The sequence below is a fragment of the Verrucomicrobiales bacterium genome (assembly GCA_016793885.1).
Taxonomy (GTDB): domain Bacteria; phylum Verrucomicrobiota; class Verrucomicrobiia; order Limisphaerales; family UBA11320; genus UBA11320.
The window spans coordinates 1-42761 of record JAEUHE010000037.1; the positions used below are offsets into that span (position 1 = coordinate 1).

The 42761-nt window shown below is 59.3% G+C and carries 25 protein-coding genes and 1 tRNA gene; 17 read left to right on the forward strand and 9 right to left on the reverse strand.

Annotated features, from left to right (window positions below; genetic code table 11):
* The first annotated feature begins 375 nt into the window (after nt 1-375).
* Nucleotides 376-472, forward strand: a tRNA-Sec gene (locus tag JNN07_04805).
* 23 nt (nt 473-495) lie between these two features.
* Here the strand turns inward: JNN07_04805 and selD are convergent.
* Genes selD through JNN07_04820 form a run of 3 tightly spaced genes read right to left on the reverse strand, consistent with a single transcriptional unit; the run spans nt 496 to nt 5997 of the window.
* Complete coding sequence (gene selD / locus JNN07_04810) at nt 496-2742, reverse strand: selenide, water dikinase SelD (protein MBL9167039.1); 2247 nt, start codon at nt 2740-2742, stop codon at nt 496-498.
* A 3-nt stretch (nt 2743-2745) separates the two neighbouring features.
* Entirely contained in the window at nt 2746-4629 is a 1884-nt protein-coding gene (locus JNN07_04815) for an O-antigen ligase family protein (GenBank protein MBL9167040.1), read from the reverse strand.
* A complete protein-coding gene (locus JNN07_04820; GenBank protein MBL9167041.1) occupies nt 4630-5997 on the reverse strand; it encodes a 3-isopropylmalate dehydratase in 1368 nt (455 codons plus the stop codon).
* A 254-nt stretch (nt 5998-6251) separates the two neighbouring features.
* Here JNN07_04820 and JNN07_04825 point away from each other — a divergent pair, with 254 nt between their 5' ends.
* The 9 genes from JNN07_04825 (at nt 6252) to JNN07_04865 (ending at nt 15563) form a co-directional block, all read left to right on the forward strand.
* On the forward strand, nt 6252-7811 hold the full coding sequence (locus tag JNN07_04825; GenBank protein ID MBL9167042.1) for a DUF853 family protein: 1560 nt from the start codon (nt 6252-6254) through the stop codon (nt 7809-7811).
* Nucleotides 7812-7855: 44 nt separating this feature from the next.
* Nucleotides 7856-8626 (forward strand): formate dehydrogenase accessory sulfurtransferase FdhD, encoded by a 771-nt coding sequence (gene fdhD / locus JNN07_04830; GenBank protein ID MBL9167043.1) that lies wholly within the window; start codon nt 7856-7858, stop codon nt 8624-8626.
* Nucleotides 8627-8683: 57 nt separating this feature from the next.
* Nucleotides 8684-8995: a hypothetical protein gene (locus JNN07_04835; protein MBL9167044.1), complete on the forward strand. Its 312-nt coding sequence runs from the start codon at nt 8684-8686 to the stop codon at nt 8993-8995.
* A gap of 174 nt (nt 8996-9169) precedes the next feature.
* Nucleotides 9170-10426, forward strand: a complete 1257-nt coding sequence (locus tag JNN07_04840) for an efflux RND transporter periplasmic adaptor subunit (protein ID MBL9167045.1) — start codon at nt 9170-9172, stop codon at nt 10424-10426.
* Nucleotides 10427-10470: 44 nt separating this feature from the next.
* Nucleotides 10471-11205 carry an ABC transporter ATP-binding protein gene (locus JNN07_04845; protein ID MBL9167046.1) on the forward strand — a complete coding sequence of 245 codons (735 nt, stop codon included), beginning with the start codon at nt 10471-10473 and terminating at the stop codon, nt 11203-11205.
* A 1-nt stretch (nt 11206) separates the two neighbouring features.
* On the forward strand, nt 11207-12589 hold the full coding sequence (locus JNN07_04850; protein MBL9167047.1) for an ABC transporter permease: 1383 nt from the start codon (nt 11207-11209) through the stop codon (nt 12587-12589).
* 15 nt (nt 12590-12604) lie between these two features.
* The gene (locus JNN07_04855) at nt 12605-13957 is read left to right on the forward strand and encodes an ABC transporter permease (GenBank protein MBL9167048.1); all 1353 of its coding nucleotides are present in this window, start codon (nt 12605-12607) and stop codon (nt 13955-13957) included.
* Between the two features lie 253 nt (nt 13958-14210).
* A complete protein-coding gene (locus tag JNN07_04860) occupies nt 14211-15056 on the forward strand; it encodes a formyltetrahydrofolate deformylase (GenBank protein ID MBL9167049.1) in 846 nt (281 codons plus the stop codon).
* A 78-nt stretch (nt 15057-15134) separates the two neighbouring features.
* Nucleotides 15135-15563 (forward strand): YraN family protein, encoded by a 429-nt coding sequence (locus JNN07_04865; protein ID MBL9167050.1) that lies wholly within the window; start codon nt 15135-15137, stop codon nt 15561-15563.
* On the opposite strand, the gene JNN07_04870 is transcribed toward JNN07_04865, so the two are convergent.
* Entirely contained in the window at nt 15548-16294 is a 747-nt protein-coding gene (locus JNN07_04870) for a TerC family protein (GenBank protein ID MBL9167051.1), read from the reverse strand. The two genes, JNN07_04865 and JNN07_04870, sit on opposite strands and share 16 nt — an antisense overlap.
* 86 nt (nt 16295-16380) lie before the next feature.
* The gene (locus tag JNN07_04875) at nt 16381-17430 is read right to left on the reverse strand and encodes a galactose mutarotase (GenBank protein MBL9167052.1); all 1050 of its coding nucleotides are present in this window, start codon (nt 17428-17430) and stop codon (nt 16381-16383) included.
* A gap of 927 nt (nt 17431-18357) precedes the next feature.
* On the opposite strand from JNN07_04875, the gene JNN07_04880 reads away from it, so the two are divergent.
* Both JNN07_04880 and JNN07_04885 read left to right on the forward strand, forming a co-directional pair.
* Complete coding sequence (locus JNN07_04880) at nt 18358-22893, forward strand: hypothetical protein (GenBank protein ID MBL9167053.1); 4536 nt, start codon at nt 18358-18360, stop codon at nt 22891-22893.
* Between the two features lie 95 nt (nt 22894-22988).
* Nucleotides 22989-23537, forward strand: coding sequence for a gamma carbonic anhydrase family protein (locus JNN07_04885; GenBank protein MBL9167054.1), 549 nt, complete (start codon nt 22989-22991; stop codon nt 23535-23537).
* Nucleotides 23538-23658: 121 nt separating this feature from the next.
* Here the strand turns inward: JNN07_04885 and ffh are convergent, their stop codons facing one another.
* Complete coding sequence (ffh, locus tag JNN07_04890; GenBank protein MBL9167055.1) at nt 23659-25017, reverse strand: signal recognition particle protein; 1359 nt, start codon at nt 25015-25017, stop codon at nt 23659-23661.
* Nucleotides 25018-25408: 391 nt separating this feature from the next.
* Here ffh and recG point away from each other — a divergent pair, with 391 nt between their 5' ends.
* The 5 genes from recG (at nt 25409) to JNN07_04915 (ending at nt 36388) form a co-directional block, all read left to right on the forward strand.
* Nucleotides 25409-27415, forward strand: coding sequence for an ATP-dependent DNA helicase RecG (gene recG, locus JNN07_04895; protein MBL9167056.1), 2007 nt, complete (start codon nt 25409-25411; stop codon nt 27413-27415).
* 672 nt (nt 27416-28087) lie between these two features.
* Nucleotides 28088-30733, forward strand: a complete 2646-nt coding sequence (locus JNN07_04900) for a PSD1 domain-containing protein (GenBank protein MBL9167057.1) — start codon at nt 28088-28090, stop codon at nt 30731-30733.
* An 18-nt stretch (nt 30734-30751) separates the two neighbouring features.
* The gene (locus tag JNN07_04905; GenBank protein MBL9167058.1) at nt 30752-32203 is read left to right on the forward strand and encodes a DUF1501 domain-containing protein; all 1452 of its coding nucleotides are present in this window, start codon (nt 30752-30754) and stop codon (nt 32201-32203) included.
* 324 nt (nt 32204-32527) lie between these two features.
* On the forward strand, nt 32528-32764 hold the full coding sequence (locus JNN07_04910) for a hypothetical protein (protein ID MBL9167059.1): 237 nt from the start codon (nt 32528-32530) through the stop codon (nt 32762-32764).
* Between the two features lie 12 nt (nt 32765-32776).
* On the forward strand, nt 32777-36388 hold the full coding sequence (locus tag JNN07_04915; protein MBL9167060.1) for a HEAT repeat domain-containing protein: 3612 nt from the start codon (nt 32777-32779) through the stop codon (nt 36386-36388).
* Between the two features lie 447 nt (nt 36389-36835).
* On the opposite strand, the gene JNN07_04920 is transcribed toward JNN07_04915, so the two are convergent.
* The 3 genes from JNN07_04920 to JNN07_04930 are packed head-to-tail and all read right to left on the reverse strand — an operon-like array spanning nt 36836 to nt 42418.
* Nucleotides 36836-38092: a PQQ-binding-like beta-propeller repeat protein gene (locus JNN07_04920; GenBank protein ID MBL9167061.1), complete on the reverse strand. Its 1257-nt coding sequence runs from the start codon at nt 38090-38092 to the stop codon at nt 36836-36838.
* The gene (locus JNN07_04925; protein ID MBL9167062.1) at nt 38089-39522 is read right to left on the reverse strand and encodes a DUF1501 domain-containing protein; all 1434 of its coding nucleotides are present in this window, start codon (nt 39520-39522) and stop codon (nt 38089-38091) included. Before JNN07_04925 ends, JNN07_04920 begins: the two co-directional genes overlap by 4 nt.
* A 4-nt stretch (nt 39523-39526) precedes the next feature.
* The gene (locus JNN07_04930; GenBank protein MBL9167063.1) at nt 39527-42418 is read right to left on the reverse strand and encodes a DUF1549 domain-containing protein; all 2892 of its coding nucleotides are present in this window, start codon (nt 42416-42418) and stop codon (nt 39527-39529) included.
* Nucleotides 42419-42761 lie beyond the last annotated feature (343 nt).

A 42761-nucleotide genomic window follows, 5' to 3' on the forward strand; every position in this document is an offset into this window, starting at 1 on the left:
GGGTTGTGGATTCTATGGCGTTTTCCCCAGGGTAGCTCGTTCCTCCCAACCCTGGGCTTTGAGGCGCAATCCCGTTGGGATAGGGAGGAAGCCCTCCGAACTTGTGGGTAATGCTCAGGGCACGACACCGCTTTTCCTTCAACCTACAGAAAGCCACTTCGCCCCCCCTCGAACAGGACACCCCAGCCGAGTGATGTGCGGCTCCCACAACTCTAGAGTGATGGCCTGTCCCCTTGGATATCCCCCCCGATGGGCCGAGACGGCCCACACTACAACTGTAGAGTCGTCTGTGTCGGACGATTCCCTACCCCCGCGGGCAACAGGCGTCTCCGTTTCCACTCGCCAGGCCTCGCTGAAAGTTGCTATCCATGCACCGGAGAGTGATGGGTGCCTGGTGGTCCCCACGGTCTTCAAAACCGTCGTCGGCTCGCTTTGCGGGTCGAGGTGTGTTCGATTCGCACCCTCTCCGCCAATCCACCCGTTCTCGTTCTACGTTTAACCTCCCACAACCCGCACCGTGCGGCCTTCGCTTCCGCCATCGAAATCGCCGACAACACCGATATCCACCGCGTCACCATACCCCATGTCCCGAAGTGCGTTCACGGCGTCCTTGGCCACTTCGGCCGGAACCACACCCAACAACCCCCCGGCGGTCTGGGGATCAAAGAGCAACTCATAGCGTCCGGCACCTGTGCTCTCCGGATGATTCACAATCTCACGACCGATTGCCCGGTTCTGCGAAGCCAACGAACTGGTCACCCCCCGAGCCAGCAATTCCAGGGCTCCCGGGAGCGCTGGAATCGCGCCCAAGTCAATCGTGACTCCGAGCGCTGAGGGCCGGCGAAGCTCCAACAAATGCCGCACCAGGCCAAACCCGCTGATATCGGTCATGGCACGCACCCCATACTCCTGCAGGCAAGCCACAGCACGCTGATTCGACAGCAGGGCGTTGGCAATCGACCGCTCTATCCACTCGCCGGTGACTAAGCCGGCCTGCTGCCCCGCGAAAACGATGCCCGTACCCAACGGCTTGGTGAGAATCAGATGATCCCCCGGCTGCCAGGAAAGATGCGCCGCTGGCGACGAGCCATCCAAGGTCCCCTGAACCATCAGGCCGATCGAGGGCTCAGATCCTTCCGCCGAATGTCCACCTATCAGCACCGCACCCGCTTGCTCCAGCTCACGATGAGCTCCCGACACCGTTTGAAACAAGGTCTCTTCCATCTCGACCTCGCCCTCGAAAGGCAGGCTGGCGATCACCAATCCGCTATGCGGCCGTGCGCCCATGGCATACAGATCATTGAGCGCGTGGTTGGCCGCGATGCGGCCGCACAGATACGGATCATCGAACATGAATCGGAAGTAATCGACGCTCTGCACCAAGATCTGGCCGGCCGGGATCGCCACCACCGAGGCATCTCGCCTCTCCGCCAAGCCCACCAACACCTTCGGATCTGGCTGGGATCCCACGCGTTTGAGAACACGAGCCAACACATCGCCTCCCACCTTCCCGCCACAGCCCGCACAGCGCATCGAAGCGCTGAGCGCGGACTCGGCCAGCGGCTTGGCCGGCATCGATCCAGGTTCCAGCTCCTGGTATTGCCTCATCCAGTTGACATCGATCGAGTTTTTCCATCGCCAAACCCAATCGCCCTCCAGGGCCAGCGAGCCGCGTGAAGCGACCGCGTGGCGGTCGCCCGTTGAGACCAAGCTGAGAAACTGACGCTGAGGCCGAAATGGCCGCAGCGGACTTCCCTCCAAGGCGCGACGCAGATTCTCCGCCAGTGGCTTGCCCTGTCGAACCGCGAACACCCCCGCCTTGGGACGCGGATAGGGAAGCACCGCCGCCACATCGCCCGCCGCAAACACATTCGCATGCGAAGTGGACTGCAGGCATTCGTTCACCGCCACGAATCCACGGTCATCCGTGGCCAATCCGGAGTCTCGCAGCCACGACTGGGCGGAAGCGGTCGTGACCCAGAACAACGCATCGAATCCAATCTCCATTCCCGAGGCCGACCGCAACCGATCGGCCGACACCTGCACAATCCGCTGGTTCAACTCCACCCGAACCCCTCGCTCCCGCAGAACCCGTTCAAACCGGCGTCGGACATTGGCATTGTGCGACACCAGCAACTCGGGCGATTGCGTGACCAGGGTAAATTCACAAGGAACCGCCCTTCCCGGCTTTAGACCAGCGGTTTGCTTCAACCGATGTTGCATGGAGAGCAACAGCTCAACTCCCCCGGCCCCACCTCCGACCACGCAAATGCGAAACCGATCGCGGGTCCAGGATGCGGCCCGGCGCTGTACTTCTTCCCAACGCGGTAAGAATTTCTCGATCGGTTTGACGGGAATAGCGTGTTCAGCAGCGCCTGGAATTCCCTCGAGCTGGGGAGTGGATCCAATATTGATGGATAGGACGTCGTAAGGAATCGGCGGACGATCCGCGCAGATCACGCGACGGCCGTCCAAATCCAGGCCCAGAACCCGATCCAGCACGCATCGGACCCCGGTGGCGCGAGCAATTCTCCACAGATCCAGGTGGGTTTGATCGAAAGTATAGTGACCCGAAATCAGGCCGGGCAGCATGCCGGAGTAGGGAGTGTTGACCTGGGAGGAGACCAGCGTCAGCCGTACTCGGGACATGGGATTCATGCCCCAGAACTTCAGAACGCCAACATGCGCATGACCGCCACCCACGAGAACAAGGTTTTGGAAAGCTGGAGGCGACCGGTGCACGGGCTAGGGCTTGGCGGCTTTTTCGGCGAGCTTTTTCTCGATCAGCTTCAGGTAGGTAACGGACAGAGGGTTCTCCGTCCAATAGAGGCTCATCGATTTTTCGAACCATTTTTTGGCTTCGACGTAATTCTCCACCTGAAAATAGTGCCATCCCATGTGGCCAACGGTGTTAAAGCCGTTGGGGTCCAAGGCCAGTGCCTTCTCGAAAAAGGGCAGCGCCTCCGACTTGCGCTCCAGCCAGTCGAGACACATTCCGATGCGGATCAAGGGCCCCGGATCCAAGGGATTGAGCTGCTGAGCCTTTTCAAACCAGCTCATGGCCTCCTTGGCTTTTTGCTCATAGCCGTCGCTGCCATCCGAGCTTTCTTTCCAAAAATGGTCACCGATCGCGTAAGCGGTCTTCGCATTGCGATCTTCAATCGCGAAGGCCCCCTTTAGATGCTCCAAGCGCTCCGGACTCATCACTTTGATGGCCGCCGCGGCAGCCAAGTGATCCGACTCGTGATACAGCCTCAATCCGTGGGGCACCAGATAGGCCAACCCGGCAACGAATGGCAGGCTGACCAACACCCTCATCCAAGCCACTCCACTCAGCCAGTAACGCTCCGTCGAGTAGCGCAAAAAGCCACTCAAGATCGCCATCAGGGTGATGGCCGTAATGGCATTGGCGGGGATGTGCATGTTGAAGTCGTAGACCGAATGCGCCAGGATCGCCACCAAACCGGAACAGGTCCCCAAGGCAATCGCGGCCCGGGTACTCTGCCGCGCGGCTCCCAACTCGTTCGTGCTTCGCTGGAGGTACTTCCAGCTCCGAGCCACCCCCCAAATGAGGGAGATAAAGGTCAAGCCGATCAGGCTCACTCCCACGATGCCCCAATCCGCGAGGGCGTTCAGATAGTCATTGTGTGCCTTGCCTGGACGCCCCACCAACTGATCCGATGCGGCCCGGTACTTACGGTAGCGATCATCGAAGTGATCCGGCCCCCCGCCAAACCATAGGTTCTCGTGCCAGATGGAAACCGCCGCCGGCCAAATCCGATACCGCACGTCGTAAGCGCTACGCAACTCCGTGAGACGGTTCTGACCGGCGTCAGCTTTGCGGGCCACGAAGAACAGGGCGACAGCCAAGGCTCCCAGGCAACCGGCAGCCAGCAGCGCCGGCAGCCAGTTCTCACTGTAGGCGACCAAATAAAGGCCCAAGAGAAACAGAAGCCCCACGCCAGCCGCGCCCCAGCCGGCCCGCGAAATAGTCAAACCCAGTCCCACCAGGATGACCACCGAGGCATAGCCTATGAGCACCTTGGATAAAACGTTGAACCGCCCCGCCATCACAAACGCCACGCCGATGGGCAATATCATTTCCAAGAAGCCGGCCAGGTGATTCGGGTTGATATAGGTTCCTGAAGCGCGACCTTCATAACCATGCGGGCGGGTAAACGTCCACACCTGCTCGGATCGGGTCAAAAACTGATACACCGCGTAGAACGAAATCAACATCGCCAGGACCAGGAACGCGACCGCCACTCTTTGCGTGACCTCCTGACGATGGAGATTGTTGAGAAAAACGAAGAAGATTCCGGCGTAGACCAAGATCCGGAGCAATTCCTGGCGGGCAATGTACTCGATGGGAGCCCGCGTATAACACCAGATGGCATAGCCAACGAACGCGAGCACAGCATAGCAGATGGGTGGGAAAAGCACGCGGTGCTCCGGCGATATCCAGATCCGCAAAACCCAGAGCCCCACCGCCAGGGCGGTGAGACCCAGTGCCCAAACGAAATCCTGCGGACGAACCAACCCCGTCGCCAATGGACCGATCATGAGAACCGCCAAGACCAGCAGCCCAATCACCCCTTCCAAAAGAACGTCGATCCGGGATCGTTCCATTCAGCTCAGGTATTCCCGGGGATCAGCGATCCGCCCCGCCAAGGCACTCGCGGCCACCGTGGCCGGAGAGGCGAGGAACACCTGAGACTCTTTATGACCCATGCGACCCGGGAAGTTCCGGTTGGTCGCGCTGATGCATTTCATCGGCGTGTTCATCCGTCCGAAGGTGTCGACTGGACCACCGAGGCAGGCCGAACATCCGGCATTCTCAGTCATCTGAACACCCGCGTTCACCAAAATGTCCCAAATCGTGGTATTGCCCCAGCGGGTCGATTGCAGATCATGGACGATCTCCGGAGTGGCAGGCACTCCAAAGGTGTCGATGACGACGTGCTTGCCCTGAAGGATGCGGGCGAACTCGACGAAGTCGCTGGTCTTTCCACCCGTGCACGAGCCAATGTAAGCGCGGTCGAGTTTCACATCCATCTCTTTGGCCTTCTTGCGTTGACCCGGATCCGGATGGCAGGCGACCGTGGGCTCCAACTTGGACAGATCGACGGTCATCTCAAAGACGAACTTCTCGTTCTTGCTTCGCTCCACCGGTTCGTAGGTTGCCTTGGTGCCGTTTAGACGCACGCGCGAATCCACATACTCCTGGGTGCGAGCATCGAACTCAAAGATCCCGTTCTTGCCACCCGCCTCGATGGCCATGTTGGCCACCGTCATGCGATCGTCTATGGACAGGCTCTGAACACCCGGACCATCGAACTGCATGGCGCGATAAGTGGCCCCATCAAAACCGATCTCGCCGATGACATGCAAAATGATGTCTTTGGCCATCACCCCAGGCTGAAGCTTGCCTTCCAATCGGAAGTGCATGGATTCAGGGACTTTGATCAACAGCTTACCGGTTCCCATCACAAACCCGGCGTCAGTGTTGCCAATGCCAGTCGCGAATTGGTTGAAAGCCCCGGCCATGCAGGTGTGTGAATCGGTGCCGAAAAGGATTTCGCCCGGACGAGTGTGGCCCTTCTGGGGCAAGGCCGCATGGCAAACACCGGCATAATTGGATCCATATTGGCGCTTCAGCAGCCCTTTGGAGGCATCGAACTTCCAGGCACCATTCGGATCGTCGATGACGTCGTAAAAATACGGAAGATCCTGCTCACGAACGAATTCGCGCAGAATGTCGACATTGCGGTTCGACTTGGAATCGGAGGTAAAGATGTAATGGTCAGGGATGATCACGACCTTCTTGCGGTCCCAAACCTTGGCGGTCTTTCCAAACTCGCGTTTGAACACGCCGATAGTCCCCGGGCCGCACACGTCGTGGGTCATGAGCACATCCGCATTGACCCAGATGTTGTCGCCTGCCGACACCGAGCTTTTGCCGGCAGCACGGGCCAAAATTGTTTCGGTCAACGTCATAGAGGGGACAGACTACTGGAGACCTGGCCGGGGCGCAATACTTGGAAATAGGGCGGATGCAAGGCGGTCGATCTGCCTCAGCACATGGAGTGCGGCAGACCTCTCTCACACCTTGGGCATTCATGGGCTCGACAGAGTCGCTCCCTACCCTTCGAAAACGCCTACTTTAACTCAAACCCATCGCCCCCTCTCTTACCCTTTCTGCTGTCCCTTTCTGCTTGAGAAGCGAATGGACCCAGCTTAAATGGCTCTTTATGAGTCTCACCGACCCGATTCTGATTGCTCGTGGAAAGAACGACTGCTTTCTGCTGCCCTCCATGGCCAATCGGCACGGCCTGATCGCCGGTGCCACCGGGACCGGAAAAACCGTGACCCTGCAGTTGTTGGCGGAACAGTTCAGCCGCATCGGAGTTCCGGTCTTCATGGCGGACATCAAAGGCGACCTGGCCGGGATCACCCAACCCGGCGGCAACCATCCCAAAATCCTGGAGCGGGTTCGCCAGCTCAATCTCGACAACTTCGCGCCGGCCGGGTGTCCAGCCACGCTCTGGGACGTGTTCGCCGAACAGGGGCATCCCGTTCGCTCCACGATCTCGGAAATGGGACCTCTCTTGCTGTCGCGGCTCCTGCAGCTCAACGAAACTCAGGAAGGTGTACTGAACCTGGTGTTCAAAATCGCTGATTCGAACGGGCTATTGCTCCTGGACCTCAAGGATCTGCAATCGATGCTCCAATACGTCGGGGACAATGCCGCCGAGTTCACCACCCAATACGGACGGGTATCCGCAGCGAGCATCGGAACGATCCAGCGAAGCCTCCTGATGCTGGAGCAGCAGGGAGCTCAAAAATTCTTCGCCGAACCCGCGCTCAACCTCGACGATCTTATCCAGACCGATTCCCAAGGACGTGGCATCGTCAACATCGTCGCCGCCGACAAACTGCTCCAATCCCCCAGAATCTACGCGACCTTCTTGCTCTGGATGCTCTCCGAACTCTTCGAGAACCTCCCCGAAGCGGGCGACCTGCCCAAACCGAAATTGGTCTTCTTCTTCGATGAAGCGCATCTGCTGTTCAATGAGATCCCCCCGGCGCTGCTCGAGAAGATTGAACAAGTGGTCCGGCTGGTGCGCTCCAAGGGCGTGGGCGTCTACTTCGTGACCCAAAATCCCCGCGATATTCCTGACCGCGTTCTCGGTCAGCTCGGAAATCGAGTCCAACACGCGTTGCGCGCTTTCACCCCTCAAGACCAAAAAGCCGTGCGAGCAGCCGCCGAAACCTTTCGGACCAACCCGGCATTGAACACTGAAACGGTGCTGACCGAACTGGGTGTCGGCGAAGCCCTGGTGTCCTTCCTCGACGAACGAGGACAGCCTACCATGGTCGAGCGGGCGTTCATCTGCCCTCCCCGCAGCCAAGTCGGGCCGATCACTCCCCAGCAACGCCAAACCATCCTCCAGAACTCAGTCGTTGCCGGAGTTTACGAGAAGGTGGTTGATCGCGAGTCCGCTTACGAGCGGCTCACGGCCGCCCATGGCCACAGCCCAGCAACACCGGCGTCGCCCGCAGCCGGCACCTCTCCGGCCGCGCCGTCCGGAGGAGGCTTCTTTGGCAGTTTGTTCGGCGGGGGGGCCACCTCCGCCCCGACAGCGGCCCCGCTGCCCGGCCTCGGTGGCAATCGGCGACCCGCGGGCCGGCAGCCGGAAAGCCTCGTCACCACCATGACCAAAAGCGCCGTGCGAACCATCGGCAGTTCCCTCGGCCGGGAGATCATCCGCGGGGTCCTGGGCAGCATGTTCGGAGGCCGCAGAAAGTGAGCCTCACTGCCGGTCGATCTGCCTCACCGAAGGGCCGGCTTCGAATCCGAAAATGGTCGGCTGGAAAAGGCTTCCGGCAGGCACTGGATGACCTGGCGGAGGAGGAACCGCTGGAAATCCAGGTGGAAACGCGCTCCGTCAGTGTCACCATGCGAACCCCAGGACACGACGACGAGTTGGCGGCCGGATTTCTCCTGACCGAAGGCATCATCCGGGGGGCGAACGAAATCGCCGCCATCCGGGCCTACCCGCGAAACGCCCAAGGAAACGTCATCAACGTCTTTCTTAAGCCGGAGGTCTCGGTCGACTTCGCCACCCTCACTCGCCATGTTTTTGTCTCCTCCAGCTGCGGGCTGTGTGGCAAAGCCTCCATCGACGCAGTGTTCGGTCACTTTCCACGCATTCGAGGACGCACTCGGGTGACGCCGGAGATTTGGCTTTCCCTGCCAAAAACCATGGCCGCTCAGCAAGAAACCTTCGCACGGACAGGCGGACTCCACGCCGCCGCCCTCTTCGACCTCAAAGGTCAGCTCCAGGTGCTCCGGGAAGATGTGGGACGGCACAATGCGGTCGATAAAGTCATCGGCTATGCCCTTCACCAAGGCTGGCTCCCCCTGAAAGAGTCGATTTTACTGGTGAGCGGTCGAGCGTCCTTCGAGATCATGCAAAAGGCTCTGGCGGCAGGCATCCCCGCGGTCGCCGCCGTGTCGGCCCCTTCCAGCCTGGCGGTCCAGTTCGCGCGTCGGAGCGGTCAACTGCTGGTCGGATTTCTTCGCGAGGATCGGTTTAATCTGTACTCCGGCCAAAAACCGTAAGTCCTTGCTCAATCCCTGCGAAGCGGAAGTGTAGCGCAGATAGGATGTTACCGAGCCATGAGCGCACATTTTTCCCGCAGCGAGATCCTGGGAACGGTTACCCAAAACAGACTGGAATACGAGGTTTGTGCCTCCCTGGAAGGCTCTTTCGATCAAGAACATCAGCAGCTGAAGCTGCGACTTGAAAGCTTCTTGCGGGCCACCGACATTCGGGTCAAAGAGCAGCACCTCAAGCCAAGCTGGCTGCCTCAGGACGAGCAACTCAAGGAAGGGGTGGGCGAAGAGGACGCCCCGGACCTCGTCCGGGAGGTCTTCCACGGGTGGGTTTCCAAAGTCAGAAAAGCCGTTCCCACGATTCTGCATACCTGAGGGCCGACCTCCCTCTCTCCAAAACGACTTTGAATCAACCCTCTAGAAAGCCCGTCTGAGTGGGACGGTCCGTCGTACTCTGTAGTTCAATATGGCCCCATCGCCTTACCTTCGAAAGAGGGCGCTGGTATCGCAACCGTATTTGAGAGTAGTCTGGCCTCCAAACAACGATTCATGAAACCGGTGGTTATTCTATTGGTGCTGGCGAGCCTGGGTTTTGGCGGCTGGTATTGGTACTCCCAAGGCCAAGGCAAGTTCCCAGCCCAGACCGAAGCTCAAGGCTCCGATGAGCGGTCCACGACCGCAGTCGCGGAGACTCGCGACATTCGGTTCACCGTCAGCGCCGCAGGCGAGATCACACCGGCCGAACAGGTGAGCGTCCGCCCCGAAATCAACGGCCGGATCGAGACCCTCACCGTGGATATCGGCGATACCATCAAAAAGGGGGATGTTTTCTTCACCTTGGATGATCGCGATCTTCAGATCGAGAAGGAGACCCGCCAGAAGGATATCGAGCGTGCTAAAGTGGAGATGGACCAAGCGGAACGTACCTACCTGCGCAACAAGCAGCTCTACGAAGAAAGGCTGGTCTCGCTCGAGGTGTTCGAAAAGGAGCGCACCAACTACGAGCTGAAGAAGAACTTTCTCTCCACAGCCGAGAAGGCCATGGAGCAGGCCGTCGACAAGCTCGGAAAAACCCGGATCGTGGCCCCCTTCGATTGCACCATTCTCACGCGTCCCGTCTCCGTGGGACAAGCAGTCTCCGGCTCCGCTGGATTCAACAGTGGCACCGAGGTGCTCACCGTGGCCGATCTGAGCCAACTGATCATCAACGCCCACATCAACCAAGCCGACATCACGCGCCTCAGGGTGAATCAGGAAGTTGAAGTCGCCGTGGAGGCGATTCAAGGGCTGAAAGTGACAGGGGTGGTGGAGCGCATCGCTCCCCAGGCGACGATCAAGAACAACATCAAGGGATTCTCCGCGCGCATCCTGCTCAAGGACGTCGATCCCCGAATCCGGCCCAGCATGACGGCCAATATCAAGATCCCCGTCAGCTCAGCCGATCAGGTGCTCGCTGTGCCGCTCGCGGCAGTCTTCACGGAACTCAATCCGGATACGCAACAGATGGAGCGCTTCGTTTACGTGAAGAACGACTCCGGGTATGAACGCCGCACCATCCAAGTCGGGGTCTCGGACTACTTTTTTGCGGAGATCCAGAAGGGTCTGAGTGCCGGGGAAGTGGTGACCCTCGAAGAACCGAAGGAGGAAGCGGAGAAGCGAACCAAGGGCCGCACCGCCTCAACGTCCCCCGCGCCCACATCCACACCAGCCGTCAAGGCAGCGCCCGCGGTTGCGCCGTCGACCACCAAAACGAACGCAGCCCGGACCGTTTCTGAACTGCAACGCCGAGTGGGGGCGGGCTCTTAAGCAAGCACCGGCGACGACCAAAACTTAAGTTCCCCTCACCTACCATGGCGCTTGTCGAGCTTCGTAACGTCAGCAAGATCTACCAGCTCGGAGGCGAAACCATCCGAGCGCTGGACGATGTCTCGCTGGATATCGATGGAGGTGAGTTTGTTTCGGTGATCGGGCCGTCCGGCAGCGGCAAATCGACCCTGATGCACATCCTCGGATGCTTGGATTCCCCGACCCACGGGACGATCCAGCTGGATGGCCAGATGATCCAAACCGCCACCTCCCGCGAACTGGCTTACATTCGCAACCGCAAAATCGGGTTCGTATTTCAGTTCTTCAACCTGCTGCCGAAACTCAGCGTTCTCCAGAACGTCGAGCTTCCCATGATCTACAGCGGAGTCTCAGGCAAGGAGCGACGGGAGCGGTCCATGGACACCCTCAAGCTGGTGGGACTCGAGAACCGTTCCAAGCACCGGCCCAGCCAGCTCTCCGGCGGACAGCAACAGCGCGTCGCGATCGCCCGCGCCCTGGTCAACCATCCCCGAATCCTGTTCGCCGATGAACCCACCGGCAACCTCGACAGCCATACCGGCGAGGCCATTCTCGAACTGTTCCGCAAGTTGAGCACGGAAGGGCACACCATTATCCTGGTCACTCATGATCCCGAGATCGCGGCGGTAACGCCGCGTCGCATCGAGATCCGGGATGGAAAGATCGCCAAGAACGTCGACGCACGGCTGGCCGGCCTGGATCGTCGTCCGCTGCTCTCCTCAACCCAACCCCCGGGCTGAGATGAACCTCTTCAACACCATCGCCTCCGGGATCAAGGAGATCTGGGCCCACAAATTTCGATCCCTGCTCACCATGCTCGGCATCATCCTTGGCGTTTCGGCCCTGGTGGCCATGTCCGCCCTGGTGAAAGGGATGGAGAACGGAACCCGGGAGGCGCTGGTCGCAGCAGGCGGCTTGGAGAAGATTCGAATCGAGCCCCAGTACGAGCTACCGGTCTACCAGCGACACCTCGCCGACCAGGCGCAGGGGCTGACCATGGATGACGTGGAGGCGCTGAAAAAGGGAGCCCCGCTGGTGACCATGGTGACTCCCGCCGTGGAGCAATACCGCTATCGCGAAGCGATGGTCGCGACCTATCGGGGGAAGACCGCCGAGCCCTTCCTGGTTTCCGGAACCTGGCCCGATGCCATGATCATCAACGAGCACAAACTGGCTCACGGTCGAATGTTCAATGAACTGGACGACGAGATCGCCAGCAGCGTTTGCGTGATCGGCACCGGAATCCGCGATGACCTGTTTGGATCGCCGGAGGAGCTCGGAGAGGAAATCATACCCCTGGGCGAGTCTATCAATATCAACGGCCTCCCCTTCACCATCATCGGAATGTTCGACCAGTATGAAAGCGAGAGCGCCCGCAAGGAGCGCGAACTCCGCAAGCTGCTTCCAAAGGAGGCTCTCAAATCCGGTCCCACCCGAAGCCGCGGCTGGGGTGGAGGCAAAGGCGGACATTTTATCTTCCGCATGAAGAACAACACCATCTTCATCCCACTGAATACCATGATGGTGAAGTTCCGCGGTCTTTCCGGAGGCAGCACCGATACCGGACAGGTCAAGCTCTCGAACCTGAACATGAAGATCCCCAGCATCGACCTGCTCGAGCCCGCCATTCAACAAGTTCGCAACGTCCTCATGGTCACTCACAAGGGGATCGAAGATTTCACTTTTCGAACGCAAGAAGACTGGGCTCAAGAGATCACCACGGTGATTCGGAACGCGCGGCTGAGCGGTGGCGTCATTTCCGGAATCTGCCTGCTGGTCGGAGGCATCGGGATCATGAATATTATGCTAGCCAGCATCTCGGAGCGGGTCCGGGAGATCGGGATACGCAAGGCTGTCGGCGCGTCGACGATGGATGTGTTCATCCAAATCCTGGTGGAAAGCACGGTCATCTCGGTCATCGGCGGAATCGCCGGAATCGGAGCATCGTACGCCCTGGTCCACCTGATCGCTTCGTTCACCCCCACCGACAACACGCCAGTCATCACTCTGAGCGCCCTGCTCGTGGCTTTCGCCTTCAGCGTGGGAGTAGGCATGCTGGCGGGGCTATATCCCGCCATTCGCGCGTCGCGCCTCCACCCCATCCAAGCGTTGCGTTACGACTGACGCGAGTTCGCCGCCATGATTTTTATCAACACGATCCTCATCGGCCTCAAGGAAATCTGGACTCACAAGTTCAGATCGATCCTTACCATGCTGGGCATCGTGCTGGGGGTGGCCAGCTTGGTGGCGATGGCCGCCATCGTGAAAGGCATGGAAAACGGGATGAAGGAGGCCATGATTGCCATGGGGGGGCTCGACAAGGTTCTCATCGAACAACAGAAAGTCCCAGTACATCAGAACCACCTGCGCGACATGGCGCCGGGCAAGACGATCCACGATGTCCGGGCACTGCAGGAGAGCGCCCCACTCCTGCGGGTCATTTCCCCAGAGATGGGACTTGACCGCGTCATGGTATCGAGAGGAGGAAAGTCGATGCGCCCATCCGAGGTGGTTGGCGTTTGGCCGGCGGTGATGGAGATGAACCTTTACGAACTGGCTCACGGTCGCTTCTTCAACGCAATTGATGAGGAAAATGCGCGCAGTGTCTGCGTGATCGGCACTGGGGTGCGAGATGAGCTATTCGGTTCTCCGCAGGAAACCGGGCGCGAGATCATCCCGCTGGGAGAGGAGATCCGCATTAACGATCAACCCTTCACCATCGTCGGCATGTTTAAACATTACGAAAGCGAGATGGATCGGAAAATTCGCGAAGAGGGGATCAAGACTGAAGTCCAAGCGGGGGGGCCAAACCGCCAACGCGGTTGGGGCAGGCGCAACTGGAATGCGTTTTGGAGGAAGAACAACGTGGTTTACACGCCGCTCAACACCATGTGGGTCCGCTTCCGCTCTTGCACCGGCACCAACAATGTTCCGGATCCCACGCTGACCGACATCGACATCAAAGTTGCCAGCCTCGACAGACTGGAACCGGCCCTACAACAGGCTCGCAACGTTCTCATGGTCACTCACCGGGGAATCGAGGACTTCAATTTTAGAACCCAAGAAAATCAGATTGAGGACATCAACAAACGCATCAAGAACGCACGTTTGAGCGGCGGCATCATTGCCGGCCTGAGCCTGCTGGTCGGCGGTATCGGGATCATGAACATCATGCTCGCCAGCATCAACGAACGCATCCGGGAGATCGGGATCTGCAAAGCTATAGGGGCGACCGGATTCTCGATCTTCGTGCAGATCCTTATCGAGAGCATGGTGATCTCAGTACTGGGCGCCCTTGTCGGACTCGGGGCCTCGAAGCTCCTGGTTCTAATATTGAGCGAAATGTCACCCACTCAGAATTCCCCCGTGATCCAGACCGAGGTCATGGTGATCGCCGTCGCTTTCAGCGCCGCCGTCGGAGTGGTGGCCGGCCTCTTCCCCGCCTGGAAAGCCGCCCGCCTCAACCCCATCGCCGCCCTCAGATACGAGTAAATGTGGGGAGTTAGGTGGTAGGTGGTAGGTGGTAGGTGGTAGGCGGTAGGTGGTAGGGTCACTCATCACTCATCACTCATCACTCATCCCTCGTCACTCGTCACTCATCCCTCGTCACTCATCCCTCGTCACTCGTCACTCGTCACTCATCACTCATCACTCATCACTCATCACTCCTCACTCCTCACTCCTCACTCCCCCTCAATTCCCCTTGTTCGTAAAGGCACTCGCTGATATGTCGATGCACACATTGATGAAGCAACTAGCCACCATCACCGTGATTGGACGCGACCGCACTGGGGTCATTGCTCGCGTGACAAGTTTCCTATTTGACCAAGGGGCGAATATCGAAGCCCTGGATGAACAGGTCACTCGAGGTCAATTCAGCATGGTGCTGCAAGCCTCCTGGAATGTCGGGGACTGGGACCGGAACCGGCTCCGCGCCGGACTCGAGCGACTGGGAAAAAACCTCGGAATGGAGATCAAACTACGCTCCAGCTCCGCCGGGGGAAAACAACGGTTCGCCATTCTGGTCACTCGCGAACCCCATTGCCTCGAAGCGCTGCTCGCGGAGGTGAAAGCCAAGCGACTTGGCGCTGAACCCGCCCTCATCCTGGGCAATCACCCTGACTTGAAGCCCATCGCCAAAGCCCATGGAATCCCTTTCCACCTGGTTCCTTGGGAGGATCGCGCTCGAGCTGAAACCGCGGCGCTGAAGATCATCGACGAGGCGGAAGCCGACTTTCTGGTGCTGGCTCGTTTCATGAAAATCCTCTCGCCCAATTTTGTGTGGCGGCACAAGAACAAGATCATCAACATCCACCCCTCCCTGCTCCCCAGCTTTCCCGGGCCGCAGGCTTACCGCCAAGCCTACGAGCGCGGGGTCAAGATCGCCGGCGTCACCGCCCACTTCGTAACCATGCATCTCGATGAGGGGCCCATCATCGCGCAAGGCAGCTTCCCCGTGCGCCCCAACATGAGCCTGCCCGAAATCATCAAGGCCGGCCAAAAACTCGAATCGAAGGTCCTGGTCAAGGCAGTGAAGCTCTTTCTGAAGCGGCGATTGGACGTCTATTGGGGAGTCGTGAAAGAAGTCTAACCAGCTTTTCTCGTTGATCCGACCTCTGGGTAACACGCAGAGTCGGATGCAGTGAAAGGGAGGAACTGGATCTCATCGTTGTTTCGAAGGCTGTGGCCTGGACGCATCCACGCGTCTCGATCCCTGCCTGCCCATCTTCGACGGGGAGCTGCGGGAGAAGCCGCTGCGCGCGAATATCTGGAGCAGCGAGGCTTCCGTTGCCTCACCACCAACTATCGATCGCGACGAGGAGAGATCGATCTCATCTGTCGGGAAGGAATCTGCCTGGTGTTCGTAGAGGTCAAGACACGATCCTCGGAAGACTGGAACCGGCCGGCGGCGGCGGTGAATTGGGCTAAACAACGACGCATCTCCCGGGCGGCCCTTGACTATCTCAAAGACCTAGGCCAACCGCGGATCGTGTTCCGGTTCGACATTGTCGAGGTGCTGATGTCGGGAGACCAGGTGCGGACCATCCGACATCTCCCCAATGCCTTTCTGCTGGCCAAGCCTTATCGATATGGCTGATGCAGCTCGACCTTTGACGTTTTGCGATTCATCCGGATGTTCAACATCTCCACCGCGACGGAAAAAGCCATGGCGAAGTAGACATAGCCCTTGGAGATCTTCTGATGAAATCCTTCGGCAACCAGCAGAGCGCCAATGAGGATCAGGAAACTCAGCGCCAGCATTTTGATGGACGGATGATTCTCCACGAACCGGCTGATGGAGTCCACAAACAACAGCATCACCACCACGGCGATCACCACCGCGGCGATCATGATCCAAACCTGCTTCACCATGCCGACGGCGGTGATCACTGAGTCCAAAGAGAACACGATATCAAGAAGCAAGATTTGAACGATGACCGAGCTGTAGGTGGCTGGCATCGATTTGGTCTTTTCGCCATCAACCCCCTCCAACTTCTCATGAATCTCATAGGTGCTCTTGGCCAGGAGGAAAAGTCCGCCGATGATCAGAATGAGATCCCTTCCGGAAATCGCCACATGCCAGGAATAAAAATCGCGTTCGAAAAACGGCTTTTCAAGCTTCACGATCCAGGCTAATCCGCAAAGCAGAAGAATACGGGTGATCATCGCCAGCGCCAAACCCACCTTCCTGGCTTTGGCTTGCTGCTCAGGCGGCAGCTTGCCGCTTAGAATCGAGATAAAGATGATATTGTCGATCCCCAACACCACCTCCAAGAGCGTCAAGGTGATGAGACTGATCCAGACTTCAGGCTGAGAGATCCATTCCATAGTAATTTCTAGTTCCAGTCATTCCAACAAAACGAAACTTCCCGACAGCAAAAGCTGCCGGGAAGGCATCAACGCTAGCGTCCCAATTATTGGGCGGAAAATTTGTGAACCGTGCTCGTGCGATAAACCTCTCCCGGTCGCAACACGGTGCTGGGGAACTGTGGCTTGTTCGGCGAATCGGGAAAGTGCTGAGTCTCCAAACAAAAGCCAAAGTTCTTGAGGTATCGCTTTCCGCCCTTGCCCGTCAAGGTGCCGTCAAGGTAGTTGCCCGTGTAAAGCTGCACCCCCGGCTCAGTGGTGGAGATAACCATCCGACGGCCGGTGGTCGGCTCATAAACCTCCGCAGCCAGGGTAAGAGTTCCTGCGGAGGTGCGATCGATCACATAGTTGTGGTCATATCCGCCCGGGGTTCCCTTCAGCTGGTTCCATCGGGCGCCGATCGCAATCGGCGCCGTGAAGTCCATGGCAGTCCCGCGAGAGCTCACGACGTCCCCGATGGGAATGCTGGTTTCATCGACCGGAGTGTACCGCTCCGCATTCAGACGCAGGACGTGGCCGAGAATGTCCCCCTCGCCCGCACCCGCCAGGTTAAAGTAGGAGTGGTTGGTCAAATTGATGACCGTGTCTTTGTCAGTGGTGGCTTCGTAGTCGATCCGCAGCTCATCTTGATGGTTCAGGGTATAGGTCACCTTGATGCTCAGGGTGCCCGGAAAGCCTTCCTCCCCATCTGGACTGATATAGGTAAGCTCAAGGGCAGCACCGAGGGGCGTGCTGACATCCCGTGCTTTCCAGACCCGCTTGTCTAAACCCTTAATGCCCCCATGGAGGCTGTTCGGTCCGTTGTTGGCGGCAAGCTTGTAGACGGTTCCATTCAGCAAGAATTGGGCTTTGGCGATGCGATTAGCGTAACGTCCGGTGGTCGCTCCAAAATAAGGATGCCCCTTGAGATAGCCGTCCAGATCATCAAAGCCCAGAACGACGTCCGCCAGCCGTCCCGCGCGATCAGGAACATGCAGTTCGGTGAGCAACGCGCCGTAGGTCATGATCTTGGCCTTGAGGCCACCCCGGTTCAAAAGGGTGTAGATCTCAACCGATTCTCCTTCAGGAGTTTTTCCAAAATCTTGCTTTTCAATCATGGGAGTAGGATTCGCACTCAGATCGTGCTCGTAGCGCCACGACTCGCCCTGATAGGAGCCGCAACCGGTCAATAGAACAAGGCTGGCGAGTACGCCGCCGAAGCTCACGAATGAGAAGATGGCTTTCATGTTTGGCTTTGTCTGGCGTACGAAACCCAACGAGGAACAGTCGATGTCGATCGATGCTTACTCCCAGGGGATCGGAATGCCAGTTGCTTATAGGTCGGCGTCGTTTCGAGTGTCAAACCGATAAGTTCGGCGAGGTTGAGCGGAGGTGGTAGGTGGTAGGTGGCAGGTGACCCACTCGTCACTCGTCACTCGTCACTCGTCACTCGTCACTCTTCACTCGATTGCCAGGTGAGGCCCCGACAAAGAAAGTTCACGCATACGCAACGCTTCCCCCACTATGGACCGCGGTGGCACGACACCGCTGTTCCTTCACGCCACCTCCCCCCCCGGCGACGCACACCCCCACAGGGGACGCCTCTAAGCCACCCCGTCACGTGCAGGAAAAGCGGAGACGTGTCTCCGCAGTCCATAAGCGCCCCCTTCCACCTTCCTGAGCTTCGTGCCTTAGTGAGAAACATTCAGGCGCTTCTCCGCCCAGGCCTTCTCTGTGACCTCGGCGGACTCTGTGTGAAAAACCCGGGAATCGGAGCGGATGGCGAGGAATCGATTACGATTACGAATACGATTACGACAGCCGAGTGACGAGTGAGGAGACCCTGCCAACGGTCAACTGACCACTGCCAACGGTCAACGGACACTACCACGGTCAACGGATCCACCTACCTACCACCCAACACCTCCGCTTCCCTCTCATTTGTCCTTCCCTTGACTTCCAGAAAGCCCTGAACCATTCTGTTACACACTCATATAGTAGGACGAACATTATGAGAAGGAACTGTTCACTCCCGCTTATTCGCGATGCTCAACCTCGTATTTACCTTTTCCACACCTTCCTCCTTGTTGAGATGGTGCCGGGGTGGGATTGATCTGGCCTGCCTCGTGGCACTGTCGTGCATCTTAGGTTGCCCGGGGATCACCAGCGCCGGAGATCTCGCGATATGCCATGAGGTGGCTCTTCGAGACGCGGTCGCCACGGGCGGCACGTTCAGCATCACTGCAAGTTGTGGCAGCATTCAGCTGACGCAACCATTGATTGTCGAAAAGGACACCACCTTCACGACGACCACTAGCTTCACGTTAACTGCAGCGACGCTCTTTCCGCTCTTCATCATCAAGCCGGGCGTGACACTTTCGATCACGCGACTCAACCTCGGTGGCTACAAACCCTTTAGTCAAAACGAGCCCTATAATCCAATCTATGTCGGAAGGGCGATCTACAATGACGGCGGCACCTTCCTGGCCGAGTCTTGCTCGTTCCGAGGTGCCCTCGGCACCGGCGGCCCAGATGCTGGAATGGGAGGAGCCATTTTCTCTCGCAACGGTTCGATCCGATTGCAAAAATGCGCTCTGGAATATAATAGCGCCGCCGCCGCCGGAGGTTCCATCTATGCGACGAATTCCACCGTTACGCTGACCCAGTGTGCGTTAAGGACCAACTCCGCGGGGGGCAGTCCGAATTCTTCGGGTCTGGCATTAGGCGGCGCCCTCTGCCTCGATCGCAGCCTCTCGACACTGACGGGATGTGAGTTGACTGGCAATGCGGTCGCCTGTTCCGTAAGCAATGTCTTCCGGGCCTTCGGGGGATCCATCGCTCAGCTCCATGGAGAGCTTACACTCACAACCACAACACTCGCGCTCAACAGGGCCGAGGGAGCAAATGACTTCAGGCAACCGTCAGCGGAGGAGGTCAAGGGAGGTGCCGTCTATAGCAGCGGGACCCTCGTGGTAAGCGGCTCCACATTCACGAACAATTACTGTCGGGCGGGAATCGATGCGAACCTGACGGGCAGCGCCATCGGAGGCGCGATCTATTGCTCGGCCACTTTGCAACTCCTAAGCTCCAGACTTGCGTACAACACGAGTTCTGGCGCGAACGCTCGAGGTGGAGCATTGGCGAACGAAGGAAACGCCGCCTTAAACGGCAACCTCTTCGCATCCAATATCTGCAAAGAAGCTCGCCGGGAAAGCCAAGGGGGTGCGATCCACAATTCTGGAGTTCTGACCCTTTCCTCCGCAACATTCATTTCCAACGAAGCGGTGGTGAGCCAAGCTTCTCACCTGTTTCCGGCGGTGGAGGCCTCGGGCCCCATCCTCAACTCAGACTTGGGAGGAGCCATTGCCTCCGGTGGCGGCATCCACAATTCGGGAACTTGCAGCGCGACCAACTCAACATTCAGGGACAACCGTGTCTATGCACGCACCACAGCCGATTCGTCGCTCGTGCCAGCCTCGGCCCGTGGCGGTGCCGTATTCAACGCGCGCGGAACTTTCACATTGGTCCACGCGACCATCGCGACCAACCGTTGTGAAAGAGATTACTTTGACGAGCGAACTTCCATTCAAGGAGCGGGGATTTTCCATGCCTCCGGCACCACCCTTCTGATCAACAGCGCGGTCGCCAACAATTCGCCGGGCGGCAACTGTTTCGGGACGCTTGCCGACGGCGGCGGCAACGCCTGCTCTGATGAGAGCTGCCCTTTCGTCACCGGCTACGTAAACCAACCCATCGAGTTTCAGGCGGCGCCCGGTCCGAGTTCAACCCTAATTCCGATGCCCGGCAGCGTGCTGATCGACGGAGCCATCGGCAGCGCTTGCACGCCGCAGGATCAGCTTGGGCGCGCACGTCCAATCGGGTCCGCGTGCGATATCGGAGCCGTGGAGTCGCTGAGCACAGGAAACACCCAGTGGACACGATTCCGTAAGCCTAAGCCCAGAGTCTTGGAATCCTCAGAGGAGATCGTCATCACGGTCCAGCACGTCGGAAACGTGACGGGCACGTTCCGAGTCAACTATGAAACCCGAGATGGCACGGCCACTGCAGGAACAGACTATGCCGCCGCCCGTGGAGAACTCGTTTTTTCCTCCGGAATTACCCTCGCCAGTTTTTCGGTAAAGTTCCGGCCAGATGCGCTCCCCGAGCCCAATGAGACCATTCAGCTGATTCTTACTGATCCAACCACGGGGGCAATTCTGGCGGAAGAAGAACTAACTATCGTGGAGGAGGAAACCAAATTCAGGTTTGCGCGAACTCAATTCGAGGGCTACGAGGGCAATTCGTTGTCGATCGAAGTGATTCGTGAAGGCTCAACAGGGGAGACTGCTGCCGTGAACTTTCACACCGTGGATGGCACCGCCCAGGCCGGCCATGACTATCTCCCGATTCAAGGGACACTCATTTTCGCTCCCGGTGAGACCCAACGCACCTTGAACATCCAAACGCTTGAAGATGACGAGCGAGAAAGCACCGAGACGGTAGGCATTGGATTGACCCTTCCCCTACGCGACCTCGAAATCGGAAGAACGGTCGCGGCCGTGCGGGACGTAACCGATTGTGACTTGAAATGGCTTCAAGCCGCGGTGGAGCGAGGAGGACTCATTCGTTTCGAGTGCGACCACACGTATGTCCTTCCTAAGACCCTCGTGATCACCCGGGACACTATCTTTGATGCGACCGGACATGACGTCATTCTCGACGGCAATCGGGCGGTCCGACTCATTGAAGTCAGGCCGGGAGTGACCTTAAGCCTGACGAACCTGACCCTGATGCGAGGACGACAACTCGGTCGGCTGGGTGTTCAGGGAGGACAAGGGGGAGACGCCTATGGAGCAGCCATATTCAACGACCAGGGTACCGTTCATGCGTTTCAATGCCGCTTTGCCATGAACAGTGTTCAAGGCGGCGATGGAGGCGTCTCCACGCGCGACGATCAGCCCATTCCAGGAGGCGCTGCCTTCGGAGCCGCCCTCTTCAGCCAGTCGGGAACCTTGAGCCTCGTCCAATGCGAATTCTCCACCAATCGTGCGGCGGGCGGAGTAGGAGGTTATGGCCCGCTGATGCCCGAACCTGCCCCGGGCGGTTCGGCTCAGGGCGGAGGGCTTTATGGCACCAACACCACGCTGCAGCTGCAGGGCTGCCGTTTTGAGGGTAACACCTGTCTCGGTGGGAGAGGGGGGGAACGAAGCGGGACGTTCCTTCTCTCCAACTTCGGATCCTCTCGCGGAGGCGCTGTCTATACGATTGACGGGAACGCGGTCATCACCGAAGCGACGCTCGTGCAAAACCGAAGTCTATCCGGTGCACCGGCCACTGGCGGAGCCATCCATCAGGAGGGTGGCACCCTGATGCTCCGCAGGGCTTCGATAGAGAAAAATTCCGCCGAAGGTGCTGACACGATTTCACGCTATGGATTGGGTTCAAGCAGCATTGGAGGAGGCATTTTTAGTCATGGCCAGTTGCTGCTCTCCGAATGTCAGTTCCTCGGTAACACGTCATTCTCCCGCGGTGTTGACAGCGCAGCAGGCGGCGTCTACAGCAGCGCTGGAGCTTCAATCGATGGGTGTTACTTCGAGTCGAATCGGTCGTTCACCATGTCGATGGGACGTATTTGCGGGACTGACTGCCGTGGAGCTCGCTATGGACTGACTTACGGAGGGGCACTCTTCAATACGAACACTCTTGTCCTCATCAATTCTTCGTTCGTCGGTAATATCGCCGAAGGAGGGGTATTCGAGCAAGCGTGGGATCTGCGCGCCTTTGGAACGAATGCCTTTGGAGGCGGGCTTGCCAATTATGGCGTGTGTTACACGACGAACAACACTTTCGTGCTAAACGCGGCCAGGGGAGGACCGATGAATGGGGGCGATGGGTTCGGAGGCGGGATCTGCAACCTCTCCGGCGAACTCTTTCTCAATCACGCAACCTTTTTCCAAAACCAGGTCAGCGGGGCGGAAGCGAGCGAACTCACGGGTGCCTTGCCGGGGAACGGGTTCGGCTCACAGCTGTTCAACGGTGCCGGGAGAGTCACTCTTGCCAATTCGATCCTGGCCGATACCAAACCCAGCACCAACTGCGTGGGAACGATTTTGGACGCCGGAGGCAACTTAAGTTCCGATCTCAGCTGCCAATTTACCAGTGGCTTCAACGGACTCAATCCACGCTTAGCTCCACTGGCCCGCTATGGCGGAACAGTTCCACTCCTAGCTCTCCTCCCCGGAAGCCCAGCAATCGATGCAGGGGATGGTCACCTTTGCGCCCCGGCTGACCAACGCGGTTTTCCTCGTCCTTCAGGAGCGCAGTGTGATATCGGCGCTTTCGAGGCTCATGGCGAACTTGCCGCTGAGTCACTCTTTCAGGAATGGGCAGATGAATCCCACCTGCGCCTCATCTACGTCGGAGCCACCGGATCGACTCGAAGGCTCGAATCGTCGCCTGATCTCGATCTCTGGACCCCATGGGGTCCGGACTTCTCATTAGGGGATCAGGGCTGGTTTCAAACCGATGTGCCCGTGCAATCTCAGGACTCCCTGCGTGCCTTCCGGGTTCAGGTGCCGTAGGTTCTGTCGGCAGATAGATTGAGTGCAGTTCGTAGCTCCGTCGGTCCGTACTTCTCGTCTTGTATCGAACCCCAAAACTCGGGAAGATTTCTCCCATGACCGACGTCACCTCTCGATTGGATCGCTTCCTTCGTCAAATACCCCAGCTGGGTCAGGGGGTCTACATCGCCAAAGGTGCGGTGGTCACCGGAGCCGTCAAGCTCGGAGACCACTCCAGCATTTGGTACAACGCGGTGCTGCGCGGAGATATCGACCGCATCGAAGTCGGACATCACACCAATATCCAAGATAATGCAGTCCTCCATGTAGCCGATGACCTGCCCTGCCTGATTGCGGACTATGTGACGGTGGGCCACTCGGCCAACGTGCACGCCTGCACGATCGGGTCTCGCACCCTGGTCGGAATGGGAGCCATCGTGCTCGATGGCGCGGTGGTGGAGGAGGAATGCATCATCGGCGCTCATGCCTTGGTGCCTCCTGGAAAACGAATTCCGGCGGGTTCCATGGTGGTGGGCATCCCCGGCAAAATCTCGCGGGCGCTCAGCCCCGAAGAGCGGGCAGGACTTCGTTATTGGGCCGACAAGTATGTCGACAACGCCGCCTATTGCCTCCAGCACGGCATCAACCTAGGCAAGCCCCTTTAACCACGGATTTCGCCGATTCCACGGATCGGATCAGAACCGCCCAATTCCTCTTCCCATCCGTGCATTCCGTGCAATCCGTGGTAAAGCCATTCCCCGTTATAGGTTTGGCCCAGAGCCCAGCTCAACGGAACATGCCCGGAGGCAGGCCTTTCGGCATAGCCCCAGCACCCATCTTGCCGAACATTTTCTGGAACTTGCTGAACTTCTTCATCATCTGCTGCATCTGATTGAATCGATTCAGCAGGTTGTTCAGCTCCGCCACCGTCACGCCGCTGCCCTTCGCGATCCGTTTCCGGCGACTGGCGTTAAGAATGTTGGGGTTCTTCCGTTCCTCCAAAGTCATCCCGCAGATCATCGCCTCCATGTGCGAGAATTCCTTCTCCTGTTTGGAAAGGTCGGCCCCCTTGAGCATCTCACTTCCCCCGGGCAGCATGCCGACGATCTTATCTAGAGGCCCGAGCTTCTTCATCTGGCGGAGCTGATCAAGAAAATCTTCGAGGCTGAAATGCCCCTTCTTCATCTTCTCTTCCAGCCGACGCGCATCCTCTTCGTCCACCGCCTCGGCCGCGCGCTCCACCAAGCTCACCACGTCGCCCATCCCCAGAATACGGGACGCCATCCGCTCCGGATGGAACGGTTCAAAATCCTCGAGCTTTTCACCCACACCCATGAACTTAATGGGCTTCTGGGTGACCGACTTCATGCTCAGGGCCGCACCGCCGCGCGTATCGCCATCCAACTTGGTGAGAATCGACCCGGTAATGCTGAGGGCCTGATCGAAATGGGTGGCCACATTGACAGCCTCCTGGCCGGTGGCGGCATCGAGCACGAGCAGAATTTCGTCGGGCTGAATCAGGTTCTTCAAGCGAACCAGCTCTTGAATCAAAGGCTCATCGATCTGCAGCCGACCGGCGGTGTCGAAGATGACCAGGTTGCAGCCGAGCGCCTGGGCCTGCTCCATCGCGAGTCGGGCGATGACCAGCACATCGGTCTCCCCCTTCTTGATGAAGACCGGAACGTTGAGCTGCTGCCCCAGCTTTTCCAGCTGGTCCATCGCGGCCGGACGATAGACGTCCGCGCCGACGAGCAACGGCTTGCGATCCTGCTTCACCAGCCAGCGGGCGAGCTTGCCGGACGACGTGGTCTTGCCCGATCCATGCAAGCCCACCATCATCAACACGCCCGGGGTCTTCTTGAATTCGAGTCCCGAATTGGTCGCTCCCAGCAGACTGACCAGCTCATCGTGAATGATCTTAATGATCTGCTGGCCGGGATGAACGCTCTGAATGACCTCCTGGCCCAGGGACTTCTCCTTGATCTTATCGAGGAACTCCTTGACCACCTTGAAATTGACGTCGGCATCCAGCAGCGCCATCCGGACCTCGCGCAACGAGTCCGCCACGTTGTCTTCGGAAATCTTGCCTAACCCACGCAAATTCCGGAACACGTTCTGCAGCTTACCAGATAAGGATTCGAACATTCGGAAAGGTTAGAACAACCCAATCCAGCCAGTCGAGTGCGAAGGAGGAAGGGATCCCCGCTCCGCCGTGGGGCCAAAAGCGGCACAGGGGTGCACGCACTCCACATGCTTCAAGCTCGTCGCGAAGCGTCTTGGAGTGCGGTAGCCCTCTACCGCTTTTCGGCACCCCCGGAGGGGGATCCCGGCTCCGCCGCGGGGGCCAAAGCGGCACAGGGGTGCCGCACTCCATAGCGTCCAGCGCACCGCGAAGCGGTCCGATGAGGTTTATAGTTCTGTAGTCCGGTAGCCCTCTACCTCTTTTCCTTGGCGCTGCTTAAGTCCGTCTATCCGCCAGCACAAAAATTCAGCTTGTCCACCTGACAACCCCTCCCTCACCCGCTATAACCCCGACGTGCCGGCTGCACCCGAACCACTTTTGACGACTCGACTCGACGCTTTCCGCGGCGTCGGCCCCGACCGTTCAGCCCAGCTCGCCCGACTCGGCTTGGTCACGCTCCAGGACCTCTTCCTGCATCGCCCTCGCCGCCACGAAGACCGACGTCACTTCCTGGATATCAAGCAGCTCAAGCTCGACACCGCCGGCACGGTGCGCGGCAAAGTGGTCGCCGCCGGACTCCACCGCTTCAAACGGAGCTCCAAAACCGTCTTTGAGCTCATCGTCGAGGATGGGACCGCTCGACTCCACTGTCGCTGGTGGAACCTCCCCTACATGCAGAACTACTTCCGGGTGGGGGACGAGGTGTTCGTCTACGGCAAACCGGTGTCAATGAAACCGCGGACGATCGACCACCCTGAAACCGAGGTGATCGACCAAGGGGTCGATAGCTATGTGCACGTCAATAGGATCGTGCCCATCTACCCCCTCACCGAAGGATTGCCACAACGCTGGCTGCGTCATTTCATCTGGCAAAAGCTGGCGGAGTTCGCCGACCAGATCCCGGAGTTATGGCCCGATCTTCCCATGCCGAATCGACCGTCGCGCGCTCAGGCGATCCGGTGGATTCATTTCCCCGAGGAAATGGACCTGCTCAAGCGAGGACGCGAGCGGCTCGCCGTCGACGAGTTCATCGGCCTTCAGATCCTGCTGAAGACGCGTCGACGCAATCTGGAGTCGCATTCGAAAGGAATCCCCTGTTCCGGCGACAACCACCTGATCAAGCCCTTCCTGCATCGGTTGGGCTTTACCCTCACTTCCGGTCAGACCGAAGTGCTCAAGGAGATTCGACGCGACCTTGGTGGCGCTCACCCCATGCGGCGACTTCTGCAGGGGGATGTCGGATGCGGCAAAACCGTTGTGGCCGCCTGCTCCGCGCTGATGACGCTGGAAAGCGGTCACAGCGTGGCACTCATGGCGCCGACCGAGATTTTAGCCGAGCAGCACCATCGCAATTTTTCCAAGTGGCTCGCCGGAGCTGAAGTGGATCTAGCGCTCCAGACCGGAAGCCATAAGTCCGGGCGCAGCAAAGAGAGCCTGCTGTCGCCCCATTCAAAGCCCACCCTGTTCATTGGCACTCATGCGCTCATTGAGGACACCTTCCAGATGGACAAGCTGGGACTCGTCATCATCGACGAGCAGCACAAATTTGGCGTTGTTCAGCGCGAAGCCTTACTGCGCAAAGGCCGTTACCCGCATCTATTGGTCATGACGGCGACTCCAATTCCTCGCACCCTGGGACTCACCCTCTATGGGGATTTAGACCTCTCCGTGATCCGACAATCGCCCGGGGGACGAGGAGAGGTTCGCACCTATGTGCGCTCGATCGACCGTCTACCCAAAGTCTGGGAGTTTGTGCGCAGCAAGCTGGAGGAAGGCCGACAGGCTTACGTCGTGTATCCCCGAGTTGAAGAAGCCGGCAAGCCCGGCATGAAAGCCGTCAAGGAGCAACACACCCAACTGCAAGCTCTCCTCGCCCCGTTTCAGGTAGAACTACTGCACGGAAAACTTCCGGCCGAGGAAAAGCAATGGATCGTCGAGTCGTTCCGGACCCAGAAGACCCATGTACTGGTAGCCACTAGTGTGATCGAGGTGGGAATCGATGTTCCCAACGCCAGCGTGATGGTGATCGAGAATGCCGAACAGTTCGGACTCGCGCAGCTCCATCAGTTGCGCGGTCGGATTGGCCGCGGTCCGCACGCTTCCTTCTGCATTCTGGTAGCCGATCTGAAGAAGGAAGATGCCCAGGAGCGGCTTAAAATCATGGAGGAAACCCATGATGGCTTTCGAGTAGCCGAGGCTGACCTCCTGTTGCGCGGCCCGGGCGAACTCGTCGGACGCGAACAGTCGGGCATCCCCGATTTCAAGTTCGCCGATCTGCGATACGATCTAGCCCTCGTGGAAGAAGCTCGTCCCCTGGCGGACCTGATCCTGGATCGGACGGCCGAAGGAAAAGGCAGGTGAGCGGAGGTGGTAGGGTCTCGTCACTCGTCACTCGTCACTCGTCACTCGTCACTCGTCACTCGTCACTCGTCACTCGTCACTCGATTGCCAAGTGTCAGGCCCTGACAAGGAAAGTTCACGCACACGCAACGCTTGCCCCACTATGGACCGCGGTGGCACGACACCGCTGTTCCTTCACGCCACCTCAACCCCAGCGACGCACCCCACCACAGAGAACGCCCCTCAGCCACCCCGTCGCGTGCAGGAAAAGCGGAGACGTGTCTCCGCAGTCCATAAGCGCCCCCCTCCACCTTCCTGAGCTTCGTGCCTTAGTGAGAAACATTCAGGCGCTTCTCCGCTCAAGCCTTCTCTGTGACCTCGGCGGACTCTGTGTGAAAAACCCGGGAATCGGAGCGGATGGCGAGGAATCGATTACGATTACGACAGCCGAGTGACGAGTGACGAGTGACGAGTGACGAGTGACGAGTGGCGAGTGAAGAGTGAGGAGACCCTGCCAACGGACAACTGACCACTGCCAACGGTCAACGGACACTACCACCTACCACCTACCCCGCCCCCCTTCCCCAAGCTTGCACCCGGACCGCCGGATGGAGTTAACTAGGGACAGTGCGATCCAGAAAATCCAGCCTCGTGGGAAAGCGCAGCCGATCCTCGGTCCATCGGCTTCTCTGGATGCTGATTTGCCTAGGCGGAATGCAGTCCCTCGCCGCTCCCCGCCAAGCCATCCTGAGCTTCGAAAAAGACGTCCGACCCATTCTCAAAGCCAACTGCTTTGATTGCCATGGCGAGAGCGAAGCCCCTAAAGCCGACCTGGATCTTCGCCTCCGACGCTGGATGATTCGCGGCGGCAAGTCGGGTGCAGCCATCACGCCCGGCCAACCCGACCATAGCCTGCTGCTCAAACTCGTGCGCGAAGGCGAGATGCCCAAGCGGGAGAAAAAACTCACGCCCGCCGAGATTACCACCCTCGAACAGTGGATCGCCCAGGGCGCGCCCACCCTGCGGGACGAACCCACTGAACTGCCGAAGGGAATGGTCATCACCGAGGAGGAACGTGCCCACTGGGCCTATCAGCCAATTCGGCAAAGCGCGATACCCGCCTCCCGATCCAAAGATCGAGTGCGGAACCCGGTCGACGCCTTCCTTCTGGCCGCCATGAAGGCCAAGAGCAAGAGCCTGAGCTTCTCCCCGGACGCGGAGCCAATCACCCTGCTCCGTCGCATTTACCTCGACCTCATCGGACTCCCGCCCACCCCCGACGAGACAGCCCGCTTCCTGGCCGATCGTGAGCGCAATCCCCAAGCCTACGAGCATGAGGTCAACCGGCTGCTCGAGCGTCCCGAATACGGAGAACGCTGGGCCCGGCACTGGCTCGATGCCGCCGGGTATGCTGACAGCGACGGGGCATCAACCGACGACACCCCTCGCGAGTTCGCTTATAAGTTCCGCGACTACGTCATTCGCTCGCTCAACCAGGATAAGCCGTTCCACGAATTCGTCGTCGAACAGATCGCCGGAGACGAGTTGATCACGCCTCCGTTCAAGAACCTCAAACCCGAAGACCTTGAGAAGCTCGTGGCAACCGGCTTTCTACGCATGGGCCCCGACGGGACAGCATCGGCCGCCGACCCCGAGTCGGCCAAGAATCAGGTCATGGCCGATACCCTCAAAATCGTCACCAGCTCGCTAATGGGACTCACCGTCGGCTGCGCCCAATGTCACGATCACCGCTACGATCCCATTCCCCACACCGACTACTATCGTCTGCGGGCGGTGTTCGAGCCCGCCTACGACGCAAAAAAGTGGCTGACGCCTCAGCAGCGCCTGCTCTCCCTCTACACCGACGCCGATCGACAACGGGCGGCCGAGGTCGAAGCGGAGGCTCAGAAGGCCGCCGCCGAGCATGCAACCAAACAAAAGGCATTCCTCGAAGCGGCGTTCGACAAGGAACTCAGCAAGTTCGATGAAGCCCTCCGACCCAAGCTGCGTGAGGCTTATCAGACTCCAGGCGACAAGCGCTCTCCTGAGCAGCAAAAGCTCCTAGCCGAGAATCCCAGCGTCAACATCAGCCCGGGTACCTTGTATCAGTACGACGCCAAGGCAGCGGAGGAACTCAAAGCGCTCGATGCCAAGGTCACGGAAATCCGCGGGCGCAAGCCGCCGGAGGATTTCGTCAGTCCCCTGACCGAACCTTCAGGCACCACCTTACCGGTCACCTACCGCTTCCACCGGGGCGATCCGCGACAACCTCAAGAAGCGATCAAACCCGGCGGCCTCGCGATTCTCGAAACGGCGGCTCAGCGCATCGATTTCCCCGAAAAGACCACCGGGCTTCCGAGCAGCGGACGTCGGCTCGCCTTCGCGCGTTGGCTGGCGAGCACCAACAATCCGCTGTTCACGCGCGTGATTGTGAATCGAGTTTGGATGCATCATTTCGGCCGAGGCCTGGTCCGCACCCCGGCCGACTTTGGCGCCATGGGCGAAAAGCCCACGCATCCCGAACTACTCGATTGGCTGGCGCTGGAATTCGCCTCCCAGAATTATAGCCTCAAGGCCCTGCATCGACTCATCCTCACGTCCACCGCCTTCCGCCAAGCCTCCGTGGAAACAGGGTCCTCCCCGCGTGGTGACCGTCGGCGAACCCCATCTGCGGAAGATCGGACCACCCTCGACCCTGATGCAGCTCTCTACTCGCGGAAACCCCTGCAACGTCTCGATGCCGAGGCCATTCGTGACTCAATTCTCGCCGTGAGCGGCAACCTAAACCTGAAGAAATTCGGGCCGCCCGTCCCCGTTCGAGCGGATGTCGCAGGACAAATCGTGGTGGGAGTCGACAAAACCAGCGGCGACAACAAGATGCCGGTCGATGTCCCCCTGAACGGGGAAGAGTTCCGCCGCAGCATTTACATCCAGGTCCGCCGGAGCAAGCCCCTGGCTCTGCTGAACACCTTCGATGCCCCGGTGATGGAGCTGAACTGCGAAAAACGACAATATTCCACCGTTGCCCCCCAAGCCCTCATGCTGATGAACAGCCAGTTCATCCTGGACCAAGCTGAACAGCTGGCAACACGGCTCCGACGTGAGGCGGGAGCCAGTGCCGACCGCCAGATCGAGCGAGCCTGGCAGCTGACCTTCTCGCGTCAGCCCAGCCCCCAGGAGCGAAACGATGCGCTCGGCTTCTTGAAGCACCAAACGGACACCCTGACCGCGCTGGCCACCCAAGCTAAGGAGCTCCCCAAGATCAAGCCAGAAACCCAGGCACTGCGCAGCCTCTGTCAATCATTGCTCAGTGCGAACGAATTTTTGTATGTGGACTGAGCGTCCAACTGTCCTGTCATGAATTTCAACCACTCTGCATCTCTAAACCGACGAGAGTTTCTCTCCCGGAATGCCATGGGCGTTGGCGGGGTGGCCTTGGCCTGGCTGCTGGGCGACAACAATTTGCTGGCGACCCCCGCGTCCGTGCCTCGCCGGCCGCAAAGCTTTGACCTGACTCCAAAACCACCGTCCTTCCAGCCCACCGCCCGAGCGATGATCTCGCTCTTCATGCACGGCGGACCGAGTCATGTCGACTTGCTCGATCCCAAGCCGGAGCTGACTCGAATGAGCGGCCAGGATTATAACGGCGAAGTCACTTTCAGCTTCGTCAATCGGGCCAGCAAGAAGCTCATGGGCAGTCCTTGGAAGTTCAAGCGATACGGCCAAAGCGGCATCGAGGTCAGCGAGCTTCTGCCTCACTTCTCCGAGATCGTCGACGATGTCTGCGTGATTCGGTCCATGCATACGGACATCAACGGTCATGAGCCGTCAATCTGGTACATGCATACGGGCAAGTCGCAGCCCGGACGCCCCCACCTCGGCTCCTGGCTGACCTACGGTCTGGGCTCCGAGAACCGCAACTTGCCCGCCTACGTGGTCATGACCGACCCCGGTGGACATCCGGTCGACGGCGTGCGCAACTGGTCGAACGGTTGGATGCCTCCACTCTTCCAAGGAACGGTCGTTCGCCCCACCGAACCACGCATTCTCAACCTGGAACCTCCCTCGCATCTAAAGGGTGAGCTCCAACGGCAGAACCTGGACTTCTTGCGCAGCCTCAATCGCGATCACCTGGCACGGCATCCCGGCGAGGCTGACCTGGAAGCACGCATCGCCAGCTATGAACTGGCTGCGGCCATGCAAACGACCGCCAAGGAAGCCCTCGACCTAAGCGGCGAGAGCGAAGCTACCAAGAAACTCTACGGACTCGACAATCCCGCCTGTCGCGAATACGGCACCCGCTGCCTGATCGCCCGCCGACTCGTGGAGCGCGGCGTGCGCTTCGTGCAGCTCTTCATCAACGGACAGATCTGGGACAACCACGAAAACATAGGCAAGTCCCTGCCCGATTGCTGCCGCAAAACCGACCAACCCTCTGCCGCCCTGGTCAAGGATCTGAAAGCCCGCGGTCTTTTGGATACCACCCTGGTTCACTGGGGCGGCGAGATCGGACGCCTGCCCGTCACCGAGAACCATGGGGCGGCCGAGAAAGCGGGACGCGATCACAATGGCCAGGGGTTCAGCTCCTGGCTGGCCGGGGGAGGAATCAAGGGCGGGATGACCTACGGTGAGACCGATGAGTTTGGCCACAAGGCCGTGGTCAATCCCGTGAGCCCCGTCGATTATCATGCCACCCTCACCCACCTTTTCGGCATCGATCATCAGAAACTGATTTACCATCACAACGGCACCGAACAGCGCCTCACCGATGGAAAGGCCGCGCGAGTCGTCCGAGAAATCTTGAGGTAGTCGGGATCATGGGTGTGATTGGAGGTGGGTGAGTCCTGTTTCTTTGGCGGGCAGGACTCCTGAAGCTCGAAAGCAGAATGGAGCAGCCACTGAGAATTTCAGGAGTCTCCCCGGCACTCCAACGGATGCGGCACCCCATTCTCCCCCGAGACGCCGTTCAACAGCCACCTCTTGATTGATCGAAAAAACCTGGGTAGGCTCAAGACACATGGAATTGGCCGACTTCGTCGAACTCGCGCACCAGCAACCGCGTTTGCGATTTCTGATCATTGGCGGTTACGCGGTGGCCGCACATGGACACACGCGCGCAGTTGTTCCTTAAATATGGCAGCCGAGAAATATACGAAACCTTCCTCCGACTCCTGCGAAATCCATGACGCGCCTTCACTGGATCTAAGGCTCGAGTTACCAGAAGGCGAGGAGTTCTCCTCCCTCTCGCCTTTGGTTTCAATCGCTGAATTGATCCACCGCAGCCGCCAGCTTCGCCAGTGGTTTCCCGCTGGGCTGCGTCGCCCCGAGGAGCGGTGGCAGGCCAAGACAACGGTCGAATTCCACCTCTAGCCCCAAGATCTCATGAAACGCGTCCTATCCCTTGCCGCCATCGTCTCGCTCACCGTTCCCACCTGGGCCGAAGTGCCGCGGCATCCCAAATTCGGGTTCCCTGTCTACACCAATGCCGCGTCGGGACGCCAGCTGTCAGGCCAGCACAAGCCCGCCGACAACCCGGCGATGTCCCCATCCGACGCTCAAAAAGCCTTCAAGGTCCCACCCGGATTTGAGGTGCGGTTGTTCGCCAGCGAACCTGAGGTGGTCAACCCCGTGGCCATGACTTGGGACGATCGCGGTCGCCTCTGGGTTCTTGAGCTGTATGAGTATCCACTGGGCACCAAGCCAGGTGAAAAGGGACGCGACCGCATCAAGGTGCTCGAGGACACCGATGCCGATGGCGTCGCCGACAAGGTCACTGTATTCGCCGACGGCATGACGCTCGCCACCGGCCTTCTGCTCGGGAATGGAGGAGTCTACGTCGGAGAAGCGCCGCATCTCTGGTTCCTCCAGGACACGGATGGCGACGGACGCGCAGATCGAAAAACCGAACTACTCACCGGCTTCGGGTTAGAAGACCGCCACGAACTGTTGAACGGCTTCACCTGGGGCCCCGACGGTCAGATGTACATGACCCACGGGGTCTTCACCATCAGCCGCGCCAAGGATCCGAGCAATCCCTCAGCCGAGCCGGTGCTCCTCACCGCCGGGGTTGCCCGACTCGATCCCAAAACCAAGCGCTTCGAGGTGTATGCCGAAGGCACCAGCAACCCGTGGGGTGTCGACTTCGACGCCAAAGGCAACGCCTTCGTGAGCGCGTGCGTTATTGACCATCTCTTTCATCTGACTCCCGGCGGACTCTACCAACGCCAAGCCGGCCAGGCTCCCTTTCCCTACGCCTATGGGGATCTGCCCAGCATCGTGGATCACAAACATCACATGGCAGCCTACGCCGGAATCAACATCTACCAGGGCAACCAATGGCCAGCGGAATGGAAAGGGGCCGCACTTCATGGCAATATCCATCAAAATGCGCTCAATATAGATCGACTGACCCCCAAGGGCTCCACCTTCACCGCCACCAAATGGACCGACTCGGGTGATTTCCTCACCACCAAGGACGGTTGGTTCATGCCCGTGAGCATGCAAACGGGTCCCGACGGAGCGGTTTGGGTCATGGACTGGTATGACAAGTATCCGTGTTACCAGAACGCCAACGCCGATCCAGCAGGAGTCGATCGCGAACGAGGTCGCATTTGGCGGGTGGTCTGGACCGGAGATCAGCCCGGCAAGGCGGTTCCCTCGCGGCCCGAGGCGACCATGGACCTCGCCAAGCTATCCTCTCCGGAGCTTGCGAACTTGCTCGCACATCCCAACGTTTGGCAACGCCGTACGGCCCAGCGGATTCTCAACGAACGTGGGATCACCGCCTTCGGCCCGCGTGAATTGCACGTTACCACCCCGATTCACACGCTCCTCCAAAAAGGAGAAACCCTCGACGCGCGTCTGGCCGCGCTCTGGACGCTCCACGGCACCGGGTTGCTCGATGACGGCTGGCTCGATGAAATCGTCAAGGACGACGAGCCGGCCATCCGCGCCTGGGCAGCGCGCCTGACGGGAGAGCGCGGATTTCCACTCGGAGATTCGATGAAGCGACTCGCTCAGCTCGCGGAAGACCCGGATCCCACCGTTCGATTGGCTGTGGCGGTCGCGGCCAGGCAATTCGTATCCGGCTCCCTCACCATTGACACGCCACCGAAGGTTCCCATCCAGGAAGTCATCACCGGCCCGATCTTGAGCACCTTGTTTGTGGGCTATCGCGAACGGACCAAGAACGAAAACGATCCAACTCTGGAGTTCCTCTATTGGATGGCAGCGGAGCCCATCGTCGCCTTCGATCCCGTACACGCCATTGGCTTCTACAAGGAGGACGGTGCTCAGAGGGAAATGCCATTCTCTGGACGACTCCTCCGGAAGATCATGCGGCGCGCCTGCGACCTTCGCGACGAAACCATGCTTACCCGCGCCGTACTTGAGTTCGGCAAGATTCCCGAGTCCGCCACCTCCGCCTTAACCGCGGGATTGCAAGGTCTGATCGAAGGCCAGCGCGGCAAAGCCCTATTACCGAGCAGCGACGCTGTCGCCGTCATCTCCCGACTCGTGAAATCTGCCACGCCCGAAGTCGCCAAGGCTGCCCAGCAACTGGGAACCTTGTGGGGAGATGCCTCCTCACTGAAGGCGGTTCTCGCTCGGATCAACGACAGCTCGGTCAGCGCCGCCGATCGCATCGCCGCCATCAAGTCATCGGTGCAGCAGAAGAGCGATGATTCACGATTCGCTCTACTCAAGGCGGTGAACAGCCCCCACCCCGATCCCGTACGAGTCGAGGCGGTGCGTGCGCTGCAACAGGTCGGCAAGGACGACACCGGCCCCTCTCTCCTGGAACAGTGGAACAACCACACGCCGGCGGTCAGGGCCGCTGTGGCCGAGCTTTCCACCACCCGATGGCAATGGCGTCACGCCCTGCTCCGTGCCCTGCAGGATGGGAAACTCAAGCGAGGGGACATTCCCCCCACCGTGGTCCGGACCCTGGCGACCGCCAAGGACGATGGCGAGCGAACCGTGGCCCAGTCCATCTTCGGAAAGGTCCAAGCGTCGAGCGCGGAGAAACTCAAGCTCATCGCCGAGAAGCGGAAGATCGTCACGAGTGGGCCGGTCGACCTTGCCGCCGGACACGAAGTCGCGAAGAAGACGTGTTTCATCTGCCACAAGCTCTATGGCGAAGGTGCCGAGGTGGGACCGGATCTGACCGGGGTGGGACGAAGTTCGTTGGATGCCCTGCTGCATAATGTCATCAACCCCAACGAAATCATCGGGCAGGGGTACGAGAACGTGGAGATCGAAACCAAGGACGATCGCCAGCTCAGCGGCCGCATGGTCGAGAACACCGACAGCGTCGTCAAACTGCTCCTGCCCGGGCCGTCGGAGATCGTGGTCGCCAAATCTGACATTAAATCGCTCCGCATCACCGAGAACTCCGCGATGCCTGAAGGACTGGAAGGATTGCCTGACGCCGATTTCCGTAACCTGATCTGGTACCTTCTCGCGCCTCCGGGAGACAATCGTCCCCTCACCGAGGAACGCCGCAAAGAGCTGACTGGATCCAACCCCGATCAGGCTGCAACCCCCTTGCCCGCTCGGGATGGAGAGAGCATCGCGCTGTGGGCACCCGGCTGGCAGATCGACGCCCCGGATTTCGAGGGTTCACCCGTGAAACTGCCGGAGTTCGCAGGTCAGCGAAACGTTCTCATGACCCATCCATTCGATGAGAACAAACCCGCAGCCATCGTTCGCGTACTGACCATCCCGCCCGCTACGAAAGCGAGCCTGCGCTTCTCGGTTGCCGCCCATGAGAAGGGAGATTGGGAACTTCGTGTGAAAGCCGATGGGGAATTACTGCATCGACAGACCGTCACGCATGACGGTTCTCGCTGGCAGAATGTGAAGCTCGATCTGAGCCGGTTCGCTGGACGTCGAGTGGTGTTGCGCCTCGAGAACATGGCAAACAACTGGCAATGGGAATTCGCCTACTGGTCTGGGCTGATCTTAACCGAAGGCGAAGAACTGAGCCTGAGGTAACCCGTGCAGCGTTCATCATCATGGGACAACTGCACTCGGGTGGATGATCAAGCCTGGCTGGCGGGAAGGAACAGCCATCTCAGGTGTCCGGTCCGAGATTCCGAACCCGTAGGGTTCACAGATTTTAGCCGGGGCGTGGAGCGCAGCGACACCCCCGGAGCTGTAAAAAGTAACGAGCATCGCGCAGCGATGCCACGGCCTGTTCGCACCTCCCTTAGCGATCAGGAATGGAACCTGAACCATCGGCAAGTCAAGAGGCGCCGGTGGCACGCCTTTCAGGGTGCTGTAAAATGGAGGGACGAGCTACCGGGGGTGCGCTGCGCTGTCCGCCCCGGCTAATCTCTTTGAACCCTGCGGGTTCTCGGGAGCGGATTCAGGACCGCGTTCATTTTCATGCGAGGAGGCACGTCGGGCCCCGAAATCACCAACAGTTGGCCTCACTCCCGCTCAACGCTCCCGAATAGAGAACAGGCTCTTCTCGGTCCGAATGAACAGCGCTCCTTGGGAGACTGCTGGCGAAGCTTGCACCTTCTCCCCGAGCGCATTCTTCGCCAACACTCGGAATTCGGCAGCCGCGGCAATCACCGTGGTCTCTCCGCTGTCTCCTACAAAATAGAGACGCCCCTCCGCAGCAACGGGCGACGCCGAAAAGTTCCCACCCACTCGTTCTTGCCAAACCAACTCACCTGTTCCGGCCTGGAGACACGTCGCGATTCCCCCATCCGTGATGGTGAAAAGAAACGGTTTCGCGTAAATCATGGACGGCACCTTGGGCATGCCCTTCTTCTGCTCCCATAACAGATTGGTCTCCTTCAAGTCGCCGGCACCTCCCAGCTTGAAAGCCTTAATGGATTCCCGCCCGCCCCATCCGCCCGAGGTGAATACCATCCCGTCCCCAATCAGAGTGGAAGGAACCTTTCCCTCGCCCAGCACCTGACTAGTCCATAGTCGTTGTCCTGTCAGGACATCGAACCCCTGAACAACATCGCCGGATTCACTGATCACCTGAGACTTGCCCTGCGAAGTCCAGATCACCGGGGCGCCGTGCGCGATGCGTGATAACCCTCGTTGTCCCTTCCATCGCTCCTTGCCAGTCTTGGTATCCAACGCGACGAGAAACGAACGATCCCAAGGAGTTTGCCAGCCGAGCTTTTTGTCCTCCCCATCGCTGCTTCCATCTCGCGCCATGATGAGCAAGCCTTGATGCAGGATCGGCGAGGAACCCAGCCCATGCTGTCCATAAAATGGATAGCCTCGGTTCACCCAAACGATGTCGCCGGTAAAGGTAAGGGCGGCGAACGTGCCATCCCCATAGCAGACATACACCCGCTCGCCGTCCGTCGCTGGAGTCGGCGTCGCGTAGGAATTCCTACCCTCCTTCCGTCGCGGCACCTGCTGCACGACTTCCTTATCCCAGAGCAAACGTCCGCTGGATCGATCGAGCGCCAGCAGCCGGCAACTGGTGCCGTCACCGGTCGCTGTGGTCAAAAACACATAATCTCCCCAAACGATAGGGGAAGACCAGGACTCGCCTGGAATGCTAGCCTTCCACGCCACGTTCTCAGTGTTGCTCCATTTGAGGGGAATGCCAGTCTCGCCCGAGTGACCCTGAGCATCCGGACCCCGGAACTGAGGCCAGTTTTCAGCGAACCCAGAAACCACAGCACCCATCCACAGCGAAACCCAAAACACAGACCTATTCATACGATAAGTTTATCCACCACCTCACCGTGTACATCCGTCAAACGGAAATCCCGCCCCTGGAAGCGATAGCTGAGCTTGGTATGATCAAAACCGAGCAGATGAAGAAGGGTCGCATTCAGGTCATGGACATGTACCTTGTCGCGGGTGGCGTTGAATCCGAAATCATCCGACTCGCCGAGGGTTAACCCCGGCTTGATCCCACCGCCGGCAAACCACATGGAGAAGCAGTTCGGATGATGATCGCGCCCATCGTTCCCTCCTTGAACCATCGGGGTTCGGCCGAACTCGCCGCCCCAGATAACCAGGGTGTCGTCCAGCATCCCCCGCTGCTTCAAGTCCTGGATCAGCGCAGCGCAGGCCTGGTCGGTGTTCCGACAGTTGGTCTTCAACCCATTCACCAGATCGCCGTGTTGATCCCATGCCTCATGGAAGATCTGCACAAAGCGCACCCCGCGTTCCACCAGCCGGCGGGCCAGCAGGCACGAACTCGCGAAGGTTGTCTTCCCGGGCTCCGCACCATAGAGGTCCAGCGTGGCTTTGGATTCCTTGGAAATATCCATCAACTCAGGGGCGCTGGACTGCATGCGATACGCCATTTCGAAGGCGCTGATGCGGGTGTTAATCTCAGGGTCACCCACCCAATCCAGCCGCCGCCGATTCATCTTCTGCAAGGTATCCAACGAATCGCGCTGAACTCGATCGTCCACTCCCCGGGGATTGGACAGATACAGCACTGGATCACCTCCGCTACGGAACATCACGCCCTGATGCAGCGAGGGTAGAAACCCATTGCCCCAGTTGGAAGCCCCACCGCTGGAGCCCTTGCTTCCGGTATTGAACACCACATAGGACGGCAGATCGGTCGACTCGCAACCCAGGCCATAGGTCGTCCAAGCCCCCAGGCTGGGACGCCCGAACTGTTGCGACCCGGTGTTCATGAAGATCTGGGCCGGAGCGTGATTGAAGGCGTCGGTGTGCATCGACTTCACCACCGCGATGTCATCGGCGACTTTCGCCAGATGCGGGAGCAGCTCGGACAGCTCAGTCCCGGATTGGCCGTATCGGGAGAATTTGAACTTCGGCCCGAGCAACGTGGCATTGGGGTTGATGAACGCCGCACGGTAGCCCTTCAGCAATTCGGCCGGCGGCAGTTTCCCGTCCCATTTGGTGAGTTCCGGCTTGTTGTCGAACAGCTCCAGATGGCTCGGCGCCCCCGCCATGAACAGGAAGATCACCCGCTTGGCCTTGGGCGCGAAGTGCGGCTGCTTGGGGGCCATAGGGTTCACGGAGCCGGAGGCGGCATAACCCTGCTCCCGGAGCAGTTGCCCCAAGGCCACCGCACCCAAACCCACCCCGCATTGTTTAAAGAACCAACGCCGAGCCACGCGATGAGGATCCAATTCCGGGAAATGTGAGGTTATGCCGTTCATAAGTTCATTCTTTGCTGATCGCTTCATCCAGGTTGAGCAGCACACGCGAGACGACCGTATAGGCCGCCAGCTGCGTCGGAGTGGTGCCCGGAGGCAAGGAGGGGAGCTCATGCTTGCCCGTGCCCAACTCCTGAGCGTTGACCCAGCCTTCCGCGATGCGCTGCTGCTGGCGTCCCAACAACTCCAGAAGATCCGATCGTTCGTCGTCCGTAGGAACGCGACTCAGCACCCGACGAAACGCGTAGATCAAACGGCTCGAGTCGTTATTCCCGCCCTTCTCCAACGTACGCATCGCGAGCGCTCGAGCCGATTCCATGAACAGCGTCTCGTTCAAGGTGGTCAGCGCCTGCAGCGGGGTATTGGATCGGGCACGACGAACGCAGGAGAAGTCTCCGTTCGGAGCATCGAAATTCTGCAGCACCGGATACGGGATGGAGCGAAACCGGAAGGTGTAGAGCGCCCGACGATAACGCTCCGGCCCGGTCTCCTCATTCCACGTCTTGGGACCGTAGCTGGTCGGTGGCTTGAACAGGAAATCCGGAGCAGGCGCATACACGCTCCGGCCTCCCAACGCCGGATTCAGCAAGCCACTCGACGCGAGAGAAATATCGCGAACCAGCTCCGCATCCACTCTGAGCCGGGCGCCACGGGCCAGCAACCGGTTGTACGGATCCTTGGCATAGAGCTCAGGAGACACCCGGCTCGACTGGCGATAGGTCGCGGAAGTCACGATCAGCCGGTGAATGGCCTTCATATCCCATCCGCGATCCATCAGCTCACACGACAGCCAATCCAGGGCCTCCGGATGCGACGGCGCCGGGCTCTGAAATCCCAGGTCCTCGCTCGTCTCAACAATGCCGGTGCCGAAGTAGGCCTGCCAAAACCGATTCACCAGCACGCGTGCGGTGGTGGGAGATTTGCGATCCACCAGCCAGCGAGCGAAGGTCAAACGTGACCGATCGGAGCCCGCGGGCAAGGGATGAAAGAAGGAGGGAACGCCAACGGACACCTCAGCTTCGGGCTTCAGCCAGTCTCCCCGTTTCAGCATGCGAGTCGAACGTGGCTCGTCGCCGGGAGCCCGCCCCGAGCGCTCCGCCATGCTCAAGGTGGGACTGCCCTCGGGCCACTGCTGCCACAAAGACTCGAGCTCGTCGTTCACCGCCTTGAACTCCGGGACGGTGGTGCGCCAGTAGCTAAAGACCGTTGCGACCTGCGCAGGCGACCTTTGTTCACGAGGCACCGCGAAGATCTCTCGCACCGCAGCCGGAAGGGGATCTGCCACGGCGTTGGTCGCGGATGTGACCGAAATACGGAAGCGGCCGAGGTTGTGATTCTGATTGTCATCCGAGTTGGAGCCGCCGTGATTCTGCTGAAGATAGAAATGCAATACCGTGCCGCCCGCGAAGGCGACAGGCTTCTCCGGCACGACCACCGCCTTGCGCGGGACGTTTCGCCGTCCCGGGCCAGCATCGATTCCCCAAGCGGTGTCGTCCTTGCCATCGATCGCGAACGCCACGGGGCCATAAGGACGTCGCTTTCCCGACCCATCATCGAATTCCTTCTCCAAGTCCTTCTCCGGATTGGAATAGTCGGCGGTCGCTCGAACAAACTTCACCTTCACCTTGTTCGTCGGGTTGGCCAGGTCAACCGCTTCCACCTTGAAATCCGTCAGCGCCGCCATGCCTTTGATCGATCGTCCAGGGCCGTTGCAGGGCAAGTTCGGGTCGTTGAGATGCTCGAAGCGAAACGCCCCGATGGATGCCAGCGTGTTGGTCCCTTGAAAATGTGCAGTCCACATGGTGGGGGCGTAGCTGGACGCCCGAATCGATCCATCCGAATAGTGATAGTAGCGCTCTCCGTTGTCTCCCGCATGGTGAACCACTACCGGCGTCCATTCCGGCTGATCTTTCTTGACGCTATCCTCCCAGCGCGCCATCCGCTCCTCCCAGCCCGCGGTTCGATGCCGCAGACCTTCCTCCACATCGCGCATGCGACGGAGCAACTCGGCCCGGGTCTGCTCTTCCGCGGGGGTATAGGCCACCATGGAGGCCTCGTGACTGTTGTTAAGGAAGGCGAACATCCGGTAGTACTCCTCCATCGAAATGGGGTCGTATTTGTGGGAGTGACACTGCGCACACTGAATGGTCAGCCCTAGAACGCTTTTACCAACGCAGTCCATGCGATCGAACATCGCATCCATCCGAAACTGCTCGGGGTCGACACCCCCCTCCTCGTTGAGCATGGAGTTCCGGAGAAACCCGGTAGCCACCAGCTGAGCCTGAGTGGGGTTCGGAAGCAGGTCACCCGCGATCTGCTCGATGATGAAACGGTCGTAGGGAAGGTTCTGGTTCAGCGCATTCACCACCCAGTCCCGATAGTGCCAAACAAAGCGTGGCTTATCCTTTTCGAATCCGTCCGAGTCGGCATACCGGGCGGCGTCGAGCCAAAGGCGCCCCCAACGCTCTCCAAAATGAGGGGAGATTAACAGACGTTCGACCTGTTTCTCGTAAGCATTGTCCGAGGAATCAGCCACGAAAGCGTCCACTTCCTCCGGCGTAGGGGGGAGTCCGATGAGATCCAAGGAAAGGCGGCGAAGCAGGGTCGTCCGATCCGCCTCCGGGGAGGGCTTGAGCCCCTCCTTCTCCAAACGCGCTAGAATGAAGGGATCCAGCGCGTTCCGAGCCCATTTGGGGTCAGCGACCTCCGGGGTGGCGGGCCGCACCGGAGCCCGGAAAGCCCAGTGAGTGCGAGGGTCACGAGGAGCCGGGCTGGCGGCAGCCTGGGCCGGACCCGACGACACCCAGATCCAACAGAGAGGCAGGAGCCCCCGGCATAACCGAGGAATGCTAGTCAACAAGCGCTTCATGGTCTTAGAGGAATGACAGCACAGGGGCATTGTGGATTCAATGAAGTTTGAAATATGCCGTGCGGCTGGGAGATGCCCTCCCAGGCCGTTTCCAAACTCTGAACGTGCAGGAGACGAGGCCACGAGTCTTGGGGGGGCCGATCTCGCGAAGCGTCGTGGAGTGCGGTAGCCCTCTACCGCTTTCTCCCCCCGGCGTAGCCGGGATCCCCCTCCGGGAGGGCCGAAAAGCGGTAGAGGGCTCTAAGCATTACCCACAAGTTCTTCGACCAAATGTTAGAATCCCAAAGGGATTCCGCCTCAAAGCCCAGGGTTGGCGCGACGCAGGAGCGCCTACCCTGGGTTAGTCGTTGTTTTCTCACAACCCCATCGCGGG

Excerpts from the sequence above, each read along its gene's own strand:
- JNN07_04930 (MBL9167063.1), bottom strand. The coding sequence starts at position 42,418 with ATGCCCCTGTGCTGTCATTCCTCTAAGACCATGAAGCGCTTGTTGACT.
- JNN07_04845 (MBL9167046.1), top strand. The coding sequence starts at position 10,471 with ATGGCGCTTGTCGAGCTTCGTAACGTCAGCAAGATCTACCAGCTCGGA.
- JNN07_04915 (MBL9167060.1), top strand. The coding sequence starts at position 32,777 with ATGAAACGCGTCCTATCCCTTGCCGCCATCGTCTCGCTCACCGTTCCC.
- JNN07_04875 (MBL9167052.1), bottom strand. The coding sequence starts at position 17,430 with ATGATTGAAAAGCAAGATTTTGGAAAAACTCCTGAAGGAGAATCGGTT.
- JNN07_04870 (MBL9167051.1), bottom strand. The coding sequence starts at position 16,294 with ATGGAATGGATCTCTCAGCCTGAAGTCTGGATCAGTCTCATCACCTTG.
- JNN07_04850 (MBL9167047.1), top strand. The coding sequence starts at position 11,207 with ATGAACCTCTTCAACACCATCGCCTCCGGGATCAAGGAGATCTGGGCC.
- ffh (MBL9167055.1), bottom strand. The coding sequence starts at position 25,017 with ATGTTCGAATCCTTATCTGGTAAGCTGCAGAACGTGTTCCGGAATTTG.
- JNN07_04840 (MBL9167045.1), top strand. The coding sequence starts at position 9,170 with ATGAAACCGGTGGTTATTCTATTGGTGCTGGCGAGCCTGGGTTTTGGC.
- JNN07_04885 (MBL9167054.1), top strand. The coding sequence starts at position 22,989 with ATGACCGACGTCACCTCTCGATTGGATCGCTTCCTTCGTCAAATACCC.
- JNN07_04905 (MBL9167058.1), top strand. The coding sequence starts at position 30,752 with ATGAATTTCAACCACTCTGCATCTCTAAACCGACGAGAGTTTCTCTCC.
- JNN07_04815 (MBL9167040.1), bottom strand. The coding sequence starts at position 4,629 with ATGGAACGATCCCGGATCGACGTTCTTTTGGAAGGGGTGATTGGGCTG.
- JNN07_04925 (MBL9167062.1), bottom strand. The coding sequence starts at position 39,522 with ATGAACGGCATAACCTCACATTTCCCGGAATTGGATCCTCATCGCGTG.
- JNN07_04910 (MBL9167059.1), top strand. The coding sequence starts at position 32,528 with ATGGCAGCCGAGAAATATACGAAACCTTCCTCCGACTCCTGCGAAATC.
- JNN07_04820 (MBL9167041.1), bottom strand. The coding sequence starts at position 5,997 with ATGACGTTGACCGAAACAATTTTGGCCCGTGCTGCCGGCAAAAGCTCG.
- JNN07_04920 (MBL9167061.1), bottom strand. The coding sequence starts at position 38,092 with ATGAATAGGTCTGTGTTTTGGGTTTCGCTGTGGATGGGTGCTGTGGTT.
- JNN07_04835 (MBL9167044.1), top strand. The coding sequence starts at position 8,684 with ATGAGCGCACATTTTTCCCGCAGCGAGATCCTGGGAACGGTTACCCAA.
- JNN07_04855 (MBL9167048.1), top strand. The coding sequence starts at position 12,605 with ATGATTTTTATCAACACGATCCTCATCGGCCTCAAGGAAATCTGGACT.
- JNN07_04860 (MBL9167049.1), top strand. The coding sequence starts at position 14,211 with ATGAAGCAACTAGCCACCATCACCGTGATTGGACGCGACCGCACTGGG.
- JNN07_04880 (MBL9167053.1), top strand. The coding sequence starts at position 18,358 with ATGCTCAACCTCGTATTTACCTTTTCCACACCTTCCTCCTTGTTGAGA.
- JNN07_04825 (MBL9167042.1), top strand. The coding sequence starts at position 6,252 with ATGAGTCTCACCGACCCGATTCTGATTGCTCGTGGAAAGAACGACTGC.
- JNN07_04900 (MBL9167057.1), top strand. The coding sequence starts at position 28,088 with ATGCTGATTTGCCTAGGCGGAATGCAGTCCCTCGCCGCTCCCCGCCAA.